General features: G+C 61.5%; 36 protein-coding genes, 3 tRNA genes and 2 rRNA genes. 22 read left to right on the top strand and 19 right to left on the bottom strand.

From position 1 onward, the window contains the following. Positions 1-59 precede the first annotated feature (59 nt). The 3 genes from BN1188_RS10705 to rrf all read left to right on the top strand — a co-directional run bounded on the left by BN1188_RS10705 (position 60) and on the right by rrf (position 3,504). Positions 60-135, top strand: a tRNA-Ala gene (locus BN1188_RS10705). A gap of 248 nt (positions 136-383) precedes the next feature. Continuing rightward, positions 384-3,271: ribosomal RNA gene (locus tag BN1188_RS10700) — 23S ribosomal RNA — on the top strand. Positions 3,272-3,388: 117 nt separating this feature from the next. After that, positions 3,389-3,504: ribosomal RNA gene (rrf, locus tag BN1188_RS10695) — 5S ribosomal RNA — on the top strand. Between the two features lie 203 nt (positions 3,505-3,707). Here rrf and mksF read toward each other — a convergent pair. From mksF to mksB, 3 genes are read right to left on the bottom strand one after another with little or no spacing between them, the layout of a single operon-like run. Further along, complete coding sequence (mksF, locus tag BN1188_RS10690; RefSeq protein WP_040261365.1) at positions 3,708-6,539, bottom strand: Mks condensin complex protein MksF; 2,832 nt, start codon at positions 6,537-6,539, stop codon at positions 3,708-3,710. Next, positions 6,536-7,219: an Mks condensin complex protein MksE gene (gene mksE / locus BN1188_RS10685; RefSeq protein WP_040261364.1), complete on the bottom strand. Its 684-nt coding sequence runs from the start codon at positions 7,217-7,219 to the stop codon at positions 6,536-6,538. The genes mksF and mksE overlap by 4 nt, the downstream gene beginning before the upstream one ends. Next, positions 7,209-8,501 carry an Mks condensin complex protein MksB gene (gene mksB, locus BN1188_RS10680; protein WP_040261480.1) on the bottom strand — a complete coding sequence of 431 codons (1,293 nt, stop codon included), beginning with the start codon at positions 8,499-8,501 and terminating at the stop codon, positions 7,209-7,211. Before mksB ends, mksE begins: the two co-directional genes overlap by 11 nt. Before the next feature lie 154 nt (positions 8,502-8,655). Between mksB and BN1188_RS10675 the strand changes: the two genes are divergently transcribed. After that, positions 8,656-9,468 (top strand): hypothetical protein, encoded by an 813-nt coding sequence (locus BN1188_RS10675; protein ID WP_040261362.1) that lies wholly within the window; start codon positions 8,656-8,658, stop codon positions 9,466-9,468. Then, entirely contained in the window at positions 9,465-9,914 is a 450-nt protein-coding gene (rimI, locus tag BN1188_RS10670; RefSeq protein ID WP_040261361.1) for a ribosomal protein S18-alanine N-acetyltransferase, read from the top strand. Before BN1188_RS10675 ends, rimI begins: the two co-directional genes overlap by 4 nt. Here the strand turns inward: rimI and BN1188_RS10665 are convergent. Continuing rightward, positions 9,911-10,336, bottom strand: coding sequence for a hypothetical protein (locus BN1188_RS10665; RefSeq protein ID WP_040261360.1), 426 nt, complete (start codon positions 10,334-10,336; stop codon positions 9,911-9,913). The two genes, rimI and BN1188_RS10665, sit on opposite strands and share 4 nt — an antisense overlap. A 149-nt stretch (positions 10,337-10,485) precedes the next feature. On the opposite strand from BN1188_RS10665, the gene can reads away from it, so the two are divergent. The 3 genes from can to BN1188_RS10650 all read left to right on the top strand — a co-directional run bounded on the left by can (position 10,486) and on the right by BN1188_RS10650 (position 12,303). After that, positions 10,486-11,124, top strand: a complete 639-nt coding sequence (can, locus tag BN1188_RS10660) for a carbonate dehydratase (RefSeq protein WP_040261479.1) — start codon at positions 10,486-10,488, stop codon at positions 11,122-11,124. A 79-nt stretch (positions 11,125-11,203) separates the two neighbouring features. Beyond that, positions 11,204-11,725 (top strand): superoxide dismutase family protein, encoded by a 522-nt coding sequence (gene sodC, locus BN1188_RS10655; RefSeq protein WP_040261359.1) that lies wholly within the window; start codon positions 11,204-11,206, stop codon positions 11,723-11,725. Further along, complete coding sequence (locus tag BN1188_RS10650) at positions 11,722-12,303, top strand: D-Ala-D-Ala carboxypeptidase family metallohydrolase (RefSeq protein ID WP_040261358.1); 582 nt, start codon at positions 11,722-11,724, stop codon at positions 12,301-12,303. The genes sodC and BN1188_RS10650 overlap by 4 nt, the downstream gene beginning before the upstream one ends. Before the next feature lie 7 nt (positions 12,304-12,310). On the opposite strand, the gene BN1188_RS10645 is transcribed toward BN1188_RS10650, so the two are convergent. Continuing rightward, positions 12,311-13,252 (bottom strand): 2-hydroxyacid dehydrogenase, encoded by a 942-nt coding sequence (locus tag BN1188_RS10645; protein ID WP_040261357.1) that lies wholly within the window; start codon positions 13,250-13,252, stop codon positions 12,311-12,313. A gap of 122 nt (positions 13,253-13,374) precedes the next feature. Between BN1188_RS10645 and BN1188_RS10640 the strand changes: the two genes are divergently transcribed. Next, on the top strand, positions 13,375-14,073 hold the full coding sequence (locus BN1188_RS10640) for a TerC family protein (RefSeq protein WP_198293230.1): 699 nt from the start codon (positions 13,375-13,377) through the stop codon (positions 14,071-14,073). 6 nt (positions 14,074-14,079) lie between these two features. On the opposite strand, the gene acpA is transcribed toward BN1188_RS10640, so the two are convergent. Then, on the bottom strand, positions 14,080-15,765 hold the full coding sequence (gene acpA, locus BN1188_RS10635) for an acid phosphatase (RefSeq protein WP_040261355.1): 1,686 nt from the start codon (positions 15,763-15,765) through the stop codon (positions 14,080-14,082). 199 nt (positions 15,766-15,964) lie between these two features. Next, positions 15,965-16,041, bottom strand: a tRNA-Met gene (locus BN1188_RS10630). 246 nt (positions 16,042-16,287) lie between these two features. Between BN1188_RS10630 and BN1188_RS10625 the strand changes: the two genes are divergently transcribed. Both BN1188_RS10625 and BN1188_RS10620 read left to right on the top strand, forming a co-directional pair. Continuing rightward, positions 16,288-18,342: a methyl-accepting chemotaxis protein gene (locus tag BN1188_RS10625; RefSeq protein WP_040261354.1), complete on the top strand. Its 2,055-nt coding sequence runs from the start codon at positions 16,288-16,290 to the stop codon at positions 18,340-18,342. A gap of 89 nt (positions 18,343-18,431) precedes the next feature. Continuing rightward, positions 18,432-19,655, top strand: a complete 1,224-nt coding sequence (locus BN1188_RS10620) for an MFS transporter (RefSeq protein ID WP_040261353.1) — start codon at positions 18,432-18,434, stop codon at positions 19,653-19,655. A 2-nt stretch (positions 19,656-19,657) separates the two neighbouring features. Here BN1188_RS10620 and BN1188_RS10615 read toward each other — a convergent pair whose 3' ends face one another. Continuing rightward, complete coding sequence (locus BN1188_RS10615) at positions 19,658-20,542, bottom strand: LysR substrate-binding domain-containing protein (protein ID WP_040261352.1); 885 nt, start codon at positions 20,540-20,542, stop codon at positions 19,658-19,660. Positions 20,543-20,665: 123 nt separating this feature from the next. On the opposite strand from BN1188_RS10615, the gene ydiJ reads away from it, so the two are divergent. The 4 genes from ydiJ to BN1188_RS10595 all read left to right on the top strand — a co-directional run bounded on the left by ydiJ (position 20,666) and on the right by BN1188_RS10595 (position 26,569). Beyond that, entirely contained in the window at positions 20,666-23,707 is a 3,042-nt protein-coding gene (gene ydiJ, locus BN1188_RS10610; protein ID WP_040261351.1) for a D-2-hydroxyglutarate dehydrogenase YdiJ, read from the top strand. Between the two features lie 69 nt (positions 23,708-23,776). Continuing rightward, entirely contained in the window at positions 23,777-24,361 is a 585-nt protein-coding gene (locus BN1188_RS10605) for a cupin domain-containing protein (protein WP_148485248.1), read from the top strand. Continuing rightward, positions 24,358-25,386: a UV DNA damage repair endonuclease UvsE gene (gene uvsE / locus BN1188_RS10600; protein ID WP_040261350.1), complete on the top strand. Its 1,029-nt coding sequence runs from the start codon at positions 24,358-24,360 to the stop codon at positions 25,384-25,386. The genes BN1188_RS10605 and uvsE overlap by 4 nt, the downstream gene beginning before the upstream one ends. Before the next feature lie 76 nt (positions 25,387-25,462). Then, positions 25,463-26,569 carry a Gfo/Idh/MocA family protein gene (locus BN1188_RS10595; RefSeq protein ID WP_040261349.1) on the top strand — a complete coding sequence of 369 codons (1,107 nt, stop codon included), beginning with the start codon at positions 25,463-25,465 and terminating at the stop codon, positions 26,567-26,569. A gap of 9 nt (positions 26,570-26,578) precedes the next feature. Here BN1188_RS10595 and BN1188_RS10590 read toward each other — a convergent pair whose 3' ends face one another. The 3 genes from BN1188_RS10590 to BN1188_RS10570 form a co-directional block, all read right to left on the bottom strand. Next, the gene (locus BN1188_RS10590; protein WP_084596199.1) at positions 26,579-28,396 is read right to left on the bottom strand and encodes a glycoside hydrolase family 15 protein; all 1,818 of its coding nucleotides are present in this window, start codon (positions 28,394-28,396) and stop codon (positions 26,579-26,581) included. A 1,536-nt stretch (positions 28,397-29,932) separates the two neighbouring features. After that, a complete protein-coding gene (locus tag BN1188_RS10575; RefSeq protein WP_040261348.1) occupies positions 29,933-30,304 on the bottom strand; it encodes a hypothetical protein in 372 nt (123 codons plus the stop codon). Then, complete coding sequence (locus BN1188_RS10570; protein ID WP_040261347.1) at positions 30,301-31,275, bottom strand: hypothetical protein; 975 nt, start codon at positions 31,273-31,275, stop codon at positions 30,301-30,303. Before BN1188_RS10570 ends, BN1188_RS10575 begins: the two co-directional genes overlap by 4 nt. Before the next feature lie 828 nt (positions 31,276-32,103). On the opposite strand from BN1188_RS10570, the gene BN1188_RS10565 reads away from it, so the two are divergent. Next, positions 32,104-32,517: a hypothetical protein gene (locus tag BN1188_RS10565; protein WP_148485247.1), complete on the top strand. Its 414-nt coding sequence runs from the start codon at positions 32,104-32,106 to the stop codon at positions 32,515-32,517. 91 nt (positions 32,518-32,608) lie between these two features. Here BN1188_RS10565 and ychF read toward each other — a convergent pair whose 3' ends face one another. The 8 genes from ychF to BN1188_RS10525 all read right to left on the bottom strand — a co-directional run bounded on the left by ychF (position 32,609) and on the right by BN1188_RS10525 (position 39,425). Then, positions 32,609-33,709, bottom strand: coding sequence for a redox-regulated ATPase YchF (gene ychF, locus BN1188_RS10560; protein ID WP_040261345.1), 1,101 nt, complete (start codon positions 33,707-33,709; stop codon positions 32,609-32,611). 21 nt (positions 33,710-33,730) lie between these two features. Beyond that, positions 33,731-34,315, bottom strand: a complete 585-nt coding sequence (pth, locus tag BN1188_RS10555) for an aminoacyl-tRNA hydrolase (RefSeq protein WP_040261344.1) — start codon at positions 34,313-34,315, stop codon at positions 33,731-33,733. A 70-nt stretch (positions 34,316-34,385) separates the two neighbouring features. Further along, a complete protein-coding gene (locus tag BN1188_RS10550) occupies positions 34,386-34,991 on the bottom strand; it encodes a 50S ribosomal protein L25/general stress protein Ctc (RefSeq protein ID WP_040261343.1) in 606 nt (201 codons plus the stop codon). Positions 34,992-35,121: 130 nt separating this feature from the next. Further along, complete coding sequence (locus BN1188_RS10545; RefSeq protein ID WP_040261476.1) at positions 35,122-36,063, bottom strand: ribose-phosphate pyrophosphokinase; 942 nt, start codon at positions 36,061-36,063, stop codon at positions 35,122-35,124. Between the two features lie 45 nt (positions 36,064-36,108). Continuing rightward, positions 36,109-36,183: transfer RNA gene (locus BN1188_RS10540), tRNA-Gln, on the bottom strand. Positions 36,184-36,217: 34 nt separating this feature from the next. Continuing rightward, a complete protein-coding gene (gene ispE / locus BN1188_RS10535) occupies positions 36,218-37,069 on the bottom strand; it encodes a 4-(cytidine 5'-diphospho)-2-C-methyl-D-erythritol kinase (protein WP_040261342.1) in 852 nt (283 codons plus the stop codon). A gap of 1 nt (position 37,070) precedes the next feature. Then, complete coding sequence (gene lolB / locus BN1188_RS10530; RefSeq protein WP_040261341.1) at positions 37,071-37,688, bottom strand: lipoprotein insertase outer membrane protein LolB; 618 nt, start codon at positions 37,686-37,688, stop codon at positions 37,071-37,073. Between the two features lie 3 nt (positions 37,689-37,691). Continuing rightward, positions 37,692-39,425, bottom strand: a complete 1,734-nt coding sequence (locus tag BN1188_RS10525; RefSeq protein ID WP_040261340.1) for a tetratricopeptide repeat protein — start codon at positions 39,423-39,425, stop codon at positions 37,692-37,694. Positions 39,426-39,601: 176 nt separating this feature from the next. On the opposite strand from BN1188_RS10525, the gene hemA reads away from it, so the two are divergent. The 6 genes from hemA to BN1188_RS10495 all read left to right on the top strand — a co-directional run bounded on the left by hemA (position 39,602) and on the right by BN1188_RS10495 (position 44,970). Continuing rightward, complete coding sequence (gene hemA / locus BN1188_RS10520) at positions 39,602-40,879, top strand: glutamyl-tRNA reductase (RefSeq protein WP_040261339.1); 1,278 nt, start codon at positions 39,602-39,604, stop codon at positions 40,877-40,879. Next, complete coding sequence (gene prfA, locus BN1188_RS10515) at positions 40,876-41,958, top strand: peptide chain release factor 1 (RefSeq protein WP_040261338.1); 1,083 nt, start codon at positions 40,876-40,878, stop codon at positions 41,956-41,958. Before hemA ends, prfA begins: the two co-directional genes overlap by 4 nt. Beyond that, positions 41,959-42,789 (top strand): peptide chain release factor N(5)-glutamine methyltransferase, encoded by an 831-nt coding sequence (prmC, locus tag BN1188_RS10510; RefSeq protein WP_040261337.1) that lies wholly within the window; start codon positions 41,959-41,961, stop codon positions 42,787-42,789. It begins immediately after the preceding gene. Further along, entirely contained in the window at positions 42,783-43,538 is a 756-nt protein-coding gene (locus BN1188_RS10505) for a molybdopterin-synthase adenylyltransferase MoeB (RefSeq protein WP_040261336.1), read from the top strand. The genes prmC and BN1188_RS10505 overlap by 7 nt, the downstream gene beginning before the upstream one ends. After that, entirely contained in the window at positions 43,531-44,331 is an 801-nt protein-coding gene (murI, locus tag BN1188_RS10500) for a glutamate racemase (RefSeq protein WP_040261335.1), read from the top strand. The genes BN1188_RS10505 and murI overlap by 8 nt, the downstream gene beginning before the upstream one ends. A gap of 117 nt (positions 44,332-44,448) precedes the next feature. Continuing rightward, complete coding sequence (locus BN1188_RS10495; RefSeq protein ID WP_040261334.1) at positions 44,449-44,970, top strand: acyloxyacyl hydrolase; 522 nt, start codon at positions 44,449-44,451, stop codon at positions 44,968-44,970. Positions 44,971-45,003 lie beyond the last annotated feature (33 nt).

The following is a 45,003-nucleotide window of genomic DNA, read 5'->3' as shown; positions in this document are numbered from 1 at the left end:
GCAGTTCGAATCTGCCCAGACCCACCAATTTCCAGTGGTAACGGCCGGTAGTAGAATACGGGGCCATAGCTCAGCTGGGAGAGCGCCTGCCTTGCACGCAGGAGGTCAGCGGTTCGATCCCGCTTGGCTCCACCACCATCCTCTGTTCGAAAGCTTAGAAATGAGCATTCCTTCACACTGAAGCGGAATGTTGATTTCTGGTCTTTTCCAGAATCGTTCTTTAAAAATTTGGGTATGTGATAGAAAGATAGACTGATCGACCAGTTTCACTGCTGGTAGGATCAGGCTAAGGTAAAATTTGTGAGTTGCTCGAAAGAGCGAATGCGAATTTTCGGCGAATGTTGTCTTCACAACCGTAATCCCAAGATTGCTTGGGGTTATATGGTCAAGTGAATAAGCGCATACGGTGGATGCCTTGGCAGTCAGAGGCGATGAAAGACGTGGTAGCCTGCGATAAGCTTCGGGGAGTCGGCAAACAGACTTTGATCCGGAGATCTCTGAATGGGGGAACCCACTCAGCACAAGCTGAGTATCTTGTACTGAATCCATAGGTGCAAGAGGCGAACCAGGGGAACTGAAACATCTAAGTACCCTGAGGAAAAGAAATCAACCGAGATTCCCTTAGTAGTGGCGAGCGAACGGGGACCAGCCCTTAAGTTGACTTGAGATTAGCGGAACGCTCTGGAAAGTGCGGCCATAGTGGGTGATAGCCCTGTACGCGAAAATCCCTTGTCAATGAAATCGAGTAGGACGGAGCACGAGAAACTTTGTCTGAATATGGGGGGACCATCCTCCAAGGCTAAATACTACTGACTGACCGATAGTGAACCAGTACCGTGAGGGAAAGGCGAAAAGAACCCCGGAGAGGGGAGTGAAATAGAACCTGAAACCGTATGCGTACAAGCAGTGGGAGCAGACTTGTTCTGTGACTGCGTACCTTTTGTATAATGGGTCAGCGACTTATATTCAGTGGCGAGCTTAACCGAATAGGGGAGGCGTAGCGAAAGCGAGTCTTAATAGGGCGTTTAGTCGCTGGGTATAGACCCGAAACCGGGCGATCTATCCATGGGCAGGTTGAAGGTTAGGTAACACTGACTGGAGGACCGAACCGACTACCGTTGAAAAGTTAGCGGATGACCTGTGGATCGGAGTGAAAGGCTAATCAAGCTCGGAGATAGCTGGTTCTCCTCGAAAGCTATTTAGGTAGCGCCTCATGTATCACTGCTGGGGGTAGAGCACTGTTTCGGCTAGGGGGTCATCCCGACTTACCAAACCGATGCAAACTCCGAATACCAGCAAGTGCCGAGCATGGGAGACACACGGCGGGTGCTAACGTCCGTCGTGAAAAGGGAAACAACCCAGACCGTCAGCTAAGGTCCCAAAGTTATGGTTAAGTGGGAAACGATGTGGGAAGGCTTAGACAGCTAGGAGGTTGGCTTAGAAGCAGCCACCCTTTAAAGAAAGCGTAATAGCTCACTAGTCGAGTCGGCCTGCGCGGAAGATGTAACGGGGCTCAAACCATACACCGAAGCTACGGGTGTCACGCAAGTGACGCGGTAGAGGAGCGTTCTGTAAGCCTGTGAAGGTGAGTTGAGAAGCTCGCTGGAGGTATCAGAAGTGCGAATGCTGACATGAGTAACGACAATGCGAGTGAAAAACTCGCACGCCGAAAAACCAAGGTTTCCTGCGCAACGTTAATCGACGCAGGGTTAGTCGGTCCCTAAGGCGAGGCTGAAAAGCGTAGTCGATGGAAAACAGGTTAATATTCCTGTACTTCTGGTTACTGCGATGGAGGGACGGAGAAGGCTAGGCCAGCTTGGCGTTGGTTGTCCAAGTTTAAGGTGGTAGGCTGGGATCTTAGGTAAATCCGGGATCCCAAGGCCGAGAGCTGATGACGAGTGCCCTCGGGCACGAAGTGGTCGATGCCATGCTTCCAGGAAAAGCTTCTAAGCTTCAGGTAACCAGGAACCGTACCCCAAACCGACACAGGTGGTTGGGTAGAGAATACCAAGGCGCTTGAGAGAACTCGGGTGAAGGAACTAGGCAAAATGGCACCGTAACTTCGGGAGAAGGTGCGCCGGCGAAGGTGAAGGGCTTGCCCCGTAAGCCTATGCCGGTCGAAGATACCAGGCCGCTGCGACTGTTTATTAAAAACACAGCACTCTGCAAACACGAAAGTGGACGTATAGGGTGTGACGCCTGCCCGGTGCCGGAAGGTTAATTGATGGGGTTAGCGCAAGCGAAGCTCTTGATCGAAGCCCCGGTAAACGGCGGCCGTAACTATAACGGTCCTAAGGTAGCGAAATTCCTTGTCGGGTAAGTTCCGACCTGCACGAATGGCGTAACGATGGCGGCGCTGTCTCCACCCGAGACTCAGTGAAATTGAAATCGCTGTGAAGATGCAGTGTATCCGCGGCTAGACGGAAAGACCCCGTGAACCTTTACTATAGCTTTGCACTGGACTTTGAGCTTGCTTGTGTAGGATAGGTGGGAGGCTTTGAAGCGTGGACGCCAGTCTGCGTGGAGCCATCCTTGAAATACCACCCTGGCAACCTTGAGGTTCTAACTCAGGTCCGTTATCCGGATCGAGGACAGTGTATGGTGGGTAGTTTGACTGGGGCGGTCTCCTCCCAAAGAGTAACGGAGGAGTACGAAGGTGCGCTCAGACCGGTCGGAAATCGGTCGTAGAGTATAAAGGCAAAAGCGCGCTTGACTGCGAGACAGACACGTCGAGCAGGTACGAAAGTAGGTCTTAGTGATCCGGTGGTTCTGTATGGAAGGGCCATCGCTCAACGGATAAAAGGTACTCCGGGGATAACAGGCTGATACCGCCCAAGAGTTCATATCGACGGCGGTGTTTGGCACCTCGATGTCGGCTCATCACATCCTGGGGCTGAAGCCGGTCCCAAGGGTATGGCTGTTCGCCATTTAAAGTGGTACGCGAGCTGGGTTTAGAACGTCGTGAGACAGTTCGGTCCCTATCTGCCGTGGACGTTTGAGATTTGAGAGGGGCTGCTCCTAGTACGAGAGGACCGGAGTGGACGAACCTCTGGTGTTCCGGTTGTCACGCCAGTGGCATTGCCGGGTAGCTATGTTCGGAAGAGATAACCGCTGAAAGCATCTAAGCGGGAAACTTGCCTCAAGATGAGATCTCACTGGAGCCTCGAGCTCCCTGAAGGGCCGTCGAAGACTACGACGTTGATAGGTGGGGTGTGTAAGCGCTGTGAGGCGTTGAGCTAACCCATACTAATTGCCCGTGAGGCTTGACCATATAACACCCAAGCAATCTGCCCAAGGGCAGAACGCGAAGGCAACACCGAAAGTTCGCCATCACAAACACACATACCCAGATTCGCTGCACCGTGCAAACGAGGCAGCTACCGAATTTCTTGACGACCATAGAGCGTTGGAACCACCTGATCCCATCCCGAACTCAGCAGTGAAACGACGCATCGCCGATGGTAGTGTGGGGCTTCCCCATGTGAGAGTAGGTCATCGTCAAGATTCATTCCCAAAACCCCTGGTCGCACAGCGATCAGGGGTTTTGTCTTTTCCGGATCTGAAGCGGCACGCGTCGAGCCGCAGGCTTAACCCAGGCAGGTCTACAGCATCCGGATGCTCACCTTGAAGGTTGTCATCGCTCATATCTCGCGCGCAAAAGAAAGCCGCCTTGGCAAAAGCCCAAGGCGGCTTCAGGTAACGCCTGATCAGATGGCCGCGTCGGCAAGGTCCGATGCGGCCTGAGCAAAAGGGGAGTCGTCATGACGCCGGATCAGCTTCCAGTCGGCTTCGTCAATGTAGATGCCGTTTGGCCCGCTGCCGCCTTCCAGGTCGATGGCCACCCGCGCCGACACCTGCGGTTTCACCGAAGCCAGGATAGGCGTAAAGCCCAGTTGTTGGCTGGTTTCCAGCAAAGCCATTTGATTGCGCTCGTCAATATCGGCCGCCTCGTCGAGGTAGTAGGGGAGGCGGATACGGCCTGCCTGTTCCCGGTCCATCAGGTGTAGCAGCAGGTACATGTTGGTCAGGGCCTTGATGGTCATGGTCGTGCCATTGGACGCCGCGCCGTCGATGTCGGTATGCAGCACCGGTTGGCCATTGACCTTGGTGATCTCGAACGCCAGTTCGAACAGGTCCTTGAGCCCCAACTGGTTGTGATTGGCGGCTACCAGGCGGGCCAGGTATTCCTTGGCTTCTTCGTTCTTGCTGTCCTGCTCGGCGCTCTGGCTCAAGTCGAATACAGAGAGCGTTTCGCCTTCTTCATATTGACCGGCGCTGTGAATGATCTGGTCGATGTGCTTCAGGGCGTCCTTGTTGGGCGCCAGGACGATGCGGAAGCTTTCCAGGTTGGAAACCTGGCGTCGGTTGATCTCACGGTTGAACAGGCCCAGCTGGTGTTCCAGGCTATCGTAGTCGCTACGGATGTTGCGTAGGGTACGGGCGATGTCAGTAACCGCGGCGCGGCGCGCCTTGCCAAGGGTCAAGGCTTCATCCTGGCGATGGGCATAGGCGTTTATAAGGAGTTGCAGGCGCCGCTCGGTGTCGTCTTCGCTGTCGAACTTGGCCACTCCCTTGAGGCGGACCTGTGCATACAGGGCTTCGATCTGGCCATCGACCCGCAGCAGAGCCTGCCAGCTGTCCTGATAGTCGTTGAGCAGCGGGAGCAGGTTGCTCATGGCGTCATCCACAGGCTCCATGAAGGGCGTGCCGAAGGGCAGGTCCGCTGGCAGCAGTTGCCGACGGCGCAAGGCGTCGTCCAAAGTGCGTTGCTGGGCTTCCAGGTCGCCGATCTGGCGGCTGACCAGTTGAAGCTTGGCTGCCAACTGTTGCACCCGCTCGGCAAAGGCGTCGCTGGAGCGGCGCAATTCCTCCTGAGCAGCTTCCAGCTGGGCAAGCTGCTCGAGTTTTTCCGGCTCTTCGGCGGCCAGGGTCTGGGCACGACGATAATCTTCCAGCGCTTTCTGGGCGTCCACTACCGCCTGGTAGAGCGTCTCGGCCTGGGCCTTGCTGGCGATTCGATCAGCCGCCACGGCCTGCTGAGCCTTTAGCTGACGCAGCTCCTTCTCCAGTCGATCCTTCTGGTCGCGCAGGGCGGCCCGGTCGGCCAAGGCCTGGAGCGCAGGCGGCTCGATACCGGACAGATCGATGCTCATGCCGGGCACTTCGAAGCGTTCGCCCTCGAAGCGATCCAGCAGGGCCTCCAGCGTCCTGACCCAGGTCTCACCTTCGAGCGCAATGCCGCCTTCCCCCAAGGGCAGGCTGAACAAGGCGCCGTTGAAGACGCGCATCAAGCGCACGACGTCTTGTTGGGAAAACTCCTCACGCAAGCGGGCATAGCTGTTGTTGTCCGCATGATCGAGCTGATGCTTGACTGACTTTAGGCGTCCTTCCAGTTCTCGTACCCGGTGGTCCAGATCGTCGCTGCTGAACTGGCGCGCGTGCGCCAGGGCACCGGCCAGTTCATCATGCGCGTCCTTGGCGGCCAGCAGTTGCTGCTCCAGTACCCGTACGTCTTCCACCAGGGCGAAGCGATGTCGCAGAACGGACAGTTCGCCCAGCCAGCGCTGGATGCCGGTGATCTCCCGCTCCAGACGCATCAGTTCCTGAGTAGTGCCGCGCTGGTCGTTCTGCAAGACATCCTGCTGGCTACGGTAGTGTTCAGCCTGGATAAGCAACTCTTCCTTACGGTCGGCGGCATAGGTTTGCCAGGTGCCGAGTAGCGAATCCAAAAGAGGAGACAGGCGATGCAGCTTGCCGCGCAGCTGATCCCTTTGGCGCACGCCGTTGGCCAGGGCCTCGACCAATGGCCCGGCCGCCACCAGAGCGTTGTAGTCCTGTTCCATGCGCCGGACGTCGCGGAAGGCTTCTTCACAGGCCGCAATGTAATCGACGCTGCCGGAGCGCAAGCTGTGTTCGAATGCATCCAGGAACAGCTGCTTGAGCTTGGCGGCCGTGATTTCGCGCATATGCAGCAGGTTGATGAACAGTGCCCGGAACGTCTTGAGGCTTTGCTCGCTGGTGGAACGCAGCGGAATCAGGGTCAGGTCCAGTGGGATAGAGGTGTGTCCACCCACCAGCAAGCGCCTGAGCTCGTCGGGCTTCACCTCATAGGCCTTGAGGCCGTGGCGCTCCAGGTTGACGAACAACTCTTTCTGCCGCAGGCAGGTGTCGTCTTTCTGGTAGTGAGCCAGGTCCAGCGCGCCGGCGTAGGCGAAGAACTGATGGCCGAACCCGCCGCCCGGGCCGCGACCTACCACCCCAATGACATGCGGGCCATGGGGCAACAGCACTTCGCACAGGATGTAGCTGGTATCGCTGGCGAAGTAGAAGCGACGGGACTGCTCCAGGCTGTATTTGCCGAAGCTCATGTCAGACATGCGCGCCAGGATAGGGAACTGCAGCGCATTGATCGAAGCGCTCTTGCCGAGATTGTTGGCGCCATATACCGACAAGGGATGTTCCAGAGGGAACAGCCCGAGGCTGTAGCCAGCCGTGTTCAGCAGGGCGAAGCGGCGAATGCCGTAGCGTTCCTGGCTCATGCGTGCAATTCCTGTTCATCGGCGATGGCCCGGACCAACGCTTCGTCATCATCGAAGGGCGTAGGGCCCAGCGGGTCGTCCGTTGGCGCTTCGGCCGGCTCGCCCGTCAGGGTGGGGGTTGGCAGGGGCAGCGCGCTGTGAAGGCTGGCGGCCAGGTCACGGTCCTGCTGGACGGAAAGGCACACGTCAAGGAAGCGGTGCATGGGCGCCAGGAAGCGATACACGCCGTTTTCTTCATGGGTGAAGCCGAGCTGGGCCATGCGCCTCAGGATTTTTTCCTCAAGCTCTTCAACCGTCTGCACTTCGGCCTGGCCGAAAAGGTCCTTGTACTTCTCCAGCAGGGCCGGCAGTTCATCACGCCCAAGGCTGCCGCCGTCCAGCACGGCGATCGGGTCACGGCCCTGGTCAGCGAAATGCTCAACCAGGATGAAGGTGAACAGGGAAAGCCGCTGGGCGGTCTTGTTCACCTGGGCCGCGGCCTGTTCCGGAACGAAATAGTAGAATCCACGGGTATCGCACACCAGTTCAAAGCCCAAGGCCTTGAACAACGTGCGATAGGCGTCCTGGCAGGTGGAGAGCTGGGCGTAGAGTTCCGGGTCACGCCGACTGATATGAAAGCCTTTGAACAGCTCACGGAAGATGGGCGCCAACTGGCTGAGTTCAGAAAGATCAAGATTCATGCAATGGGCTCGACATAGGTTCGCCAGGGCCCGTTGGCAGAGGGCCTTTGGCGGAAGACAAGGCAAAGGAGCGCAGGCTCAGCACATGCTCATCGGTCAGGTAGTCCTGGCGCTCGAGGCGCTGGCGGCTGAAGCGCTTGTCCCTAGACAAGCGGGAGAACCAGTAGAGCAACTCATCGGTGGGCCCGCCGGGCTCCTGTTCCAGCAGCCAGGCCATCAGGTCCGGCAATGGCAGGGCATGCTCGCAGCGCTCGAGCATCTCCCGAACGGTACGCGGCGCTCTTGGGGTATCGCCTTGGGCAGCCTTTTTTTCCGAGCGGGGGAAGCGGGCGGGCTTGGACTCGAAGCGGGCCAGGGCGTAGACATAGGCCTCGACCTGGCTGGCCGTGCCCAGGAAGTTGCTTTGCGGCCGGGTAAACAATGGCAGCGCCGCCTGGGGCACGGCATCGAGCCCCTTGCGCCGCATGGCCGCCAGGGCCAGGGCGGCGCCACGGGTCACGGCGTTGTGACGGCGTGCCTCTTCGCGTAGAGGCAGCAGCAGCTCCCGCGCGTGGCGCAACGTCAGCTGCGCGCTGGTCTGCATCTCTAGGATGCGCGCATGGGTACGCAGCAGCATGTCATCGTCCACCAGATGCCCCAGCCGTTGTTGTTCGCCCAGCAGGCGCAACAGCACGGTCTCGACCTTGCGCACGCCTTGTTCGAAAGCACCATCGGCGTTCACCAGCTGGATCATCGGCTCGATGTATTCGTCCCAGGTCGCCAGCACTTCGGCATAGCGCTGGCGCAGCGGGATCTGCCGATCGCTGGTCTTCGCGCGTTCGGCCACCGCGACCAGTGCCTGCTCATCGTTGGCCAGCTTCTTGAGCACGTCACGCACGCGCATGTCCAGCAAGCGCAGCTGGCGGGCCAGGTCATTGCCGTCCCGAATGTCGAACGCATCCTGAATATGCCCGGCCAGGCGCTCCAGGTGTCGCAGGTAGGCTTCGATCTCCAGGCAAAGCCCGAGGCGGTGTTCGCGACGCAGGTAGGCCAGGAAGTCGTGGATCTGGGCGTTGAGTTCGAAGCGGTTGGGGCTTTTCGCCACGGGCACCAGGATGTCCAGACGTATCCAGAGGTCCAGCAGGGTGGTGATGTCCTGCGGGCTGCTTTCCCGCTGCTGGGCCGCCAGTTGCAAGCGCAGTTCGCCTAGGCTGAGGGTGCCCTGGTCGAAGCGTTCGCACAACGGCTCCAGCAGCGCCCAGTGTTCAGCAAGAGCGCGCAGGACGCGCTTGGGGTCGATCATGGGAGGGCCGGTCGGTTGCCAGAAAAAGGCCGGATTGTAGCGCATCCCCGCTCGGCGGCGGTGCTGTCGGTCGCCAGGCAACGGTCGCCTGCTCTTCGTGAATTGCCCGGCACCGGGTTAGAATCGCGGCCCTGTTTTTCAACTTGGGCTCAACGTGCTGACCGAACCTCGCCGCCGCGCTTATCTGGATGCCATGCAGGTCGTGCAATGGCTGCCCCGTGCCGAGCTGCCCTTCGCTGCGCCGTCCCGCCCTGAGCTGCTGGCCTGGGTCGAGGCGCCGGCGGTCGCGCCAGTCGTTGATCCGCAATCGGCTCCGGGGTCGCCTCTCTCCGCGGCCCCGGTTGCCCCAGCTCCCGCTCCCCGACCGCCAGCGCCTTCGATACGGCCGAAGATCGAAGTGCCCAGGCCATCGCTGGTCAAAGCAGCGCCAACAGCCAAGGCTGTCACCTCCGAGCCTGTCAACGTGACAGAGGCCAGGCCACAGGCCCCGGCACCACGCTTTGCGTTGCAACTGCTGCGCGCGGGCAATTGCCTGGTGCTGGCAGAGCTACCTACCGGAGAGCCGTTCCAGTCCCGTGACCCCGGCTACTTGCTGCTCAAGGACATGCTGCGGGCTGCCGGCCTGCCGGACGCGCCACAACTGCTGGGCGAGCCGGTACGCTGGCCCCTGCTCGCACGGGGCAGCCTGGATCAAGGGCCGGAAGCGGCCCGGGATTTCGTGCAGGGCTTCGTGGCGGCACAGTTGGAGCAGGCACCTTGCGCCTGCCTCTGGCTGATAGGCCTGCCGGCCTTGCGTTACGCCGGCGAGGTGGATACCTCCGCGTATTACCAGACAGTCACCATCGATACGCTTTGCGAAGGCTGGGCCTTGCCCGGCCTGGAAACCTTAATGGACGAGCCGGCCCGCAAGGCGGACGTCTGGCACGCGATGCGCCAGCTCATGGCGCGCTGGAAGCCCGCTGAATGAATGATGCAGTAACCTTTCGCCCGATGACCGAGGCCGATCTGGATGCCGTGCTCAAGGTCGAATATGCCGCCTATACCCACCCCTGGACGCGTGGGATCTTCCTCGACGGGCTCAAGAGCTACGAGATCTGGCTGATGTTCGAAGGGCAGCAATTGGTGGGACATGGAGTGATCAACGTCATCATCGACGAAGCGCACCTGCTCAATATCACCGTGAAGCTGGAAAACCAGGGTCGGGGACTCGGATTGAAGCTGCTCGAGCACCTGATGGATCGAGCCATGGCCCTCAATGGTCGCGAGTGCTTCCTGGAAGTGCGCGCCAGCAACCAGTCGGCGTACCGGCTGTACGAACGCTATGGCTTCAATGAGGTGGGGCGGCGACGGGACTATTATCCCGCCGCCGGAGGGCGCGAGGACGCGCTGGTCATGGCCTGTACCCTGGTTTAATCCGCTTCGCCATCCCAGGGCTTGCCGTCGAGCGGGTCCAGCCGGGCCAGTTCGGCTTCGTCGAGTCCGTCGCCACCGCCAATGTCGTCTTCATCGATGGGGTTGAGCTGTAGGTCGGCGGGGGCGTCACTTTCCTCGGCCTCTTCCACGGATTCGGAGCCGTCTTCGCGAATCAGGGTTTCGGGGCTCATGTCGTCCATGGTCTGGTGATGATCATCGGTCGACGCGCCGGTCAGGCCGGCTTCCTGGACGCGCTCACCTGAGGCATAAGCTTCCGATTCAAGAGCGTCCCCCGTGAAGCCGGCGGGGCCATCGCCGTTCGGGTCATTGAAATCCAGTGGGTGAACCGAGCCGATGCGGTCTTCGGTGGTGTCGATCTCGGCAGGCTGCGGTGCACCGTAAGGGCGTTGTTCAGGGGTCATGGTTGTCCTCCGGTTAATGGGCCTTACAAGGTGGACTCGTGACCTCGAGCAAGATTCAATCGAGCGAACCGCGCCGAGACCTGGATGGCCGCGTGACTCGCTCCCCGGCGGCGGAGTCACACTGGTGCATCACTTCCGAGGCCCCGACCATGCATGACCTACAAGAACTGATCGACAACAATGCCCGCTGGGCGGATGCGATCAAGCAACGTGACCCAGACTTCTTCGCCAAGCTCGCCCGCCAGCAAACCCCTGAGTTCCTCTGGATCGGCTGTTCTGACGCACGGGTGCCGGCCAACGAGATCGTAGGCATGCTGCCTGGTGATCTCTTCGTACACCGCAACGTTGCCAACGTGGTCCTGCACACGGACCTGAACTGCCTCTCGGTAATCCAGTACGCCGTCGACGTGCTCAAGGTCAAACACATCCTGGTCACTGGCCACTACGGTTGCGGCGGCGTGCGCGCGGCCATGCAGGACCGCCAGCTGGGCCTGATCGATGGCTGGCTGCGCTCGATCCGCAACCTCTACTACGAACACCGTGAAGTCCTGGCCCAACTGCCTACCGAGGAAGCCCAGGTAGACCGGCTCTGTGAACTCAATGTGATTCAACAGGTGGCGAACGTCGGCTACACCAGTATCGTGCAGAACGCCTGGCATCGCGGCCAGAACCTGTCCATCCATGGCTGCATCTATGGCATCAAGGACGGCCGCTGGAAGAGCCTGGACGCGACCATCAGCAGCGCCGAGCAGTTGCCACCGCAGTACAGGCTGCGCCCGCTGACATGATTTGCCACTAAACCGGAGCGAACCCGCCCCGCCAAAAGCCGACTAAGGTGTGCACAGGCATTCGAGAAGGAGGCAAGGCATGAAAGGGTACGGGTGGATCGCGGCCGTATGCATGAGCACAAGCCTGGCGGCGCAGGCGGCCAGCGAAATGGTCAAGCTGGATGAGGTAGGCCCCAACGGGGCTGTCCAGGCCATCGGTGAGGTGAAGGTCGAAGAAACCTCCCATGGCCTGTTGTTCACGCCGACCCTGAAGGGGTTGCCGCCTGGCGTGCACGGTTTCCATGTTCACCAGAATGGAAGCTGCGCCCCAGCCATGAAAGACGGCAAGATGTCACCCGCCGAAGCAGCGGGGGGGCATCTGGACCCGAACAAGACCGGCAAGCATGAAGGCCCTTATGGCGAAGGCCACCTGGGTGACCTGCCGGCGATCTACGTCAATGCCGATGGCACGGCGGTCTACCCGGTGCTGGCGCCCCGCTTGAAAAGCCTGGCCGAGGTCAAGGGCCATGCGCTGATGATCCACGCGGGGGGCGATAATCACGCCGACATGCCGCAGCCTCTTGGTGGCGGCGGTGCCCGGGTCGCCTGCGGCGTGCTGTGAAGCGAGGCGCACTGCTCGCGGGGCTGCTGGCCCTGGCGGCAGCCAGCGCAGCCGTTGCCGATGAAAGAGACGAACGCGGCCCGGCGCTTTTCCAGCGTTGGGCTGGCGCTCAGTCTGGCGTGAGCGCTTTCGAAGGCTACCTTGCACAACAAGGTGTGCAGGATGTGGTGCCATCCTGGCAACTGCTGCGCACGGCAAGCGACTGGCGACGCTGCAGGGCCGAACCCTTTGCGGTGCCGCCCCGTGCGCAATGGCCGGATGCCGTCCGTACCCTGCGGCTGCTCCGGCTATTGCGCGAGCGAGCCGTACTGGGCCAGTTCGAAGTGGTGTCAGCCTGGCGCGGCGAAGCGCTCAACCGCTGTGCCCAGGGAGCGCCTCGCAGCGCCCACGTTCACAGCTTTGCCGTGGACCTGCTGCTTGCCAGCGATGCCCCTGGCCTGTGCGGCTTCTGGAAGTCCGAGGGTCAGGCCTGGGCGATGGGGCTCAGCCGCTACCCCTCCGGGCGGATACACATTGACACGGCCGGGTACCGCACCTGGGGCGCGGACCACAGCCAGCGCAGCGCCTCCTGCCGTTGATCGAGGGTCAGGGCAGAGGGACAGGCGTCAGTACCGGGCGCCCGGAGAAGTGCGCCAGCAGGTTCTGGGTGACCAGTTCCACGGTGGCCCTCACCGCCTCCGGCGACAGGCCCGCTACATGAGGCGTCAGCACTACATTAGGAAGGGCTCGCAAGGCCTCGGGCACCTGGGGTTCGTTTTCGAACACATCGAGCGCGGCGCCCGCCAGGCGCTCGTTGGCCAGGGCATCGACCAGCGCCGCGGTATCCACCACGCTCCCCCGGGCAACGTTTACCACGAACCCATCGGAGCCCAGGGCAGCGATCACGTCCGCATCCACCAGGGCGCGGGTGCTCTCGCCGCCTGGCGTGGCGATCATGAGGATGTCGCTGTTGGCCGCCAGGCTTCGTACATCTTCGAACCAGGGATAGTCCACGTCGGGGCGCGCCTGGCGGTTGTGATAACCCACCGCCATGCCGAAGCCCAGGGCGGCGCGGCGGGCGATGGCCAGGCCCACCGCGCCCAGGCCGAGAATGCCCAGGCGCTTTCCGGTTACGGAAGGCCGCATCACCTTGCTCCATTCTCCTCGGCGCACCGATGCATCGGCCCGAGGGATGTCGCGTACCAGGGCCAACAGCAACGCCATGGCATGGTCGGCTACCGCCGGTGCGTTCACGCCCGCGCCGTTAGTGACCACCACGCCACGCTGGCGTGCCGCGTTCAGGTCGACGCGCTCGTATCCGGCGCCGATCACGGTGATGATCTGTAGCCTGGGCAAGGCCGCTATTTCTGCCCCCGTCAATCCAAGAGGGCCACGGGTGAGCACTGCGTCGATCAGGCCCCCTTGCTCGGCAATGGCCTCGGCCCGAGCTTCGGGCGTGGTCGCCAGTAGCAGCCGGAAACCAGCCTCTTCCAGTATGGGCAGGTAGGGCCCAATGGTTTCCACCAGTACTAATACGGTCGCGCTCAAGGCCCTGCTCCTTTCTGGATTTCGTTCACTCTATCGCGGCCTGGCGCCGCATTGGAGAAAAACACTCGTGCCAGGGTCACAGTTGCTTCGGCATGGCCTGGCCAGATGCAACGAAGGAGACGATCATGGCATGGTTGGTCGACCCCGCGACCTGGGTAGCCCTTTTGCAAATCCTCCTGCTTGATTTGCTCCTGGGAGGTGACAATGCCGTGGTCATCGCCATGGCCTGCCGTCGCCTGCCCGAAGCCCGCCGCCGCCAGGCCATCTGGGGCGGCATGGCCGCGGCTATCGCGTTGCGCATCTCCTTGCTGGGCTTGGCCATGCACTTGCTGGAACTGCCATGGCTCAAGCTCGGCGCGGGTGTCCTGCTGGTGTGGATAGGCATCAGCCTCATCGCGACCCCCGAAGATGACCACCGCGACCTGCAAGGCAGTACCCAGCTGTGGAAGGCGATCCGCACCATCGTCATTGCCGATGCGGTGATGTCCCTGGATAACGTGCTGGCCGTGGCCGCCGCCGGGCATGGCAACCTCTACCTCGTAGCGGCAGGCGTGCTGCTGAGCATCCCGCTGATCGTGTTCGGCAGCCGCCTTGTACTGGCCCTGATGGAGCGTGTGCCAGTCATCGTTGCGCTGGGCGGTGGGCTGATCGGGTGGATTGCCGTCAGCCTGGCCCTGTCAGACGCTGTCCTGGCTCCCTGGGTGATGTCCCCGTCCAGCTCCTTGCACTATGCAGCCAGCGCTCTGGGCGCGGCGCTGGTCATGCTGGTCGGCATGGGGCTGTCCCGCTACCGGGCCAGACGGCAGACAGCCGCGACCTAGGCTTTGCTAGCGCTCGAAGGCAAGGGCGTTGGTCAGGTCGCCCATGGGCGTCTGGCCCCGGGCGGCCATGGCTTTGTCCCGAGCAACGAGGCCGTCGAGCCTCTCCAGGTCGAATACCCGCGTGATCAGGCGCAGGATCGAGGCGGTGTCGTATACCGTATGGTCTACCGTCCCCTTGCGCGCGAAGGGCGAGATCACCAGCGCGGGTATCCGCGAGCCAGGGCCGAAGCGATCGCCCTTGGGCGGGGCGACGTGATCCCACCAGCCGCCGTTCTCGTCCACGGTGACGACCACCACCATGTTCTTCCACTGTGGGCTTTCCTGCAGGGTACGGACGATGCGCGCGATATGCCGGTCTCCAGAGGTCACGTCAGCGTAGCCCGCATGCATGTTCAGGTTGCCCTGAGGCTTGTAGAAGGTCACCGCGGGCAGCTTGCCGGCGGCGGCGTCGGCCAGGAAATGGTTGCTCGACGGGTCTTCGCCCAGCCCACCGTCACGCAGGCGCCGCTTGCGCTCCTCCGGGTGCTCCGGACCCTGTTGAACGAAATAGTTGAAGGGCTGGTGGTGGTATTGGAAGTTGGGGATCTTCGGAATGCCGGGCGAGTCCTTGAACTCATCCAGGGTCGCTTGCCAGCCGCCGGCATACCAGGCCCACTCCACACCCTTGCGCGACAACTTGTCGCCAATGTGTTCGTGGCGCTGTGGCACCAATACATTGGGTTGGTCCGGCTTGGCGAAGTCTGGCTGTTCCGGGTCACGAATCCAGGTCGGCCAGTAGGGCGGCGCCATGGTGTTCACCGCATAGCCGTCCGGGGTGATCGCGCTGGGTCCAAACTGCGGCGGCCCTTGCATGGCGCTGGCTGGCGAGGCGGGAAGCGGTTTGAGGCGAGTGTCCTGTGGGTCGTCGCCGATGAGCGTGGCGATCTGCGACTTGGCCACCGAGCTCGCGGCATTGGGATAAAAAGGCGCGGTGGCGCTGACCAGGTATTGATGGTTGAGGAACGAACCGCCGAAGGCACCCTGGAAGAAGTTGTCACACAGCACGAACTCCCGGGCCAGGTCCCACAGGCGCAGGGCGTAGCGGCTCTGTGGGTAGTAGCCCATGGTCAGGCCACCGGCGTCGGCCCAGGCCACGAACTGATCGTTACGCCCGCCGTTGATCTGCATCTGGTTCTGGTAGAACACATGCCAGAGATCGCGAGTGACCAGGCCCATGGGCAGGTCTTCCCCCTGCGGGCCCTTGAGCGGGAAGGGCGCATTGGGCAGGTGCTCCTGATACTGCACGCCGCTGGGGTAGGTCACCCCTTCCACGGTCTGCGGACCGAGTTGCAACACGCCACCCCAGGCTGGCGGCAAAGTGGTCAGCAGGCTGCCGTCCCGGTCCCGCTGCTGGTATTGCGCCGGCTTGAGCGAAGACAGCGGCGCCTCCACTCCGGGAAAGTCAGCGAACAGATTATTGAAGCTGCGGTTCTCCGCATAGATCACCACAATGGTCTTGACCTGCTCGCGCAAGGCCTTGTCCAGCTGCGTCGGGTTCAACGGCGCCGGCTGGCCGGGTGCACTCGAAGTAGGGGCGCAGCCAGCCAGGGCGCTACCAGCGCCCATCAAGGCCATGCCGCCAAGGAACCTGCGACGAGTCGAGGAGAGAGTAGGGGCGTCTGGGGTGGACGGGTCGTCTGGCTGATCGCTCATATGGCTTCCGCAACTGTGTCCAAATGTTGCGGCGAACCTAGCAATGGAAGATGACACTTAGGTGACAGCTGTCAGGCCTTTCTCAAGTTTCATCCAGACAGTGCACCAACAGTTGAGCGCTTTCCAGGCGCGCACAAAAAAGCCCGCGCTAGGCGGGCTGTCTTGTCGTTCTCGATGCCGAAGCAGGCGAAAACAGGTTTGGTGGCTACACAGGGACTTGAACCCCGGACCCCAGCATTATGAATGCTATGCTCTAACCAACTGAGCTATGTAGCCAAGTGGCGCGCATTATTCGCGCTGAGCGGGTAAGTGTCAAGCATCTATTTTCAATTTTTTTCCACGTGGACGCCTGTAACCGTTTGAAATCCATGCCGTTGATCCATATCCAGGCTGCCGGTAAGCCGGCCGGCGGGAAACCGAGACTGCAGGGTTCAAAGGGTGTAACACGGTGTGAATATTGCTACGAATCAGGCCTGGCCTCTCAGCGAGGCCCCCTTCCTTTGTCCAGGAGTGTCGTCGGGCATGGCCACCTTGCTTTCTCCAGGAATCCGCCTGTTAGGCCGATTCACCTTCGCAGGCAAATTCCTGCTGCTGTTCTTGCTGTTCATGCTGCCGCTGCTGGCGAGCCTGGGCATGCTCGGCCATGGCTACCAGACCCGTCTGGATGTCATCGGTCACGAGCGCCTGGGCATTGCGCGGCTCAAGGCGCTGGAGCCCACGGACCGCCTGCTCAACATCCAGCGTGCACAGGTGGCACGCTGGAAAGCCCTGGACATCCAGCACAAGCCCACACCCGCGGCCCAGGCGGCACTCAATGCAGTGACCGCAACAGCGCCGCAACTGGTCGAGGCGGTGTCTCAGCTAGGCCTGGCGCTGAGTGATACCGGCGCCAGCGCTGAAGTGCTACGCCGTTACCAGACGCTACAACAAGCCACGGCTGCCCTGGACCTGCAACGTCTCGGTGCCATGGGCTGGTGGCCGGACGGCTATGACACCTTCACCAAAGCGATCAGCGACCTGCAATTGCTGCGCGAGCACATTGCCATGGACAGCGGCCTGATTCTCGACCCTTGGATGGATACCTATCTGCTGATGGAAATCGCTACCCAGCGCGCGCCAGATCTTTACGAACGCATCGGCCGCCTGGCCGCGGCAGGCGAGAGCGCCATTGCCGCTGGCCAGTTCACCTTGCAGAGTCGGCTGCAATTGCGCGACCTGCGGGCCCGGATAGGCGATGCCCGCGAGCAACTGCGCAAGAGCGGTGGTGCCCTGGCGGCCCAGCTGCCTGATGATGCAGTGTGGACGCGTCAGTACCAGCAAAGTACCGAGCGACTTGACCAGGTGCTTCAACTGCTCGATGAAAAGATGTATGGCAGCACCCTGGCCCTCACTAGCGCCGAATTCGACAGTAGTCTCGATAGCCTTGGCGAAGCCATCACCGCTCTTCGACAACAGGCCCTGGCTTCGTTGGATCAACGTCTGCAAGGTTATCGCAGCCAGGTAATCAATGAGTTCGTGCCTGTGGCCACAGGCTTTGCCGTGTTGCTGCTGCTGGCCCTCTACCTGTTCATCTGTGTGCAGGCCTCCATTCGGCGCAGCGCGGCAAGCATCACTACCCTGGCAGAATCCCTGCGTGACGGCGACCTGCGGGTGCAGGTGGAGGTCGCGGGCCGGGACGAATTGGCTGCCATTTCGGCGGCCTTGAATCGCGCGGTGCAACAGTTGCGTACCAGCCTGGCCGGCGTGGAGCGTGAAAGCTCGGCCGTCGGCGGGGCTGTGGCCACCCTGACTGCCCAGGCCCATGGCACCTTGCGCGACGTTGAGGAGCAGCAGTCGCAGATCAGCCAGATTGCCGCCGCCGCCACCCAGCTGGCGGCCACCTCCCAAGGCGTGGCCAGCAGTTGTGAGCAGGCTTCCACCAGCGTGCGGCAGACGCGTGAGATCGCAGTCAGCAGCAGCCAGCAAAGCGAGCAGACCACCCGCAATATCCAACAGCTCAACGCGCGCCTGACCGCCACCGCGCAAGCACTGGGGCGGGTCAGCGAGCAGGGTCAGCAGATCCAGTCCGTGGTGGATGTGATCGGCGGCATCGCCGGGCAAACCAATCTGCTGGCGCTGAACGCGGCCATCGAGGCCGCCCGGGCGGGAGAGCAAGGGCGGGGCTTCGCCGTAGTGGCCGATGAAGTGCGCAGCCTGTCCCAGCGTACCCAGGCCTCTACCGCGCAGATCGCCAGCACGGTAGAAAGCCTGCGCGCCACGGTACAGCAGGCGGTGGAACTGATGCAGGCCGCCTGCGTCCAGGCCGAAGGGGATGCGGCGGCCGTTACGGGGCTGGGGGCGAACCTGGGCGCGATCGCGTCGGCAGTGCAGGCGGTGAACGATAACCTGGCCCAGATCGCCACGGCCGTGGATGAGCAGGCGGCAACGGCCGATCAGGTCAGTGCAAGTATCCAGGAAGTGGACCAGGCAGCCCATCGCTTGCTCGACGGCGCGCGGGCGGTGAGCGGCGCCGCCGGCAAGCTGGACGAAGGCAGTCGAGCCCTGCGTGCGAATACGGCCAGCTTCGCGACCCATTGATAGGCTCGTCGACAACTCGCCTGGAAGAAATTGTTGCAAGCTGTCACAGTGGCGCACCTGAATAGTGCGTCACTGACCTCAGGTGATCCATGGCTCTGGCAACCGCAAGCTCCGCGACACCCGTTTCATCGGCGGCTTCTCCAGCCGCCAGCCCGCTGGTAATGAAAATCATCGCCGCCTGTGCCCTGGCGCACTTGATCAATGACCTGATCCAGGCGGTATTGCCCTCCATCTACCCCATGCTCAAGGCCAATTATGGCTTGAGCTTCACCCAGGTCGGCCTGATCACCCTCACGTTCCAGATCACGGCTTCGCTGCTGCAGCCCTGGATCGGCTTCTACACAGACCGTCACCCCAAGCCGTTCCTGCTTCCGGCCGGCATGGTATGCACCTTGGCAGGCGTGCTCATGCTGTCCATGGTTGGCAGCTTCGGGATGATCCTGCTGGCGTCCGCCCTGATCGGTATCGGCTCCTCCACCTTTCATCCGGAAACTTCCCGCGTGGCGCGCCTGGCCTCCGGCGGGCGCTTCGGCCTGGCGCAGTCGAGCTTCCAGGTGGGCGGCAACGCCGGTTCGGCCTTCGGGCCCTTGTTGGCGGCGGCGATCGTGATTCCGTTCGGCCAAGGGCATGTGGCCTGGTTCGCGCTCTTTGCCCTGTGCGCCATCGGCGTGCTTTATGGGCTGAGCCGCTGGTACCGTGCTCACTTGAATACCTATGCAGCCAAGCGGGGACGTCAGACCAGCCATGGCTTGTCACGCCGGCGTATCACCGGGGCGCTGGTGGTGCTGGCCTTGCTGGTGTTTTCCAAGTATTTCTACATGGCCAGCTTCACCAGCTATTACACCTTCTACCTCATCGAGAAATTCGAGGTGTCGGTGGCCAGCTCGCAGTTGCATCTGTTCCTGTTCCTGGGCGCCGTAGCCGCCGGCACCTTCTTTGGCGGCCCCATCGGTGACCGTATCGGGCGCAAGGCGGTCATCTGGTTTTCCATCCTCGGCGCCGCTCCGTTCACCCTGATGCTGCCCTACGTCGATCTGTTCTGGACCAGCGTACTGAGCGTAGTCATCGGCTTTGTGCTGGCTTCGGCGTTCTCGGCCATCGTGGTGTACGCCCAGGAACTGCTGCCTGGTAACGTCGGCATGGTCGCCGGGGTTTTCTTCGGCCTGATGTTCGGCTTCGGCGGTATAAGCGCGGCCTTGCTCGGACAGCTGGCTGACGCCCATGGCATCGAATTCGTCTATACCCTGTGCTCGTACCTGCCCTTGCTGGGGATACTGACGGTGCTGCTGCCATCGACCCGGGCAAAAGCCTGAGCCTACAGCTGCCCGAGCAACCACTGCCGGAATGCGCGTAACGAGGGCAGGCTCTCATTGCGCTCGGGATAGCGCAGGTAATAGCTGCGAGCGCTGGCCACCGGCGGGCCAGCGCTGATCAGCTCGCCCTTGGTCAATTCTTCTTCCACCAGTACCCGCGGCACCAGGCCGATACCGATGCCGGCGCGTACCGCCTGGACAAGGTGAGACGTCAGTTCGAAGCTCGGGCCCAGGCGCATGGCCCGGTGCGGCAGGCCATGGTGGCTGAACCATTCGGCCCAGGCATGTGGGTTGCTGGCCACGCTCAGCAGGGCTTGCCGGCCGATCTGTTCGGGGCCGGGCTGCCCCAGGCGCATGGCGTCGGCAGGGCTGAGGATCACCACCAGTTCCTCGGCATGCAGGCGGTGGCTGATCAAGCCCGGCACCTGGCCGATACCCACCCCGATGGCCGCGTCTATCTCACTGGCGGCGAAGTCGATGGCTTCGATTCGTGAATGAATGTGGATCAGCATGCCAGGATGATCGCGATAGAAACCGTGCAACCGCGGCAGCAGCCATTTGGAACCGAAGGTAGGCAGGGTGGCCAGGCGCAGGGTGCCCACCCCGGACTGGAACGCCAGCGCCTGCAGCGTGGCGCTGCGGATTCGACCCAAGGCTTCGCTCAGCTCTCGCTGGTATAGCCGCCCCACATCCGTGAGCAGTACCTTGCGACCTTCACGACGGAACAGGGTCAGGCCCAACTGCTGCTCCAGCGCCTGCACCTGCCGGCTGACCGCGCTCTGAGTCAGCGACAGCTCCTGAGCGGCGCGGGTGTAGCTTTCATGACGCGCTGCCGCCTCGAAGGCCAGCAGCAGCGACATGGATGGCGTAAGGCGGCGGTAATTCATTCGGAAAAGTCATCGATAGGGGGATCAATATCCGTTTGTGATCAGGCCCGGGCCCGGCGAAGATGGTAAGGCCCTGGCAGCAGTGAGTCACCCTGCGCCCATCATCATAACGAGGCATCGACCATGATCGCCCAGCTGCATCCGGCCGCCGTGAAGGCCGATTACCGTGATTTTCTCGTGGCCCTGCGTGCCGGCGGCTTCAAAGGTGAAGTCAGCGCCGACTACGCCAGCCGCACCGTGCTGGCCACGGACAACTCCATCTACCAGCGCCTGCCTCAGGCTGCCGTGTTCCCTCGCGATGCTGGCGACGTAGCGCTGGTGGCCCGGCTGATGGCCGAGCCGGCTTACCAAGGCATCAAGCTCACCCCGCGTGGCGGGGGCACCGGTACCAACGGACAGTCCTTGACCGACGGCATCGTGGTGGACCTGTCCCGGCACATGAACCGCATCCTGGAAATCGACGTGGAAGGTCGCTGGGTACGGGTCCAGGCCGGCGTGGTGAAGGATCAGCTCAACGCGGCCCTGAAGCCCCACGGCTTGTTCTTCGCGCCGGAGCTGTCGACCTCCAACCGCGCCACCATCGGCGGCATGATCAATACCGACGCCAGCGGGCAGGGTAGCTGCACCTATGGTAAAACCCGTGACCATGTGCTGGCCCTGGAGTCGGTGCTGCTCGGTGGCGAGGCGTTGCACAGCCAGCCCATCGACGAGGCCGAGCTGGAGCGCCAGTGCGCTCGCCAGGATCGGGTCGGCGCGGTATACCGTACCGCCCGCCATATCAACGAGACCCAGGCCGAGCTGATCGAGGCGCGCTTCCCCAAGCTCAACCGTTGCCTGACTGGCTACGACCTGGCCCATCTGCGCGAGCCGGATGGGCGCTTCAACCTCAACAGCTTGCTCTGCGGCGCCGAAGGTTCCCTGGGTTTCGTGGTCGAAGCCAGGCTCAATGTGCTGCCCATTCCAAAATATTCGGTGTTGGTCAACGTTCGCTATGCCAGCTTCATGGATGCCCTGCGCGATGCCCGGGCATTGATCCAGCATCAGCCGCTGTCCATCGAGACCGTGGACTCCCGCGTGCTGTTGCTGGCCATGAAGGACATCGTCTGGCATAGCGTGGCTGAATATTTCCCGGCTGATCCGGACCGCCCCACGCTGGGGATCAACCTGGTGGAGTTCAGCGGTGACGAGCCGGAGGAGGTGAACGCCCGGGTCGCGGCCTTCGTCGCTCATCTGCAGCAGGACCAGAGCGTTGAACGCCTGGGGCATACCCTGGCCGCGGGCAACGAGGCGGTAACCCGGGTGTACACCATGCGCAAGCGCTCGGTGGGCCTGCTGGGCAACGTGGACGGGGAGATCCGCCCGCAACCCTTCGTGGAAGACACCGCGGTGCCGCCCGAGCAGTTGGCGGATTACATCGCCGAGTTCCGGGCCTTGCTCGATGGCCATGGGCTGACCTATGGCATGTTCGGCCATGTGGATGCCGGGGTGCTGCATGTGCGCCCGGCCCTGGACATGAAAGACCCGGCCCAGGCGGCCCTGGTACGGCCGATTTCCGACGCCGTGGCGGCCTTGACGCAGAAATATGGGGGCCTGCTCTGGGGCGAACACGGCAAGGGCGTGCGCTCGGAATACGTTCCGGCCTTCTTCGGCGAGTTGTACCCTTCGCTACAGGCGTTGAAGAGCGCTTTCGACCCTCATAACCAGTTGAATCCAGGGAAGATCTGCACGCCTCTGGAGAGCAGCGAGGCCCTGTTGCGCATCGACGAGGTCACCCTGCGCGGCGAGCTGGACCGGCGCATCGATGAGCGGGTATGGCAGAGCTACGGCACCGCCATGCACTGCAACGGTAACGGCGCCTGCTACAACTACGACCCGAACGACGCCATGTGCCCTTCGTGGAAGGCGACCCGTGAACGTGCCCAGTCACCCAAGGGACGCGCCTCGCTGGTACGTGAATGGCTGCGCCTGCAGGGCGAGGCGGGGGTGGACGTGCTCGCGCCCGGCAAGCGGCAGCCTGGTTTCTGGAAAACGCTGCCGCAGCGCTGGCGCAACAGTCGGGCGCAACGCGAGGGCCAGGCGGACTTTTCCCATGAGGTCTACGATGCCATGGCTGGCTGCCTGGCGTGCAAGTCCTGCGCGGGACAATGCCCGGTGAAGGTCAACGTGCCCGAGTTCCGCTCGCGCTTCCTGGAGCTGTACCACACGCGCTACCTGCGCCCGGCCCGGGACTACCTTATCGGCTCGCTGGAATTCACCATCCCGTACCTGGCGCGGGTACCGGCCCTGTACAACGCAGTGATGAACGCGCCGGTAGTGCGTAACCTGCTGCAACGCCAGGTGGGCATGGTGGACAGCCCGTTGCTGAGCCGCTTCAACTTCCAGGCCAGCCTCGATCGCTGGCAAGTGCAACCGGCCACCGCGGCGCGCCTGATCGGCCTGAATGAAGCCCAGCGGGCACGCAGCGTGATCCTGGTGCAGGATGCCTTCACCCGCTACTTTGAAACGCCGCTGCTGGCGAACCTGATCGAACTGGTGTCACGCCTGGGGTATCAGGTGTACCTGGCGCCCTTCTACGCCAACGGCAAGCCGCTGCATGTGCAGGGCTTCTTGAGCGCCTTCAACAAGGCGGCCGTTCGTAATGCCAGCCAGCTGCAGGCATTGAGCGCCTTCGGTGTGCGCATGGTGGGCCTGGACCCGGCCATGACCCTGGTCTACCGCCAGGAGTACGCCAAGGTGTCGGGCATTGCCCAGCTGCCCAAGGTCGAGTTGCCGCAGGAATGGCTGCTCGATGCTCTGCCGGAGGGGCGCGAGGCCAGCGTGACCAAGCGGTACCGATTGCTGGCCCACTGCACGGAGAAAACCAACGTTCCGGCCAGTACCAAGCAATGGGAAACCCTGTTCGGGCGGGTAGGGCTGGCCCTCGTCACCCAGGCCACGGGTTGCTGCGGCATGTCCGGCACCTATGGGCATGAAGCGCGCAACCAGGAAAGCTCGCGCACTATCTTCGACCAATCCTGGGCGGCCCAAGTGGCCGCGCCGGCGGAAGAAGCAGGCGAGGCGCTGGCCACTGGTTACTCCTGCCGCAGCCAGACCAAGCGCCTGGCGGATCGGGAGCTGCGCCATCCGCTGGAGGTGTTGCTGGAGGTGCAGCGCGCCCGCGGCTGAGCGCTTACGGATTGATAAGCGACGGCGTTCTGTTGTCCACAGGGTAACGACCTGTGCCAGGAGAACGCCATGGCCCCGCCTGCTTTTATCCACACCCTCGACGTGCCTTTGCTTGTCAATCAACTGCCCCTGCGCGCTGATGGCAGCCTGGCGCAAGTCGAAGCCGTGCGCCTGGAGCGCAACGAGTGGGTGCCGAACAACCCGCGGCTTCCGGTGATCCTTTACCGCCAAGTGCTGTCCAGGATCAGTGACCCGGCCACGGCCTTCGAGCAGCTATTCCAGGTCAACCATTGGCCCGCCCAATGGCGCGACGGCGTCTTCGATTACCACCATTACCATTCCACTGCTCACGAGGTGCTTGGTTTCGCCCAGGGGCATGCGCGGCTGCAACTGGGCGGGCCGGGTGGCTATGAGGTGGTGGTCGAGGCCGGCGATGTCGCCTTGTTGCCCGCCGGTACCGGCCACTGCCAGCTCAGCGCCAGCGAGGACTTCGTGGTGGTGGGGGCGTACCCGGCCGGCGCGGACTTCGATATCTGCCGGGAAGCGCCGAGTGCCAAGCAACTGCGGGCGATCGAAGCAGCGAGCTATCCGGATTCAGATCCTGTTTTCGGCGCCCAGGGCCCGTTTCATACGCTGTGGCAGGCCCAGTCATGAGCGAGGCGCGCATCGGCTTCGCCTGCCTGTACCGGCATTCCCAACGCAGCCTGGCGCTCAAGGCGCTGGAGGCTATCGAGAAAACCTTCAACCCTCGCACCACGACCCTGCGCTGGCTGTCCAGCGCCACGGAAGAGGCCGCCCGGGAAAAGCTGCTGCAACTGATCGAACACAACCTCGATGCCCAGCTAAAGCTGCTGGCCTATGTTGCCCAGTTGCCGCCCACGCTGCGCATGTTGCGGCTCAGCAGTGACCTGCTGCCGCTGTACAGTCATCCGAAGGTGGCGAGCTTCTATCGCGACCCCGTGCTGCAGGCGCATCTGCAGCAACGTTTCGGCGCCATTGGCGACTTCGCCCGAGCCGCCGGCATCCGCCTGTCGTTCCATCCCGGACAGTATTGCGTGCTGGGCTCTGACAAGCCTGACGTAGTGGATAACAGCGTGGCCGAGTTCGAGTACCACGCCGACATGATCCGCATGATGGGTTACGGGCAGCGCTTCCAGGACTTCAAATGCAATGTGCACATCGCCGGGCGCCTGGGCGTTGAAGGCGTGCGCGCCACCTGGCCCCGGTTGTCCACGGAAGCACGCAACACCATTACCTTCGAGAACGAGGAGAAGGTCTACGGCGTGAACGATTGCCTGGCCCTGGCGGACCTTGCCCCGGTGGTGCTGGACATCCACCACTGCTGGATCAACGAGGAAACCTACATTCCAGCGGACGACCCTCGGGTGGATCGCATCATCGAAAGTTGGCGCGGGGTACGCCCGGCCATGCACTACTCGCAACCCCCGGAGCACTTGCAGAGCCTGGGCTTCGGCCCGGATGTACCGCTGGAAATGCCGGCCCTGCTGGAAAAGGTCAACAAACGCGATCTGTATCTGCACAGCGCTCGCATGTGGAACCACCCCACCAACGAATATGCCCTGCAATTCCTGGATCGCTTCGACATCATGTTCGAGGCCAAGGACAAGAACCAGGCAACCCTGGAGTTCTACCAACGCTACCTGCTACATAGCCACTGAGCGATTTCAAAATGAACTCCTTGCGCCGGCCGGGGCTCAGCTGAAGGTCACTTTTCAACAAGCGAGGAGACCTGGAATGCCCGATCTAGACGGTAAAGTGCGCTACGCGGTGGTAGCCGGTGGCTCGATTTCGCAGGGCGCGTTCATGCCAGGCGTAGGCCAGACTGACAATTCCATCATGACGGCCCTGGTCACCGGCGACCCCGCCAAGGCGGATGCCTTGGCCAAGCGCTACGGCCTCAAAGCGTACAGCTACGATCAGTATTCCCAGTTGCTCGATTCGGGTGAAATCGACGCCGTCTATGTGGCAACCCCCAACTTCCTTCACCGCCAGTTCGTGGTGCCCGCGCTGGAAGCGGGGGTCCACGTACTTCTGGAGAAGCCCATGGCGACCGAGGAAGCAGACTGCCATGCGATGATCGAAGCGGCCCAGCGTTCCGGGGCAAAGCTGATGATTGCCTATCGTCTGCACTGCGAACCGGGCACGCTGGAAATGATCGAGCGGGTACGGGCGGGTGAGTTCGGTGATCCCCGTGTGTTCACCTCGACCTTCACCCAGGTAGTCAAGCCCAACAACCACCGCGCCCAGAACGGCTTCGCCGCGGGCCCTGTGTTCGACATGGGGCCTTACCCCTTGAACATGGTGCGCCAACTGTTCGGCTGCGAGCCCCTCGAGGTCAGCGCCTCAGGTAGCAAAACCCCCGGAGGAGAAGTGAATACCTGGGACACGGTGACGGTATCGCTGCGCTTCCCTGAAGACCGCCTTGCCCATTTCACCCTGAGCTACACCTTGCCCAGTTCCGAGCGCTTTCAGTTGATCGGCACCAAGGGAGAGATCGAGGCGTCCCCCTGTTTCGGCTACGGCGAGGGGGTGAGCATCAGCTACCGTGCCACGCTGGATGGCAAGACCCAGGAACACACGCATCCGGTGGTCGACCATTTCGCCGGAGAGACAGCCTACTTCTCCGATTGCATCCTCAAGGACCGGGCGCCGGAGCCTGATGGTCAGGAGGGCTGGCGAGACGTGCGGGTGATCCAGGCCATCGAGCGCGCACTGACGACCGGACAGCCGCAGCGCCTTGAACCACTGGCGCCCAAAGGCACCGCCCAGCCGGACCAGCGTCGCCAGTTCCCGCTGGCCGAGGTCCCCGACTACATCAATACAGAGTCGCCTACCGAGTAAGCGCCAGGCTCAGCGCTGCGGGAAGATGCCCGACAGCGCTCGCGCCGCTCCCAGCAGGGCCAGATGGGTCAGCCCTTGCGGCAGGTTGCCCAGGTAAGCCCGCGAATGCGGGTCGACCATTTCCGAATAGATGCCCAACCCCTGGTCCAGGCCTTTTACCGCCTCGGTGAAAGCCTGCCTGGCCTGATCGAGCCGTCCCTGGCTTGCGTGGGCTTCCACCATCCAGAACGTACAGGCCAGGAAACAGCCTTCTTCCTGGTCCATGCCGCTGTAGCGATAATGGAAGGGGCCACAACCCAAGGCCTCGTCTATGGCCTCGAGGGTACTGGCCAGGCGCTCAGTTTGAGGAAAGCCAAAGCGTACGGCCAGCGCCAGGGATGCATCGAGCTGGTTGCTGCCTGGGTAGAATTCATAGGCCTGACGGGTTTCACTCCAGCAATGCTCGTCGATCCAGGTCTCGATGCGCTGGCGCTCGCGGTCCCAGCGATCGCGGCAGGTCGTGGGCAGGTGACCGCTGTCGGCCAGTTCCACCGCTCGGCTCAAGGCCTGCCAGCAGCTGATCTTCGACATGGTGTAATGCCGACGCTCCGGCAATTCCCAGATGCCGCTATCCGGGCGCCGCCAGCTATCGGCGCATTGATCAGCAACCGCGGAGAGGATCATGGCACTGGAAGCGTCGAGGATATTGCCGCAATCGATGAAGCAGCGCGCGGTTTCGAAGATGTCCCCATAAACCCCATGCTGAGGCTGCTCGGCTGCGTCATTGCCAACCACCGGTGCCGAACCCTTGTATCCAGGTAGATCCAGCAGCCGAGCGGTATCTCCCAGGCCCCCGTCCAGGGTGTAGCACACCTTCGGTCCATGTTCGCCGAGGCGATGCAGCAACCAGGTGAAGGCAGCCTTGGCCTCTGGCTGGGCGCCGATGCTGAGAAAGGCTTCGATGGTATAGCTTGCGTCACGCACCCAGGCGAAGCGGTAGTCGTAGTTCTTGTCGCCGCCGATGCGCTCGGGCAGCGAAGTGGTTGCTGCCGCCATGATCGATCCACTGGGTGACGACAACAGCAGTTTGAGGGCCAGGGCGCTGCGGTTCACCAACCCCTTGAATTCGCCGTCATAGCACAGGCCCTTGGCCCATTGACGCCACTCCCGGTCCGACCCGTCGATACGGTCGTCGATCAACGCCAGGGAGGGCACTACCAGAGGCTCGTCGCGTCCGGCGACGATCGCCAGCACTTCCCGCTGCCCTTGCTTGATGCGCAGGCGCGCCAGCACGCCCAGGTCGTCTTCACGCTCGATCGCCAAGGCATCACTGTGCAGGAACATTCCCAGGATGTTCCCGGCGTGGAACACGCTGCCGTTGCCGGTCGGGGAGAGGTAGGGGCAGACCGTGTCTGCCTGGGTGCCAAAGCTGATTTGTACCTTGAATGCCACCTGGCCTTCGATACCCTCGATGCGCCTGCCCAATTCCGCCCAAGGCAAGCGCCCGGCCGGGCCGCTATTGAGTGATTCCACCAGCCGCGCACGACCATGCTGGGTCGTGAATACGCTTTCCAGCACATTGCTGTCAGGTAGATACCGGCGCTCCACCTGGTATTCATCCTCGGGGGCTATCTGGAAAAAGCCCCCGGACTCCGGGGCCAGCAGCCGGTCGAACAGCGGCGGTGAGTCCATATGGGGCACGCACCACCAATCCACCGACCCGTCCCACCCTACCAGTGCTACCGAGCGTCCATCGCCAAGCGCGCCATAGGCTTCCAGGGGGAGATAACCCTGGGCGTCGCGCTGGGGGCTGGTGTGCTGACGGAGAAGGTGCAGCGCATTTTTCATCGAGTAGCCTTTGGCAGGAATGAGCAGTCCCTGATTCCGACTGACGAAGCGCAGCGTGGTTCGGTTGAAACGCTCTAGCTCGCTGCTCGTGGAAGCTCGACCTCTGTTGTGGTGGCAGCCGGGCTGTACCCAAGGCCTTGCGCTTGGAGCTATTCCTGAAATGTGAAGATAAATGTCATTTCGGACATTCTCGGCCAAGGCATGATTAGCGTCGACAATCGTTTTCTCTTAGTACCCTTTACCGCTAGTTCTAAAAATCGCCGAAAGATTGGCCATTCAGTATTGGAGGGTGTCACCTACCGCTCGATAGGCCATGCCGAACCGCCTACTGCTAGCTAGTCATGGTTCAAGGCAGGCGTAGTTAAAAATGATAAGTGCTATACCTGTTATGCACTGCACGTATAACACACTGACCAATACCCACCTTGTTCTGGTTGGGAAACGTTTAACTTCGTTAATGTCGATAAGGCCCTTATTCACGAAAATTCTGGGTATCGCCAGCACCCACGCAATCAGACCTGTGCGCAGCAACTTGCCTGGAAGGCCTCCGTGTCGAAACAGTATCCTGTTTTCTACTATAAAAATACAGTTGGGAAGGAGTGCTTCATAATGCTCAATATATCTGTGTGCGATGTAACTTTGTACAGTAATTGACGTTATCATGGGTGCCATAATTAAAAAGGCGACCACAGCAATATAAGTTTCATTCATTCTATTGCTTCCCTATATGACCTTCGCCAGCCTTTTCCATCGCGGCGCCCGGGACAGCGCTCGAACAGCTGTTCATTTAAGCTTCATCAGGCGCTAAGAAATTTTCGCTCCAGAACAGCAGTCTGTGCGCACCTTGCAAAAACCCGTTGGAAAACTCGGATTCAAAAACGGAATGCTAGGGCCTAGGCAGGACATGATGCGAGACGATAAGAGCTAACACCAATATAAAATGTATGATCAAAATGCTAACCGGAAGCCGCTTCTCGCGCGGCGGAAAGCGTTTCACTTCATCCAGATCGATCCCGCCCCGGCGCATGAAGATGTGCGGTACTGCTAACACTATAGAGATCATTCCTGTGCGTAATACCTTGCCGGGAAGCCCCGCGTGTCTAAACGTTCGTTTATTATCAGTCACGAAAATACAGTTCGGCAAAAACGATTCAAAGTGTTCAGTGTACCTGTGCGCGATATAAGCGTGTACAATCATGGTGAGCTACATAGAAGCGATAATGATGAATGCATTTATTGCTATATTAGTATCATTCACTCGAATACCTCCCGGTAGATCTTGCTCCCAGAAATTTCGCCCGGCTCGCTACCGTAATCACCTTATATCTTGCCACTCACGGCTCCCCCAGGGACGGCATATGTTAGCCCTGCAGTGCCAGCTGTGCCACGTCCTGAAGCTATACAAATATCTGACCCCAGCCTGGCTTCCGGCACGTTCAAGCATCATATTGAAAAATTCGAGGGATTATCATGCAAGGTATTGGTAGGTACTATCGTCGATGGATGTTCCGGGGCGATCCGTTTACCGCTAGCAGGTCATGGTTCAAGGCACACATAGTTAAAAATCACAAGTGCTATAAGGGTTACGCACTGCACGTATAACACACTGACCAATAATCGCTTAGTTCTGGGGGGGAATCGTTTAACCTCATCCAAGTCTATAAAGCCCTTCTTTACGAAAATTCCCGGTATTGCCAGAACCCAGGCGATCAACCCTGTGCGCATTAATTTTCCTGGAAGGCCTCCATTTTGAAATAGCGTTCTATTCTCTATGATAAAACTACAGTTAGGAAGGAGTGCTTCATAATCCTCAATGTGCCTGTGTGCGATGTAGCTTTGTACAATAATTGAAGTTATCATGGGCGCCATAATAAAAAAGGCAATCAATCCGATGAAGGTATCGCTCATTCGGTTACCTCCATATAAACTAGGCTGCCTAGCGCTTTAGCTCCCTTGCCTCCTAAATCGCCAAAAACCATACCCCCGACGGCTCCTCCGAGGACCGCACAACCTATCGCTCCGATGCCGCCTGTGGTTGCTCCCAGAGCGAAGCCACAGATCAATCGCCCTGCGTGGCCTCCTATTTGCCCTCCAACAGCGCCGCCTCCCAAACTACCGACCAAAGCCGAGCTTTCAACGTATTTGGCACGTCGGCATTCCTCTTCCCGGCCTTCGGTGCAGGCTTTATGAATCTCCAAGGCTGTGGAGGCCATATCCAGCGGGATACCAATGTAAGCGCCTTTCTTTGCCAAATTCGATGCTCTCGCAACACCGAAGACTTTATCGGCGTAGCCTGCTATCTCACCGTGGTGCAGAAAGCTTTTGGTCGAAAGGCCCAGCGCATGCTTGATTTTTCCTTTTTTACGCAGGCCTGACCCATAAGCTGCGATGCTGCTCAACTGCTCTTCCAGTTTCATGAACAGCGCCGTTCGTTTTGCGTAGAAGGCGTCGCGCCCTGACGGGCCGGAACGCAGATAGTCGTGGTGCGCTGCCTTGATTTCCTTGAGGGTTGACAGGATATTGTTAAGGTGTCTGCTCCATCCATCGCTGGCCGCGCCTATGCCGATAGCGGCATTGGCCAGTACATCTTGTAATAGATCGAAGTTCTCCAGGAAGAAATCATCGTCCTCTACACCGCTCGCCAACAGGCTGGAGTGTACGTAAGCCGCCTTGCCCATCAGGAATGCTTCGTGGCTGGTGCAGGAGGGGGTGGTCGGGTCGCCGATGATGACCAGCTCTCCCGCCAGGACCACGCTGTTGACAATATGGCCATTGAGAACATCGAACTTTGCCCGGGCATGCCCGGAGACAGGGGTAGAGGCCTTCAAAGCCGGATAAGACTGCGTTCTGTGATTGATGAAGCTGCGTGCTTGAGACATGGCTGTACCTTGCACATAGTTATTATGATGTATTTGGCCCCATCCGTGGGGCGCTTTCCGCCAGCGCTACCGCTGGACCATTGCTCCGTCGTTGGGCGTTGGCTCTAAACTTCGTGATAAGGCGCTATAGCCTATCGGTAAGGCGAGACCTGTACGTTGATCTTGGTCAACGAGTGAGCCCGAATAAAGGAAATATGCGAAGCTTGGCTCTTTTTGTATTGCCACTCTGGTTGAATATTCACCCTTAGTGTCAGCAGTAAAGGTGGTTAATAGTGGTCCAGAAGGGTGACTGCCTATACCCTGGGTTACGCAACCGCTCGGTATTCAATTGCGCCGAACAGATCCTTACATGGGAGGAGGGTGTTGTCTATTATGAGAGGGCGGCTGTTTGCAACTTAAAATTTCGATTGTCGCTACGGGGCTAAATAACCCCATGTCTTCCGGGCGCGCAAGTTCAGGCCTTCGCCAAGGGCTGCCTGCATGTCCTTGCGGCTGATGTCCGCATATGCCTCGTGGTCCATGACCAGGCGCAGGGATTCATGCCGGTCGCCCTGGGGGTCGTTGAGGTTGGCACTAAATGATGTCGGTATGGCTAGGCAGCTCTGTGGCCACCTGCTCTGCTGCGCGGACGGATGCGCTTGATGCCAGCGCTCAGGTGCTGCGGCTGCTCCTGCTGGTCGTGACGCTTGATAGGGCGCTCGATGATGCCTGCCACGCGGAGCCAGTCGGCGCAAGCTGGTGCCATTGATAGCTGTAAGCGAGCAGGGCTGTTCCCTAGATTGAGGTTTCACTGGCCGCATGGCCTGAATCAAGATGGAGGACAGTTTTATGCGCATTCAGGATTTGAAAAGGCAGCCCCAGGAAAACGCTCAGGTGTCTATAAAGGCGCAAGGGCCGCGCGGGGCTTTCAACTCGACCGAATCGGGGGTCTACACAGTTAATAACGAATTGCACGTCTGGGGGCTCCAGGGAGACCCTGAAGGGCAATACCAATTCATCTTCCTGAGTATCCCTGACGGGACGCCCAATGGCGAACATAAAATCGTCCCGGGAGGCGAGCGCGGGGTCCATGCAGTGTTCGGGACAGAGGAAGGCACTGCCGATGCAACCAAAGGTGCCATAACCCTCGCCTACCAAGGCAATAATTTGAAGGATGCCTCCTTCGTTTACCAAGGCGTTTTCGAGAATGGCAGGCCCTACGACATTTCCAACGGCACTCTGAGCGTCAGCTGGAGACTTTGAGCCCAACGTACTTGCCCATGAAGTAGCTACTTCAAAAACAAACCCCCTGCCGGTTGTTCACCGACAGGGGGCTTGAGCAAAGCTTGTAGCGTCAGACGTTGAAGCGGAAGTGCATGACATCGCCATCTTTCACGATGTATTCCTTGCCTTCCAGGCGCCATTTGCCCGCTTCCTTGGCACCGGCTTCGCCGTTGTACTGGATGAAGTCGTCATAGGCGACCACTTCGGCACGGATGAAGCCTTTTTCGAAGTCGGTATGGATGACAGCGGCGGCCTGTGGGGCGGTGGCGCCAATGCGCACGGTCCAGGCGCGGACCTCTTTCACACCCGCGGTGAAATAGGTTTGCAGATTGAGCAGGGAATAGCCGGCACGGATTACCCGGTTCAGGCCTGGCTCTTCCAACCCCAGGGATTCCAGGAACATGTCCTTTTCTTCACCGTCGTCGAGCTCGGCGATTTCCGCTTCGATCTTGTTGCACACCGGCACCACGATCGCGCCTTCCTCCTCGGCAATGGCCTTGACCACGTCCAGGTGCGGGTTGTTCTCGAAGCCGTCTTCGGCCACGTTCGCGATGTACATCACCGGCTTGCTGGTCAGCAGGTGGAAACCGCGGATCAACTGCTTCTCGTCGACGCTCATGCCCTTCATCAGGCTACGGGCCGGCTTGCCTTCGGTAAAGTGCGGAATCAGACGCTCGAGCACGGCCTTCTGGGCCAGCGCATCCTTGTCGCCGCCCTTGGCGTTGCGGGCGACCTTTTGCAGTTGCTTCTCGCAGCTGTCCAGGTCAGCGAAGATCAGTTCCAGGTCGATGATCTCGATGTCACGCTTCGGGTCCACGCTGTTGGAGACGTGAATCACGTTCTCGTCTTCGAAGCAGCGCACCACATGAGCGATGGCGTCGGTTTCGCGGATGTTGGCCAGGAACTTGTTGCCCAGGCCTTCGCCCTTGGAGGCGCCGGCCACCAAGCCGGCGATATCCACGAATTCCATGGTGGTAGGAATCACCCGCTCGGGCTTGACGATGGCAGCCAGCGCATCGAGGCGCGTGTCGGGCATGGGCACGACGCCGCTGTTTGGCTCGATGGTGCAGAAGGGGAAGTTTTCCGCGGCGATACCGGACTTGGTCAGCGCGTTGAACAGGGTGGACTTGCCTACGTTAGGCAGGCCGACGATGCCGCAATTGAAACCCATGGTGCAACCCTCTTCGTGAAGTCAGGCCTTCTGGCTGTGCAGCGTTCTCATCGCCCGGGCCCAATCCCCGGCGAGAATGTCTGGCAGCACGCCGAGGGCGAAATCGATACTGGCGTCGAGTTTATCCTGCTCGGTGCGTGGCGCGCGGCCGAGCACGAAACCCGAAACCTTGCTGGCGTCGCCCGGGTGGCCGATGCCAAGCCGCAGGCGGTGGAAACCATTCTGGTTGCCCAGCTGCGCGATGATGTCGCGCAAGCCGTTGTGCCCACCGTGGCCACCGCCCTGCTTGAGCTTGGCCACGCCGGGCGGAATGTCGAGTTCGTCGTGAGCCACCAGGATCGCGTCCACGGGGATGCGATAGAAACCGGCAAGCGCGGCCACGGCCTGTCCGCTGCGGTTCATGTAGGTGGTGGGGATCAACAGGCGAACATCCTGACCTTTATGGCTGAAACGCCCGGTCAGGCCAAAGAATTTGCGCTCCGGTACCAGGCTGACGTTCTGGTCACGGGCAATACGCTCAACGAAAAAGGCCCCTGCGTTATGCCGGGTCTGTTCGTATTCGGGGCCGGGGTTACCCAGGCCAACGATCAACTGGATGGCGGTCACGAGGGGCCTTTCCTTATCGCTCGAAGCAGGGCGGCAGCGTGATGCAGGCCGCCCCGGGCAGGCTCACTGATTACTCAGCGGAACCTTCGCCTGCTTCTTCAGCCTGTACGCGTGGCGCGTGGACGTTGGCCACGGCCAGGTCGTTGCCATGGGCCAGAGCGACGAACTCGACGCCAGCAGGCGCCTTGAGGTCGGACAGGTGCACGATGGTGCCGACTTCAGCGTTGGCCATGTCGACTTCGATGAACTCGGGCAGGTCTTTCGGCAGGCAGGAGATTTCCAGTTCCGAAACGGTATGGGAGATCTCGCCACCTTTCTTGACGGCAGCTTCCTGATTGATGAAGTGCAGCGGTACGGTGGCGGTCAGCTTCTGGCCGGCAACGACGCGAACGAAGTCGGCGTGCATGACGTGACCCTTGGCAGGGTGACGCTGCAGTGCCTTGATGATCACGTTCTGCTTGGTGCCACCAACGTTCAGCTCGATCACGTGAGCGTAGGCCGCTTCGTTTTCCAGCAGCTTGGCAACTTCCTTGGCCAGCAGGGTGATGGACTCAGGGGCCTGCTCGCCACCGTAGACAACGGCAGGAACCTGAGGCGCAGCGTTACGACGCAGGCGGCGGCTCGCACCTTTCCCCAGGTCGGAACGCGATTCGGCGTTAAGAATGAAATCAGTCATGTTGTTTCTCCAAAGTGGCCCCGACCCATCAGCGTTTGCGACCAGCGCGGGTGGGGAGGGCAAAAAAGCCCCGCCCGGACAAATGTCGGGGCGGGGCATCTTCGTCAGCGGTGTGGCATAAGCCTCGGGCTTAGCGGAACATCGCGCTGATCGATTCTTCGTTGCTGATGCGGCGAACCGCTTCGGCGACGACGGGTGCGATATCCAGCTGGCGGATACGCGAACACGCTTGGGCCGCGGCGGACAGCGGGATGGTGTTGGTCACCACCAGTTCGTCCAGCACGGAGTTTTCAATGTTTTCGATGGCGCGGCCAGACAGTACCGGGTGGGTGCTGTAGGCATAGACCTTGGCGGCGCCATGGTCTTTCAGGGCCTTGGCCGCGTGGCACAGGGTGCCGGCGGTGTCGACCATGTCATCGACCAGGATGCAGGTGCGGCCTTCCACGTCACCGATGATGTGCATCACCTCGGAGTGGTTGGCTTTCTCGCGGCGCTTGTCGATGATACCCAGGTCGACGCCCAGGGACTTGGCAACAGCGCGTGCGCGCACGACGCCGCCGATGTCCGGGGACACGATCATGAGGTTCTCGAAACGCTGGTCTTCGATATCGTCCACCAGCACGGGGGAGCCGTAGATGTTGTCCACGGGGATATCGAAGAAGCCCTGGATCTGGTCAGCGTGCAGGTCGACCGTGAGCACGCGGTCGATACCGACCACGGTCAGCATGTCGGCCACCACCTTGGCGCTGATCGCTACCCGGGCCGAACGAGGACGACGGTCCTGGCGGGCATAGCCGAAGTAGGGGATCACCGCGGTGATACGCGACGCGGAGGAACGACGGAAGGCATCTGCCATCACGACCAGTTCCATCAAGTTGTCATTGGTTGGTGCGCAAGTCGGCTGAATGATGAAAACGTCCTTACCACGTACGTTTTCATTGATTTCAGTGCTTATTTCGCCATCGGAGAACTTGCCGACGGAGACGTCACCCAGTGGAATGTGCAGCTGACGTACGACACGCCGAGCCAGATCGGGGTTAGCATTCCCCGTAAAGACCATCATCTTGGACACGCGCAGTACCTGCCGGCTGGGGTATACCTGGATGAGTATAGAAAATGGCAGGGGCGGCTGGATTCGAACCAACGCATGGCAGGATCAAAACCTGCTGCCTTACCGCTTGGCGACGCCCCTGTGGCGGATCATCGAGTGCCGAGCACTCGCTTCTTTAGGACAGGATTTTCAGCTTGCGATGCAACATCGAAACGTTGCATCCCTTTGCCACAAACCCTGTGATGGTACCTGTTAGAAGGGCCAGAACTTTATCAGCTTCAGCTTTGTTTGGGAAGGCCCCAAACACACAACTTCCAGTACCGGTGAGCTTAGCAGAAGTAAATTTACTTAGCAAACTCAAAGCGTTACGTACATCTGGATAACGCTGCTCTACGATGGGTTGGCAGTCATTTCTGCTGTTTCCCCTGAGAACGGAGCGCACTTTAATGGCGGGAGAGTCACGTGTCAACAGTGGATCTGAAAAAATTTCTGCTGTACTTACAGTGACTTGCGGAACGAGCACGACATACCAGGGTTCCTCGGGCTCCACGGGGGTGAGTTTCTCGCCTACGCCCTCGGCGAAGGCAGCCCGCCCGCGCACGAAAACCGGCACGTCGGCGCCCAGGGTGAGCCCCAGGGCGGCGAGGCGATCCTCGGTCCAGTCCAGTTGCCAGAGACGGTCCAAGGCCAGCAGGGTAGTGGCGGCGTCTGAGCTGCCGCCCCCGATGCCACCGCCCATGGGTAGTACCTTGCGCAGCCAGATGTCCGCGCCGAGAGGCGTGCCGGCCTCGGCCTGCAAGCGGCGAGCCGCCTTGACCACCAGGTTGCTGTCGTGGGGCACGCCGTCCAACGCGCCATGTAGATGGATCACGCCGTCGTCTCTCAAAGCAAAATCCAGTTCATCGCCATGGTCGAGAAACTGGAACAGCGTCTGAAGCTCATGGTAACCGTCCGGACGGCGCCCCAGAATATGCAGCATCAGGTTGAGCTTGGCCGGCGCGGGCAGGGTCAGTCGAGTCGCGTTCATTTCAGCGCCCCAACTGGCGGGGCTGCCAGTCCTTGATCACAAGCGTGACGTCCAGATCCTGCCCATGGACTTTCAGGCGCTCCGGCAACCAGTAGTTGCCTTGTTGGCTGTAGCGAGTGTATTCCACTGTCCAGCCGTCCTGTTCGAGCCGTGCCAGCCGGCTGTCGCTGTCCAGCACCACAGTACTCTTGCCTTCCGGGGCAGGCAGGCCGCGCACCCAGTACACCAGGTTGCCCACCGGCAGGCGCCAGCCCAGTTGCGCCTGTAGCAGCTCCTCAGGGGTTGGAGCCTGGTAACGTCCCTGGTTGGCGACCTCCAAGGTGACTTGCCCGGGGTGACCGGTGAGGCGCGCGGCCCCGCGGCCCAAGGGGCCGGACAAGCGGATGTCGTAATAATCGTTGCGCTGCAGCCAGTACAGGGTGCCGCTGCCCGAGTCGCTCGGCGCGCGGATACCCACCTTGCCATTGATTTCCCAGCCGTTCACCGTGGCGGTCAGGGCCTTGTGGTCACGCCAGGCCTGGGCGTCGCCCTGGCCTTGCACGGCTTCCTTGGGTCCCAGTCCGGCGCAGCCGGCGAGCAAGGCGAGGAGGGTGACAGCGATACAGTGGCGCAAAAACATGAGTCAGAGCTTCTCGGATCCGGTAAGGCGCAGCAGGGTGCTGCGCAAGGCAGGGCTGTCAGGCTGGTCTTTGAGGGCAGTGCCCCAAACCCGGCGGGCTTCCCGTTGTTTGCCCTGGGCCCAGAGTACTTCTCCCAGGTGGGCAGCCACTTCGTGGTCCGGGTAGCGTTCCAGGGCCTGGCGCAGGTAGCGCTCGGCCTCATCGAGGTTGCCCAGGCGATAGTTGACCCAGCCCAGGCTGTCCAGTACGGCCGGGTCTTCCGGGTTCAGCCGGTGAGCCTTCTCGATCAGTTCCTTGGCCTCGGCATAGCGGGTAGTGCGATCCGACAGGGTATAGCCCAGGGCGTTGAGGGCCATGGCGTTGTCCGGCTCGCGGGCGATGATGCTGCGCAGGTCGTGCTCCAGCTGTCCCAGGTCGCCGCGCTTTTCAGCCAGCATGGCCCGGGTGTAGAGCAGGCTTGAATCGGTTGGGAACTGCCTCAGCCCTTGCTCCAGCGCTGCCCAGGCTCGCTCGACCTTGTCATTTTCGGCCAGTGTTTCAGCCTCGACCAGGTACAGCTGGGCGGCGTAGTCAGGGTTGGCGGACCGGCTTTCGGCCAGGCGACGGGCAGCTTCATCCGCCTGCCCATTGGCCACCAGGATATCGGCAAGGCGCAGTTGGGCGGGCAGGTAATCGGTGCCGGGAGTGACCAGGCCGTACTGTTCCAGCGCCCGTTGTGGCTGGCCTCGTTCCTCTGCCAGGCGGCCCAGGTTAAGGTGCGCCGAATCCACATGGGCGCCGCGCTCGACAAGGTCGTTCAGATGGCCTTCGGCTTCGTCCCACGCCTTGGCTTCAAGGCATACCAGCGCCAGCGAGTAGCGCAGCTCATCATCGTCAGGGTTCTGCTGCAGGAGCACCTGGAACTGTACCCGGGCGTCGTCGATGCGATTCTGCTCTACCAGGGTGCGGGCGTACGCCAGGCGCAGGCGCTTGTCATCCGGAGCCTTGCGCACGGCCTCGTCCAGCAGCGGCACGGCTTCGTCGCCGCGGTCCAGGTTCTGCAACAGGCGCGCCCGCAGTAGCAACGGGGCGATTTCACCTTCCTGAGGCGGGGTCGTTTCCAGCAGTTCCAGCGCCTGTTCGGCCTTGCCGTCCTGTTGCAGCAGCAACGCTTTGCCAAAGACCAGCTGGCTATTTCCCGGGTATTTGCCTAGCAGGCGCTCGAACCCTTGCAGCAAGCCGTTCCGGGTCGCCTGGTCGGTTTCCGCCGCGGAAAGCGCCAGGAAGTCGAAATGAGTGTCGCCCTTGCCCTGGAGTACTTTCTCCATATAGGCCATGGATTCGTCGTAGCGTCCGCCGCGGGCCAGCTGGATAGCGGCGGCGCGCTGGGCTTCCAGGTCGGCGGGTGCGTTGCGCGCCCAGATCAGGGAGGTTTGCAGCGCGGCCTGGTCAGCGCCCATGTACTCGGCAATGCGGAAGGCGCGCTCGGCGACTCCCGGGTCCTGGGTCTTGCTGGCCTGGGCCACGTAGTTGTCCAGGGCAATGTCGAAGCGGTTGCGCTGCCCGGCCAGTTCAGCGGCGAGCAGGCTATAGAGGGTGTCTTCACTGAACGAGCCGTAGACCACCGGCGGCGCTGGGGCCGGCGTGGGCGTAGGAGCCTCGGCGGCGGCGGGGGCCGCGGCTTCGCGGGTAGCCGCCCAGTTCTGGCAGCCTCCCAGCATGGCGAAGGCGAGGAGCAACGCGGGGGATGTTTTCATATAAGGAGAAATCGAGCGGCTGACCTGCGGTGGGAGGCATGATGACATAAGCCGTGGGGCAAACCCACATGAGCGGCTTTATCTCGTCCGTCTATTGGGACAATAGAGTCCGGTGGTTGTTCTGAGCCGGGCGAAGTAGGACAATTGCCGGCTCAGAATTTCTTCAGCGACAGTGCATGGCCTTCCTCGCCCTCGGTATCAACCACAAGACCGCTTCGGTAGACGTACGCGAGCGCGTGGCGTTCACGCCCGAGCAATTGGTGGAGGCCTTGCAGCAATTGTGCGAGCGCACCGGTACGCGGGAAGCGGCCATCCTGTCCACCTGCAATCGCAGCGAGCTGTACATCGAACAGTCCACCGCCGAGGCCCAGGCGGTGCTGGCCTGGTTGGCCGAGTATCACCAGTTGAGCGCCGAAGACCTTCGCGCCTGCGCCTATGTACATGAAGATGCGGACGCGGTGCGCCACATGATGCGCGTGGCCGCGGGCCTGGACTCACTGGTGCTGGGCGAGCCGCAGATCCTCGGCCAGATGAAATCGGCCTATGCGGTGGCGCGCGAAGCGGGCACCGTGGGGCCGTTGCTCGGGCGGCTGTTCCAGGCTACGTTCAACGCCGCCAAGCAGGTGCGCACCGACACGGCCATCGGCGAGAATCCGGTGTCGGTGGCGTTCGCGGCGGTCAGCCTGGCACGCCAGATCTTCACCGACCTGCAGCGCAGCCAGGCCCTGCTGATCGGTGCCGGGGAAACCATCACCCTGGTCGCCCGCCACTTGCATGAGCAAGGTGTGAAGCGGATCGTGGTCGCCAACCGGACCCTCGAGCGGGCCAAGCTGCTGGCCGAAGAGTTCGGTGCCCATGCAGTGCTGCTCGCCGACATCCCCCAGGAGCTGGTCAACAGCGATATCGTGATCAGTTCCACCGCCAGCCAGTTGCCGATCCTGGGTAAGGGCGCGGTGGAAAGCGCCTTGAAACAGCGGCGCCACAAGCCCATCTTCATGGTGGACATCGCCGTGCCCCGGGATATCGAGCCGGAGGTAGGCGAATTGGATGACGTCTACCTCTATACCGTGGACGACCTTCATGATGTGGTGGCCGAGAATCTCAAGAGCCGTCAGGGTGCGGCCCAGGCCGCGGAGGAAATGGTCGCCGAGGGCGTCAACGACTTCATGGCCCGGCTGCGGGAACTGGCGGCCGTGGATGTGCTGCGTGCCTATCGCCAGCAGGGGGAGCGGCTGCGCGACGAGGAATTGCAAAAGGCCCAGCGGCTGCTGGCCAATGGCGCCAACGCCGAAGATGTACTGGCCCAGCTGGCGCGGGGCTTGACCAACAAGCTGCTGCACGCCCCCAGCGTGCAGCTCAAGAAACTCTCCGCCGAAGGCCGCCTCGATGCGCTGGCCATGGCCCAAGAATTGTTTGCCCTCGATGAGGGCGCCACGGACAGACCCTTGCAATGAAAGCGTCACTGCTGAACAAACTCGATACCCTTCAGGAGCGCTACGAAGAGGTGACCGCGCTGCTTGGCGATGCGGAAGTCATTGCCGACCAGAATCGCTTCCGCGCCTTTTCCCGGGAATATGCCGAACTGAGTCCGGTAGTCGAAGCCTTTGCCCAGTGGCGCAAGGTCCAGGTCGACCTGGAGGGCGCCCAGGCGCTGCTCAAGGACAGTGACCCCGACCTGCGCGAAATGGCCCAGGAAGAGGTGCGTGATGGCAGGCAGCGCCTGGCCGAGCTGGAAGTCAGCCTGCAGCGCATGCTGTTGCCGAAGGACCCCAACGACGGCCGTAACGTCTTCCTGGAGATCCGCGCCGGTACCGGTGGCGACGAGGCGGCGATCTTCTCCGGCGACCTGTTCCGCATGTATTCGCGCTATGCCGAGAAGCGCGGCTGGCGCGTAGAGGTGCTTTCCGAAAGCGAGGGCGAGCACGGCGGTTTCAAGGAAGTGATCGCCCGCGTGGAGGGCGACAACGTCTACGCCAAGCTCAAGTTCGAGTCCGGTGCCCATCGTGTGCAGCGCGTGCCGGAAACCGAATCCCAAGGGCGCATCCACACCTCGGCCTGCACCGTGGCGGTGTTGCCAGAACCCGACGAGCAGGTAGCGGTGGAAATCAACCCGGCGGACCTGCGCGTGGACACCTATCGCAGCTCCGGCGCCGGCGGCCAGCACGTGAACAAGACCGACTCGGCCATCCGCATCACCCACCTGCCAACCGGTATCGTGGTCGAATGTCAGGAAGAGCGCTCCCAGCACAAGAACCGCGCCCGCGCCATGGCATGGCTGTCGGCCAAGCTCAACGACATGCAGACCAGCGCGGCGCAGAACGCCATCGCCAGCGAGCGCAAGCTGCTGGTGGGATCGGGCGACCGTTCCGAGCGCATCCGAACCTACAATTTTCCCCAGGGGCGGGTGACCGATCATCGGGTCAACCTGACGCTGTATTCCCTGGACGAAATCCTTGCCGGGGGTGTGGACGCGGTCATCGAGCCGCTGCTGGCCGAGTACCAGGCCGATCAACTGGCCGCTCTGGGGGACTGAATGACCATCATCGCCAGCCTGTTGCGTGACGCGCAGCTCCCCGAATCTCCCACGGCCCGCCTGGATGCCGAGCTGCTGTTGGCCGCTGCCCTGGGCAAGAATCGCAGCTACCTGCGTACCTGGCCGGAGCGGATCGTCAACAGCGAGGCCGCGCAGTTGTTCGCCTCCTACCTGCAACGGCGCCGCCTCGGCGAGCCGGTGGCCTATATCCTCGGCCAGCAAGGGTTCTGGTCGCTGGACCTGGAAGTCGCCCCGCATACGCTGATTCCGCGCCCTGAGACAGAATTGCTGGTGGAGCTGGCCCTGGCCTGCGTACCGCAACCCGAGGCCCGCACGCTAGACCTGGGCACCGGTACCGGGGCCATTGCCCTGGCCCTGGGCCGCGAGCGCGCCGGCTGGGAAGTGGTGGGCGTCGACCGCGTCGAAGACGCCGTGGCCCTCGCCGAGCGTAACCGCGAGCGGCTGGGGCTGACCAATGTCAGCATCCGCGCCAGCCATTGGTTCAGTGCCCTGCAGGGCGAGCGGTTCGACCTGATCGTCAGCAATCCTCCCTACATTCGCCAACAGGACCCACACCTGAGCGCTGGCGATGTGCGTTTCGAGCCGGCCAGCGCGCTGGTGTCGGGCAGCGATGGCCTGGATGACATCCGCCAGATCATCGCCGCCGCGCCCGAACACCTGCTGGCCGGAGGCTGGCTGCTGCTGGAACACGGTTACGATCAGGCCGCTCAGGTCCGCGAGTTGCTTGCCCGCCACGGGTTCGAGCAGATCGAAAGCCGAGAGGACCTCAGCGGCCATGAGCGCGTGACGCTGGGGCGACTGCCGTGCTGACCGATGAGGAACTGCTGCGCTACAGCCGGCAGGTCCTGCTGGCCCAGGTCGACGTGGCCGGGCAGCTCAAGCTCAAGGCAAGCCGTGTGCTGGTGGTGGGCCTGGGCGGGCTCGGTTCGCCAGTGGCGCTTTACCTGGCCGCCGCCGGGGTGGGCGAACTGCACCTGGCGGACTTCGACCGGGTAGACCTCACCAACCTGCAACGCCAGGTGCTGCACGACACCACCACCGTCGGCCTGCTCAAGGTAGATTCAGCCGTCGCACGTTTGCAGGCCATCAATCCCGACATCGCCCTGGTGCGTCATAGCCAAGCGCTGGATGCCGACAGCCTTGGCAATGTCGTGGCAGCCGTGGACCTGGTGCTCGATTGTTCGGACAACTTCACCACCCGCGAAGCGGTCAATGCGGCCTGCTTCGCCGCCGGCAAACCTCTGGTCAGCGGCGCGGCCATTCGCCTGGAAGGGCAACTGAGCGTTTTTGATCCGCGCCAGGCCCATAGCCCGTGCTACCACTGCCTCTATGGCCAGGGTAGCGAGGCCGAACTCAGTTGCAGCGAAGCGGGGGTGCTAGGGCCGGTCGTGGGGCTGGTCGGCAGCCTCCAGGCCCTGGAAACGCTGAAGATACTGGCGGGGTTCGGCGAGCCCCTGGTAGGTCGCTTGCTGCTGATCGATGCCGCCAGCGCGCGCTTTCGCGAGCTGCGCCTCAAGCGAGACCCTCATTGCCCGGTCTGCCAGGTGCGGCTTGGCTGAACAGGCCCAGGCGCCGGTCGGCGTCTTCGACTCCGGCGTCGGTGGGCTTTCCGTGCTGGCCGAGATACGCCAGCTGTTGCCCGGCGAGACGCTTTTCTACGTCGGGGACTGTGGCCATATCCCCTATGGCGAGAAAACCCCGGAATTCATTCGCGCCCGCTGCGTGGCCATTGCCGACGTCTTTCGCAGGCGAGGCGCCAAGGCCTTGGTGATAGCTTGCAATACCGCCACCGCCGCTGCCGCGACGGACCTGCGTGAGCGTTACCCCGGTTGGCCGATCATCGGCATGGAGCCGGCGGTAAAACCGGCCGCCGCGGCCACTCGCAACGGTATCGTTGGCGTGCTGGCGACTACTGGCACCTTGCAGAGCGCCCGCTTCGCCGCCTTGCTCGACCGTTTCGCCGCGGGTGTAACGGTAGTCACCCAGCCATGCCCAGGGTTGGTGGAACTGATCGAAAAAGGCAAGCTGGCCTCACCAGCGCTGAGGGCGATGCTCGCTGGCTACCTGACGCCGCTGCTGAAGGCAGGCTGCGATACGATCATACTTGGCTGTACCCACTATCCTTTCCTCAAGCCATTGCTGGCGGAGCTCCTGCCCGCGGATATCGCGATCGTGGACACAGGCGCGGCGGTTGCCCGTCAACTACAGCGGCTGCTCGCTCAGGCCGGAGTGCTCAACCCTGGCGCGGCGGGGGCTGTGCGCTACTGGACCAGCGGGCCTTGCGAGCAATTGAGTACCGTAGTGCGCGCCTTCGGTTTGCCTCCAGGCCTTGTCGAACTACTTGAAACGTGAAAAAGTTGTGAAAATTTGGTCTGTAAGCTTGAACTTACAAAGCGGCCATGTTTTCTAAGACGCAACGTTTGGCTGACCGTGCAACCGTTCGAGAAAAACATCAAAAAGGATGACCTCATGAAGAGAATGTTGGGTCTGGCCGCCATTGCAGCCATGGTTCTGGGGCATAGCCTGTCCGCTCAGGCAGGCCAGGGCGTATCGTTTTCGGTAGGGCAGACCGGCGAGTCCACCATGGTGTATCGCCTGGGCGTGCAATCGGATTGGGACAAGACCTGGTGGCAGAGCAACCTCGGCCATTTGACCGGCTATTGGGACGGCGCCTACACCTACTGGGAAGGCGATGAGCACTCCGGCAACAACAGCCTCTCCTTCGCGCCGGTGTTCGTGTATGAATTCGGCAATGGCTCGGTGAAGCCATTCATTGAGGCCGGCATTGGCGTCTCGGTGTTCTCCCAGACCCAGATCGAAGGCAACAAGCTGGGCTCGGCCTTCAACTTCGAAGATCGCCTTGGCCTGGGGGTGCGCTTTGGTGGCGGACATGAGGTGAGCGTTCGCGCGATCCACTATTCCAACGCCGGTATCAAAGAGCCTAACGACGGTATCGAAGCTTATTCGCTCAACTACCGCATGCCCATCTGAGGCATGAATGAAAAAGCGGCCAGAAGAGGCCGC

Origin of the sequence: Pseudomonas massiliensis, from assembly GCF_000826105.1 — a bacterium.
Taxonomy (GTDB): Bacteria; Pseudomonadota; Gammaproteobacteria; order Pseudomonadales; family Pseudomonadaceae; genus Aquipseudomonas; species Aquipseudomonas massiliensis.
The sequence above is the reverse complement of the archived record's forward strand: the minus strand, read 5'-3'. Positions and strand labels throughout refer to the sequence as shown.

Bases quoted from the DNA above. Each gene is read 5' to 3' on its own strand.
- mksF (WP_040261365.1), bottom strand. From the start codon at position 6,539: ATGAGCCAGGAACGCTACGGCATTCGCCGCTTCGCCCTGCTGAACACG.
- mksE (WP_040261364.1), bottom strand. From the start codon at position 7,219: ATGAATCTTGATCTTTCTGAACTCAGCCAGTTGGCGCCCATCTTCCGT.
- mksB (WP_040261480.1), bottom strand. From the start codon at position 8,501: ATGATCGACCCCAAGCGCGTCCTGCGCGCTCTTGCTGAACACTGGGCG.
- rimI (WP_040261361.1), top strand. From the start codon at position 9,465: ATGAATGATGCAGTAACCTTTCGCCCGATGACCGAGGCCGATCTGGAT.
- BN1188_RS10665 (WP_040261360.1), bottom strand. From the start codon at position 10,336: ATGACCCCTGAACAACGCCCTTACGGTGCACCGCAGCCTGCCGAGATC.
- can (WP_040261479.1), top strand. From the start codon at position 10,486: ATGCATGACCTACAAGAACTGATCGACAACAATGCCCGCTGGGCGGAT.
- sodC (WP_040261359.1), top strand. From the start codon at position 11,204: ATGAAAGGGTACGGGTGGATCGCGGCCGTATGCATGAGCACAAGCCTG.
- acpA (WP_040261355.1), bottom strand. From the start codon at position 15,765: ATGAGCGATCAGCCAGACGACCCGTCCACCCCAGACGCCCCTACTCTC.
- BN1188_RS10625 (WP_040261354.1), top strand. From the start codon at position 16,288: ATGGCCACCTTGCTTTCTCCAGGAATCCGCCTGTTAGGCCGATTCACC.
- BN1188_RS10620 (WP_040261353.1), top strand. From the start codon at position 18,432: ATGGCTCTGGCAACCGCAAGCTCCGCGACACCCGTTTCATCGGCGGCT.
- BN1188_RS10615 (WP_040261352.1), bottom strand. From the start codon at position 20,542: ATGAATTACCGCCGCCTTACGCCATCCATGTCGCTGCTGCTGGCCTTC.
- ydiJ (WP_040261351.1), top strand. From the start codon at position 20,666: ATGATCGCCCAGCTGCATCCGGCCGCCGTGAAGGCCGATTACCGTGAT.
- BN1188_RS10605 (WP_148485248.1), top strand. From the start codon at position 23,777: ATGGCCCCGCCTGCTTTTATCCACACCCTCGACGTGCCTTTGCTTGTC.
- uvsE (WP_040261350.1), top strand. From the start codon at position 24,358: ATGAGCGAGGCGCGCATCGGCTTCGCCTGCCTGTACCGGCATTCCCAA.
- BN1188_RS10595 (WP_040261349.1), top strand. From the start codon at position 25,463: ATGCCCGATCTAGACGGTAAAGTGCGCTACGCGGTGGTAGCCGGTGGC.
- BN1188_RS10590 (WP_084596199.1), bottom strand. From the start codon at position 28,396: ATGAAAAATGCGCTGCACCTTCTCCGTCAGCACACCAGCCCCCAGCGC.
- BN1188_RS10575 (WP_040261348.1), bottom strand. From the start codon at position 30,304: ATGAGCGATACCTTCATCGGATTGATTGCCTTTTTTATTATGGCGCCC.
- BN1188_RS10570 (WP_040261347.1), bottom strand. From the start codon at position 31,275: ATGTCTCAAGCACGCAGCTTCATCAATCACAGAACGCAGTCTTATCCG.
- BN1188_RS10565 (WP_148485247.1), top strand. From the start codon at position 32,104: ATGCGCATTCAGGATTTGAAAAGGCAGCCCCAGGAAAACGCTCAGGTG.
- ychF (WP_040261345.1), bottom strand. From the start codon at position 33,709: ATGGGTTTCAATTGCGGCATCGTCGGCCTGCCTAACGTAGGCAAGTCC.
- BN1188_RS10550 (WP_040261343.1), bottom strand. From the start codon at position 34,991: ATGACTGATTTCATTCTTAACGCCGAATCGCGTTCCGACCTGGGGAAA.
- ispE (WP_040261342.1), bottom strand. From the start codon at position 37,069: ATGAACGCGACTCGACTGACCCTGCCCGCGCCGGCCAAGCTCAACCTG.
- lolB (WP_040261341.1), bottom strand. From the start codon at position 37,688: ATGTTTTTGCGCCACTGTATCGCTGTCACCCTCCTCGCCTTGCTCGCC.
- BN1188_RS10525 (WP_040261340.1), bottom strand. From the start codon at position 39,425: ATGAAAACATCCCCCGCGTTGCTCCTCGCCTTCGCCATGCTGGGAGGC.
- hemA (WP_040261339.1), top strand. From the start codon at position 39,602: ATGGCCTTCCTCGCCCTCGGTATCAACCACAAGACCGCTTCGGTAGAC.
- prfA (WP_040261338.1), top strand. From the start codon at position 40,876: ATGAAAGCGTCACTGCTGAACAAACTCGATACCCTTCAGGAGCGCTAC.
- prmC (WP_040261337.1), top strand. From the start codon at position 41,959: ATGACCATCATCGCCAGCCTGTTGCGTGACGCGCAGCTCCCCGAATCT.
- BN1188_RS10495 (WP_040261334.1), top strand. From the start codon at position 44,449: ATGAAGAGAATGTTGGGTCTGGCCGCCATTGCAGCCATGGTTCTGGGG.